Below are 56,935 nucleotides of genomic sequence, written 5' to 3'. Positions count from 1 at the left end.
CTGATCAGTGGCCATACCGGTCTTGGCAGACATGCCAAGAAATCTTGCTGGGAAGGCCTCGGCCGCATCCTCCGCCAATCGCGGGTCGGGCTTCGGTTCAGCAAGATTATCAAACAGATGCAGCGGGAAACGATCCCGCGCAGTAACTCCCTCAGCGCCCATAAATGGTAAAGACGAACTTTACCATTGACCCGCAAGAAACCAGAAGTTGAATTTGTTTCGGTTTCGCAATGAATTAGCGCATGCGCCGAAAAGATTGGACAAAGAGGAACAATGTTCTATATTTGTTCCATGAGCGATCTACATGTCATCTGGTTCAGACGAGACTTGCGGGTGCATGATCACGCAGCCCTTGTGGCCGCCTGCGCATCAGGCGGGCAGGTCCTGCCCCTCTACATTTTTGATACCCGGCATTGGCATCGCCCGGACACATCCGGCCGCCAATTCGACTTTCTTCTGGAATCCCTTGCAGATCTCGACGGCGCCCTGCGCAAACGCGGAAGCAAGTTGTGCCTGAGATCCGGCAACGCAGCCGAAGTCCTGTCGCAAATTCACACCCAGTACGGGATCGCCTCCCTCCACTTCCATGCGGCAAGTCACGATCCGGAAGAGACGGAACGCGTTCAGCACGTCCGCAGCTGGGCCATGAAAGCCGGAATCCCATTGCGCGAGCAGGCCGTAAGGCGTGCGATGCCATTAACTCCGGGAGAGTCGGAAACCGCTTTCCGGCACTACATGCGCCAGCCACGTCTCAATGCACCGGAAAACTTGGACACGCCTGATATGGTGTCGGAAGACTGGCCAGTCGCATCAGATTACGGATTGGGTGACGACGCATGTGCAGGCCGCCAGACTGGAGGCCGCACCAATGGTGTGCTTCAGCTGCGCCAATATCTGTCAGGTCGCGGACGGCCGGCCTCCAAACGCAATCTCTCTGTTACGGACCGGGAATCATCTGCCTCCGGCCTGTCCCCCTACCTGAACTGGGGCACATTATCGGATCGCGAGGTCTGGCAGGCGGCGATGCGTGCCAAAGGTGCCCTTCTATCCGATGGGGATGAGACGTTTGCCGCCTCGCTCGACGCATTTGTTGAGAATCTGGAACAAAGGTCTCGCCTGCTGACCGCCAAACCACGGCGTGAGCAGGTTGAGAATGCCGGTCTTCCACATGATATTTTCAAACGTGAAATGGTCGGCGCGGCAGATCCCCGCTTGGCTGCCTGGGCCAGTGGCCGCACAGGTTTCCCACTTCTTGATGCCAGCATGCGCTGCCTTCAGGCCACCGGACGCCTCGAATCGGAGTTGCGCAGCCTGCTTCTGTCATTCGCGACGTGCCATCTCTGGCTGGATCCGACTGCGCCTGCCCAGCATCTGGCGCGGCTCTCCCCCGATTTTGACGGGGCCCTGTTCTATGGGAACGCACGGAAAGTTGTCGGCGTCAGCTCACACCCCGTCGGGCAAATTCCGAATCCGGTACGACACTCCCAGATGCGCGATCCTGAGGGCACCTTTATTCGAAAATGGATACCTGAAATCGCTGACCTCCCGGACGCGCTGATCCACTCGCCTTGGGATGCCCCAAAAAGTCTGCTCGCCGAGAAGGGCATTGTCTTGGGCCAATCCTATCCGATGAGAATGGTTGATCATATGGCTGCGGCCAGGGCGGCTCGCCGTCACCTGTTCCCTGAGCAAAGTTCGCATGCGTTGCCATTTGGTGTTCCGGCACGGCCGAATATGGCGCGCAGGGCGGGCATGTCGAAGTCTGGACGTGTCCACGCCTTACCTGCCAAGTCGGTTCAGCTCAGCTTCGATTTGGGTGGCCATGCCTGATCCATGCGAACGGAACGGGTTCCGCTTGTCGCATCGATTCAGCGCTACAATGCATTGCATGAATTCTTCTCCAGCTTATTCGGCATCGCTTGACTTGAAAAACGCACAATCATATCGATATTCGGCAAACAACAGTGCCTTGAATTTGTTGGTATTTATTATTTTTCGATAAAAACTTATTGATTTTCGATAATTTCTGACCTAGATAGAGGGTGTCGGCGGCGGGATGGTCTCGCCAAGGACATCAACAGAAAGCTAGAAGGAATTGAAAATCATGATCCCCCGCGCCCGTCAGAGCGACATCGCCGCACCANNCACCGAAAGCATGATGGCCCTCTCCATCATGACCGGAGAGGCAACTCACCGGACCCGGCCGGCCAATGATGTCACAGCGGAGGGTCGTCAGAACCTTCTGGTCCGCCGCCGCCGTCGCTTCGCCCGCCGCGAAGCNCGCTAAGCCTGNCCTGCTGGCGCCGCATCCCCCAATCCCCTGATCGATGCGGCGCCAGCCACCCTGCCCTGATTNTCTCACCGAAATTCGAAAGGAATACTGCCATGATCCGCANTTTCACCGCNCTTGCCGTCGCCGCTTCCGTCGCNACCGCGCCAGCCTTTGCCGCNTCAGATGAATTCAAGATGGAAATCGACGTGAACCGCACGCAACTGGAAACGGTTGTCGGTGCCCAGGAAGAGTACGACCGTATCCGCGACGAAGTGAACGCTCGGTGTACTTCAGAACACGTCGCTTACAATTTCGGAAAAGCGCTGGCTGTGCGCCAATGCGAACGTAAAATGATGAAGAAGGTCGTCGCTTACGTGGACCACGACACGTTCACCAACGTGCACTACCAATCAAACTAGCACTGATCCGGTCGGCAGGGTCTCAGCCTCTCCAAACCGCCTGACCGACCAGGATCTCCGCCCTGCCTTCACCGGCAGGGCTTTTTTCGTCAGAGTGGCGCATCAGCCTCGCGAAGGTCCTTCGCACGCAGAATTTGAGTCAGTTTGAAATGGACCGGCAGAAAGGCCCCGTCCTGTTCACTCTCGAAGAGAGCGCAGCAACTGGTCGGAAATTTCTCGATCAGCCTGACAGATTCCTGATGATCCTGGCTCCCGGCTTCGCGCAAAATCTCCATGGCAAAATCATGCAGCCCCGGATTATGCCCAATCACCATCAGGGTACCTGCCCCGTCATTGTGGCAGATGGCCTCGGTCAGACCGCGAACGCCGGTGAGATACAGGTTTTCCATCGGGCGTACCTTCTCGCCCTCCACAATCTTCGCCACTTCAGAACAGGTCTCCCGCGCCCGACGCGCNGTTGATACGAGAATGCGTTCGGGGCTCCAGCCNGTGGCAACAAGTTCCTCGGCCATGCGCTTTGCATCTTCTTTCCCACGCTCGGTCAACGCCCGGCTAAAATCGTCAATGCCTTCTGCCCAGGGTTCGGTCTTGGCATGACGCATGAGAATGAGACGTTTCATTCAAATTCCTTCTTCCCTGACCGGGCATTAGAAAAACTTATCGACAGCTTGAGATGCTGCGCATTGGTTTGCTTCTTCTTAGGCACCACTTTCCTGTCAGAAATCAAGAGACAGGAGTATGGTAATATGAGCCTTCTGATTGGCGACGTTGCCCCGGACTTTGAAGCCGACACGACAGAAGGCCGCATTCGGTTTCACGAATGGATTGGCGAAGACTGGGTGGTCTTCTTCTCTCACCCGGCCGATTTCACACCTGTCTGCACCACGGAGCTCGGCTATACAGCTAAACTCAAGGACGAGTTTGCGAGGCGCGGCGCAAAAGCACTGGTGATCTCCGTCGACAGTCTGGAGGACCACAAGAATTGGATNTCCGACATTGAGGAAACCCAAGACACAACCGTGGAATTCCCGATCATCGCCGATCCGGACCGGAGCGTGGCAACCCTCTACAACATGATCCACCCAAGTGCGGACGCGAAAGTCACCGTGCGCGCTGTGTATGTCATCGATCCGAACAAGAAAATTCGCGCGTCCATCATTTACCCGCCCAGTGCCGGGCGGAACTTTGACGAAATCCTGCGTCTCATCGACAGCCTTCAACTCACNGACAATCACAAGGTTGCGACTCCTGTGAACTGGCAGAACGGNGATGATGTGATCATCGTGCCATCGCTGACAGATCCTGACGAGATCGATCGGCTTTTCCCGTCAGGTTACAAGGCGGTGAAACCCTATCTCCGCTACACTGCGCAGCCGGGGAAATAACTCGGTTCCACGAACGCCCTGAGACCGAGGTCTCGGGGCGCTTCAGTTTCAGGAGAAGTCAGGAAGGCACCGCATCGCTGAGCCTTCCGCCGACGCGAATGGCTTCGATACGGGTCGCAAGCCCGGTCGCATCATCTGTCTCAACATAGGTTCCGCAGAGTGTGCCTTCGCCCAGGGCCGGCTGATAACGTTCGCCGGGAAGCTGGGTCTCGAAGCGATAGAGCGAGATCTGCTTCTGCATCCCGATCACACTGTCATAGTCACCGCACATGCCAGCATCTGTCTGATAGGCCGTACCTGCTTCAAGGATCATCGTATCGGCGGTTGGCACATGCGTATGACTGCCAACAACCAGACTGGCCCGACCATCACAGTAATGGCCCATCGCCATTTTCTCACTGGTCGCCTCGCAATGCATATCCACAATCACCGCATCAGCCACAGCGCCAAGAGGCATTGAATCGAGCGCTTCATCCACCGCGGAGAACGGATTGCTCAACACCTGTTTCATGAACACGTTACCCTGAACCTGGATCACGCCCACGCGGCGGCCATCGGGCAGGCTGAACAGGTTTGCGCCCTTACCGGGCGCATTGGCAGCCGGCGGATAATTCAATGGGCGCAGCAGACGCGGTTCGCGTTCAATATAAGTGAGCGCCTCGCGCTGGTCCCAGGCATGGTCCCCCAGCGTCAGACAGTCCGCGCCAGCCGCGAAGAACTCCTCCGCGATAGCGCTGGTCAACCCGAAGCCGCCCGCAGAATTTTCTGCATTTACAACGACAAAATCGAGACGCAGACGCGCTTTCAGACCCGGTAGATGGTCCAACACGGCCTGCCGGCCGGGCTTTCCGACCACATCTCCAAAAAAAGCCAGTTTCATGACAGCCAGTCTATGCCTCGACTAGCACGCAAAGAAAAGCGCGTGCACCCACACGGGATGCACGCGCCTATACGTCTGGTTTGCCTGGCGACCTATTCGTTGGAGGCCGAGAAACCGAGCGCCGACTTGGTCAGACCGGACGGATCTTCCATGTCTGCCAGCGTTGATACTTTCAGCGGCGCAGCCGGGTTCAACGACAGCGTCAACGTTTTCGGATCGGTGATGAAGCTGGACAGAGCTGTTGCAGCTTCTGTCACCAATTCCGGATCAATACCGGATCCAGCAGCCATCATCGGAGCCATGGCCAACATGCCAGCAGTCTGATTGCGCAATTGCTGCGGGTCTTCGCCGCTCTGGGCCGCGTATGCGTTGAAGGCACGATCCACGATGCCATTATCGTCCAGCGCCAGGTCAAGCGAATGGATCGTCAGCTTCTCCATGACAGCATCCATCATGGCAGATGGGTCTGCAGATGCGTCACCCTGCTCTGCCTGCGCAGCTGCCATTGCGCTGGCGCCTTCATACTTGGCACCAAAATCGAGGCGGAAGCCATCTTTGAGCTCCCAGTAGTTCTTACCCTTGGCCAAGGTCACAATGTCAGCATCCGGATCGTAAGACTGCTCGCTCGCCATGGTCAGCTCCAGCTTTTCATAGCCGAGCGTCGCAAGTTGCGTACCCAGTTGTTGGCCAAGTTCGCCATCGCCTGCATTCAGCACCATCTTCACCGGTTCGGTCACGACCTTCACCGCGCGGCCCTGTTTGTCGTGGCTCACTTTGGAAACGAGAGACGGCATATCGAAATTGACGCCGGATACGTCGAAGTTGAGGTCCTTCATGCTGATGGACTTGTAGCCTGGATTCGCAGGGTCCTGAGCATTCAGTCCAGACATGAAGCCTGACTCAAAACTGTCCTCTAGGCTTTCGCCTTCTTCCGGTACAAATACCGCAAAGTCGAAGCCTTCGACGCTGACATCACCGATATTCGCTTTCACGGTCGTGTCTTCAGACGGGTCGAACATGTCGAACTTCATGTTCTTGAGGGACATCCCCGCTGCCTTGCGGTCTTTCAGGCCACTGACGGAAATGGCATCGATCAGGAAGGTACCGGTCTCGCCGTCTTCTTCATTGATCTGCATGTTAACATCGCCAACTGACCAGAGGTCGAACGACAGGGCGTCGCCGGTCGGCAGGTCACCATGATCAGCATCACTGAATGCGCTCGCGACCCAGGCTGCCAGTTCAGGTGAAGGATTTACAAGTTGGATCGAGCCAATCGTTGCGCTTCCCTCTTCGGCCTCTTCCGGGTCTGTCGGAACGAGCGAAATGTCGCTCATGACCATCTTCGAGAAGCTTGCTTTCCCGTCGACCATTGCGAGGCCATCAAGCTCAAGCTTCTTCGCCTTTACGACGGTGCCATCAAGATCAATGCCGTCCTCGTCTGAATCGTCGTCATCATCGGCCGACAAAAGCGTCACATCCGTGAATACGGCCTTGTCGCCCTTGATGTCGCTACCCGCGAATGTGAGACGCGTCGAATCGGACCCATCCAGCGCGAAAGCGGCCAATGCCTGCGGTGCAGTTGCCGGGTCACCCGCGCGCGCTGTGATGTCTTGCACAGCATATTCTGAGCTTGCACCATCATCTGGCTTGTCATTGTCCCCGCAAGCCGTAAGCATGGCGATGGCGGCAACGCCTGTGAGCAGATATTTCATGTTTGGTCCCTTAAAATAGTTGATGCCAGCGTATCGAGTGCGCCCGTCACCTAATGTGAGATTATTAACATGCCATACAACAATGGCCAGACCGTGACACTGAGTGGACCGGACGGGGACGAGATCCGCGTTCGCCTCGAAGTGAACTCGAAAGCGCGGCGCTTGATCCTTCGGCTGGATGAACGCCGCAGGGAAGCGGTCGCTGTTGCGCCTTCACGCCGTCAGATCAAGGACGCGGCAGCCTTTGCGGCTGAACGCGTTGACTGGATTCACAGCCGGTTGCGGCACTTGCCGGATGCAGTCAGTTTCGAGGAAGGCAGCGTGATTTCCTATCGCGGCGCGCCTTGTCGTCTGACCGCCATTGGGGACGGCCGCGTCGCGCGCCTGGTTCCCGGCGATCCGAATACGCTATGCGCCCCGGGCGATCCCGATACATTGCATTTACGCACGACGAGATACCTGAAGAAGCAGGCCCGCGCAGACATCACCCGCGCCGTAAAACGCCATGCCGCCCGCCTGAACGTGACCTATAGCGAGATATCAGTGAAAGACACGCGCTCACGTTGGGGATCGTGCACCGCAGATGGAAAACTGTCCTTCTCGTGGCGACTCATCATGGCGCCGCCAGCTGTCCTTGACTATGTCGCGGCTCATGAGTGCGCGCACTTGCTGGAAATGAACCACTCGCCCCGCTTTTGGGCCCACGTTTCCACCTGTTGCGTGGACTGGAAGACACATCGCAACTGGTTGCGGGTTCATGGTGCCACGCTACAGGCCGCAGGCAGCTAGCCTTGATTGCCGTCAGTGCTGATGTCCTCAGGCTCTTTTGCAACTTCCATTTCACGTGCCGGACCGAAACTGATCAGGGTGACTCCGTCGCCGCCGCGCGCCTCACGGTTCGGCCCAAGGAAGATCAAGGTGCCATCCGGGCGGATTTCCGCGATGATATCGGCTTTCGGGCGATCCTTTCGATACTCCGCAAGATCGTATTCCTCGGTCAGCTTCGTCTTGCCAAAGGTCCAGCCCCGATAGTGATCGCGGATCAGGCCGTCATACCCCCTGCCCCGACGGATCAGGGTGCGTCCGCGCGTACCCATGCCAATGGCGCGTGGATCCTCTTCCTCGGTGTCCTGCGCAGACAGCTGATAGACTCGATGCCGTCCAAGTTCCGGTGCGAAATGCCCGGAAACGAGCGCATTGTAGGGCTCGTTCGCAGACAGGCCGACAACCTGGTCAAACGCCGCATGGTCGAGGCGCACTTCGGCCTCTTCAGACAGGACTTCCCCGAAGAACGTATTCAGTCCCGCCTCACGTGCTGGCCGCAGGCGTCGCCAATTGTTGTCGGCAAGAATCGGCTCGATGCCGACATCTTTCAGAACCTTCGCCAGATCAATGCTCCACGGGTTCACGCCGACCAGCAGGACGCCCGGACGCTCTTTCCGCGCCAGACCAAGACGCCGCGCCAGCGGGCCAATCGTGAATCCGTGCAGGACGACGGTGACAAACACCATAGCGAAAGCAAGCGGAGTGATCTGCTCGGCGCCGGAGAAGTAAAAACGAGAATCCCCGCGTCGACCGAGGTCTTCAAGCAGGGTTGCAAACAGGCTGGACACAGCGACAGCAACGATACCGCGCGGCGCGATCCAGCCAAGCAGGATGGCCTCATTGCGCTTCAGGGTGCCCCAGGTCGCGATCCAAACCGAAAGCGGACGCACAATGAACAGCATCGCCATCAGGAAGGCGAGCGTGTTCCACGTCAACGCGCGGCGGATAACATCCGGCGTCAAATTCGCGGTCAGGATCACAAACACGCCCGAGACAAGCAATACTGCAATGTCTTCCTTGAACTTTCGTAGCTCTGCGAGGCCCGCGAGCCGCGAATTGGCCAGCGTCATGCCGTAGGCCGTCACAGCCACAAGACCGATTTCCTTCTCGATCATTTCTGCCAGAGCGTAGCAAAGGATAATCGAGGCGAAGATGATCGGCGCCTTGAGATATTCAGGTGTCCAGCCCTGACGGAAGGCCCTGACAATCGCCCAGCCAAACGCAAACCCGAGACCCACACCCAGCGCCGCAGCAACGATGATCATCGCGCCTTTGCCAAGAATGGATTCGCCCGTCGCCGCCACGCGGATGATCTCGAACGCGGCAACGGCGAACAACGCACCAACGGGGTCGTTGACGATGCCTTCCCATTTCAGGAACTGACCCGTTCGGCCCCCAAGCTTTGATTGCCGCAGCAAGGGCATGATCACCGTCGGCCCGGTAACCACCAACACGCCTGCAAACACAACGGAACTGCCCCAATCAAGGCCCGCTGCATAGTGCGCGGCAAATGTACCCAACGCCCACGCCAATGGCCCGCCCAGGAACACCATGCGCCGCACGGCAGCGCCCGCATCGCGCAAATTCTCGAACTTCAGAACGAGACCACCCTCAAACAGGATGACCGCGACAGCCAGTGACACAATCGGCCTGAGCAACTCATTGCTGCCGCCATTGAACACTTTTTCCGGATTGAGCAACGGCTCGCCAAAAATGACCGTCCACAGCGGTCCGACGGCGAGACCTGCCAAGGCCATCAACACGATGGCCGGCGCCTGAATGCGCCATGCAATCCATTGTGCGCCGATGCCGAGTGCGCCAATCAATGCGCACGCAAAGATCAACTCGCTGGACCCCGCGGCCGCCAGTGCAAAATCAAATTGGTCCATACCAGCCCCGTTCTAGGTCCACCCTGCCCACCAGTTCGTCAAAAAACTAGGCTTGAGCGGCATTTATGTCATCAGCAAAGTCGAATCCGATCTCACGGGTTCCATAGTCGCCCACTTTGTAGCGCTCGATATGGTCTGAGAACCAGAGCAGGATGTGCTGATAAAGATGGTCGTAAAATGGCTCAGGATCGGCGTCTTTTAGCGGCAGGCTGAACTCGTATTCCGAGCCATCCTCGATCTGGATCATGAATTTGTCGCCAATCTTGCGACACCGCATCACCAGCCGCAGCCAATCGGTGTCGCGGGAAACCCTTACTGCCAAGCCGAATGCAATCGGCCCGAGCAGGCGGAATCCGCGCGGTGGAATGGAAAATGCGGCGTCACCGTGGGCTTTCGGCTTGTACTCGCCGACCGGTGGCACAAGATGGACACAAACGCCGTCACTCGCGCCAAGATAGTCGCAGAAACCACTGCGCACTTCCTCAGCCAATGTTCGGATCCGGTCATAATTCTCGGCAGCGAGGGCCTGATAGGCCTCCACCGTCTCGATCAGTTTATCAAAACGTGACACAGCCTTGCGGCCCCCTTGGTTACCAAAGCCCACATAAATTAGGGTGCCGTAGCGCGGCCTTCAAACTTTAAAGTCGCAACCATGGGGCAATGGTCTGATGCTTTCGGCGTAATCCAGCCTACACCGGGGAAGCGATCTCCATCGTATCGCGCCGCCCGGTAGGGCGAACCAGCGCGAACAATCTCAACATTTGCCGCCGGATTCTGCGCGGCGAGATTTGGCGACAAAAAGATATGGTCCAGCGCACCATAAGTGTCGTCACCGCTATAATGATGCGTCCATCGGTCAAGAGGATCGGCAATTGCGCGGCTGGCCAGATCGACCGCAAAGCCATCGCCGACCAATGGGCCGAGCCCGTGCGACGGGGCTGGCTTGCCGTCTACTTCCCAGTAATCATTGAAGTCACCCAGAATCACCCAATCCTCTGACGCGGGCGTCTCAAAGCGCTGACTGACAATCTTCCGCACAGCCTGGGCTTCCGCTTCACGCACCAAGGCCGTGCGCTTGCGGCCCCCATGCATGGATTTGAAGTGACAGATAAACAGCGTCAGCTGCCGTCCCTCTTTCACAATATCCACTTCCAGACAGTCCCGCCGGAAGACGTAGTCATTCACCGATGCGCCCTTCGGCGGTCGAATGCCAAGCCGGCCAAACGTGGCACGTGCGTGACTGCGCTGAAACACGACAGGGTGCGACGAAAGCAGGCCGACATCGATGCCGCGGCTATCATTGCCTTCGTGCAGGACACGTTGGCCGAAGGGCTGCCCTGCCCAGCGCGACACGTAGCGATTGTCAAATGCGGTGAGCGTGACAAGGTTTTCGACTTCCTGCAGGGCACAAACTTCGGCCTTTGCCGCCACAAGCGCCTGCGCCGTCAGGGTCCGGTCATCCTCCGACAAGACATCGAACACTGCGTCCACCTGCTCAGCGATCCGGGCATCATCGACATCTGTCAGGCGACTGCGCGCATTGGCCAGACCCGAGCGCGCGAAATCACACCGCATCATCAGGTTTTCGCAATTGAACGTGGCCAGTCGAATTTGGGGCATCTACCGGTGATGCGGCTTCATTCCAGTGCGGTCAACGCGCAATGGACGTGAGGCTAGGCTACGGCACGTTCGGTAAAGCGCGCGCTCGTCTGGGCGCGTTCTACAGAGTCAGCGTCCGGGCGCTGTTCGACGGGAATGGCTGTGCGGCCGAGCTCAATGGCTATTCCGGGCTGAACGCCGCTGCCAAAGGCAGACAGTACGGTGCGTACCACATCAAGAGGCTGCGCCTCATCCTCAACAATCTGGCCATAACGCGCTGCAACAGGCCCAACGACGCCATAAGCGAGAAACACACCGAGAAACGTTCCCAGCAGCGCGGTTCCAATCATCATCCCAAGAATGGCTGGTGACTGGTCGATAGACCCCATTGTTTTGATGATACCCAGCACAGCCGCCACGATGCCGAGCGCAGGCAGCGCATCTGCCACCGTATTCAACGCGTTCACGGCCTTCATCCGTTGATCCACATGAAGCGCGACAGCCTGTTCCATATGCGCTTCGGCCCGCGCCGGGTCGGACAGATCCAGCGCCATCAGGCGAAAGGAATCACAGATCATGTCGCGAACCGCCGCATCTGCCTGAACTGCGGGCGCTGTCGCGAAGAGGGCAGAATCGTCCGGATTCTCTATGTCGCGTTCAATCGAGACAAATCCATCCTGACGTGCCCTGCGCATCAGGGTCGCCAACAGGACCAGCAATTCGCGGTGTTGTGCGCGATGCCAGCGGCTACCCTGAAACGAACGAACAAAGCCGCCGAAGGCCTCTTTGGCAACTTTGGGCGAATTCCCGATCAATAGCGTGCCAACAGCCGCGCCGCCGATCAGGGCCAGTTCAAACGGCAATGCCTGCATCACGCCTTGCCCGCCGGTCAGGGCAAGGCCACCCATCACGAGGACGAGCACGAGAACAAGACCGATTAGTTGAGGCAAAATGCGCAGGCTCCGGCAATACTAGAACCGTGACCCTCGCACATTCGTCTTAAGCCAAGCTTACAAGCCCCGCATTTTACTGGGAGATCAGCTGGCCAGAAGTCCTTCCCCACCCATCACCGGATCGTGCTCCGCCACGAGGTGACCAGGGCTGACTTCAACGAGTTTCGGCTTGTACTGGTCCGCATCTGCATCATCGACCAGCTTCGATTTCATGAACCGCAGCGCTGCCCGGCTATCCAGCGGGCTGGGCAAATCGCCCGTCAGGCGCAGGCGCTCGCGATTGCGCTCACCCGTCGGATCGGCGTTTGGCACCGCCGCGATCAGGGCCTTCGTATAGGGATGGCGCGCTTCATTATAGATCGCGTCGCGGCCTGCGAGCTCCACCACGCGGCCCAGGTAAAGCACCATAACGCGGTGGCTGATCTGCCGAACGACCGCGAGATCGTGGCTGATGAAGATCATCGCAAGGCCGAATTCCTTCTGAAGCTCGATCAGAAGATCAACGACTTGCGCCTGGACCGAGACATCCAGCGCAGAGACAGCTTCATCGCAGATCACCAGTTTTGGCTGCAGGATCATGGCGCGGGCGATGCCTACACGCTGGTTCTGCCCGCCCGACAATTCGTGCGGGTAACGGTTGATCAGGTTCGGGTCGAGACCAACGCGCGGCAGGATTTCGCGAACCTTTGCCTCGCGCTCGGCCCGCGTCAGGCGTGGCTGGTGCACCTGAAGCGGTTCCGCGATGGAGGCTCCGATGGACATGCGCGGATCCAGACTGGCCAGCGGATCCTGAAAGACGATCTGCAAATCATCGCGAAGGGCGTTCATTTCCTTCCGCCCGGCCTTCGAGATGTCCCGGCCAAGCCACGCGACCGTGCCATCAGTCGGCGGGATCAAATTCAACACACCGCGCGCAAGGGTGGATTTGCCGCAACCGGACTCGCCGACAACGCCGAGGGTTTCGCCGGGCTTCAGGTCAAAGGAGACGCCGTCCACTGCCTTGAGCGGTTTGGTCTTCCCGAACAGGCCACCTTTGACCGAAATCGGGAAGTGAATTTTCATGTCCTCTACTTTGAGGACCGGCTCTGTGCCTGGCGCTGGAGCATCTGACAGGACAGGACGACCGGGACGGTCCGGCTCATCAATTCTCGGCACGGCATTGAGCAGCATTTTCGTGTAGTCGGCCTGCGGGCGATAGAAAATATCGTCGACGCTCCCCTGCTCCACGATCTCGCCATGACGCATCACGATCACCCGGTCACACATGCGCGCGACGACGCCCATATTGTGCGTGATCAGGGCGATGCCGGTACCGGTCTCACGCTTCAACTCGTCCATCAGCTCAAGCACCTGCGCCTGAACCGTTACATCCAACGCCGTGGTTGGCTCGTCCGCCAGCAGGAGTTCCGGATTGCAAAGCATCGCAATGGCGATCATCACACGCTGGCGCATGCCGCCTGACAGTTCGTGAGGAAACTGGTTCATCCGGCGAGCCGCTTCCGGAATGCGCACATTCTCAAGCCACTCGACGCAGAGGCGGTCTGCCGCTTCGCCCTTCAGTCCCTTGTGAAGGGCCAGCACTTCGCGCATCTGCGCGCCCACTGTCATATGGGGCGTCAGGCTGGTCAGCGGATCCTGAAAGATCATCGACATGCGCGCGCCGCGAATGTCGCGTAGCGTCGCGTCCGGTGCGTCCAGCATGTTGATGCCGTCAAATTCGATCCGCCCGGAGGCGGTTCCGTTGCCCGCGAGCAAGCCGAGCGCAGAGAGGGCCGACTGGCTCTTGCCCGAACCGCTTTCGCCGACAATGCCAAGGCATTCGCCCTTGGCGACATCGAAACTGATACCCTTGACCGCTTCGACCACACCGTCCGGCGTGTCGAAGGAAACCCGTAGATCTTTGACAGAAAGAATAGCCATGATCGCAATCTGTATACGGGACGGCGAAGGCCGCAACGCCCGGTCTGCAGAAAGCCAAAAAAAGGCCGCGCTCATCGGGAAAGAACGCGGCCAAGGAGGAGAAAGCGAGGGCGGGATTCAATGGGAAACCCCGCCTTCGGCAATCGGGTCTCAGAACTTGTATCCGAGCCCCAGTCCCACCACGAGTGGATTGATGTCCACGTCAGCATCCACTGTTGCGCCAAGCGCCGTGGTGAAATCGACAGTCACGTCCGGATTGATCCAGATCTTCTTGATGTCCGCATTGATGGCCCAGCCGCCTGGCTCTCCATCGAGGTCATAATCAACCCCGGCCTGGAGGGCGAGGCCGACGCTGGTATCGTAGTCGATACCGTCCGCGACCGGGCCTTCATCTTCGTTGAAGAAGAAAGTCGCATTGATGCCCGCGCCCACATAGGGCTTCCACTGGCTGTCATTCACGAAATGATATTGAAGTGTCAGCGTCGGCGGCAGCAGCGTAACATCGCCCAGATCAATCGTGGCATTGTCGAGCGCGCCTGGCACCGTGACGCCCGTGGCCTTCACATCATGTGGGGTCACGCCGAGGATCAGTTCCGCTGCGATGTTCTTCGTGAAGAAGTAAGTGATGTCGAGTTCAGGCACGTACTGGTCCGAAATGTCGACATCGCCAGCCAGGCGCGTTCCGGCAACCGACAAGTCTCCGGACTCGTCCGGGAGAACGCCAATCACACGTCCGCGCACCATCCACGGGTTTTCGTCTGCCGATGCGACAGGCGCTGTTCCAAGCCAGGTCGCCCCGGCAACCAGAGAGGCAAGGAGAAGCTGTTTCATGGTCTTTCACTCCAATTTTGGCGCACCAATCTGCGCCGGATGACCGCCACCTACGCCTATGTTTTCATGGGAGTAATTGCCCGTTTTGACGCGCGGGGCCGTGTCGCGCGACATGGCATCGCGAATAAGTAATCTCCCCGATTGCGAGCGCTTCGACCGGTTGCGATTCTGGGAATGTGCGCGCTCAGGCTCTGGGCTCGCCTCTGCCCAGTTTGCAACAGGAAGATGGTTCTCCCACGGTCAGGCTTGAACTTCGCACTGCCGCTAGGGCACATGGGCGTTGAGGAAACATTCGAGCGAGGAACCACGGCATGCCCGTCATCAATTATCTCACAACCTGTATCTTTGACTCCGGCGCACTGAAGCAGCTGGCCGGTACAGCCAAGAAGCTGGGCATGTCTCGCCCCTTCATCGTCACGGATCCGGGCATCAAGGCGGCAGGTATCCTGGCAAAGGTGGAAGACGCGCTAGGCGTTGCACCGGCGGGCGTATTCGCTGAAACGGTTCCCAACCCGACTGAAAAGCAAACCAAGGAAGCTGCCGCGGCCTACAAGGCATGCGGCGCGGATGGCCTGATCGCGCTGGGCGGTGGCTCTTCTATGGACCATGCCAAGGGCATTGGCCTTCTGGTCAGCCATGACGAGCCGCTGGAAACCTATGCGGCGATCACGGGCGGCGCGAAGAAGATCGGCAAGATCCCGCCCCTGATCGCCATTCCGACCACCTCCGGCACTGGCTCTGAAGTGTCCGTCGGCATGGTCATCGTTCTCGAGAATGGGCGCAAGGAAACGATCGTTTCGCCAAACCTGATACCGGCAACAGCAATCTGTGACCCGGATTTGACGCTGGGCCTGCCAGCAGGACTTACCGCTGCAACGGGCATGGATGCTGTCACGCATTGCATCGAGTCCGTGCTCTCCCCTTCCGTGAACCCGCCTGCCGAAGGCATCGCCTATGAAGGCGTGTTCCGCTCGGTCGGGAATGGCTGGTTGAAAAAGGCCGTGCAGGACGGCTCTGATGCAGATGCCCGCTGGCACATGATGATGGCCAGCTATGAGGGCGCACTGGCCTTTGTGAAGGGTCTGGGCGGCGTCCACGCCCTGTCGCATGCTGCGGGCCGCCTGCATGAAAAGAAACTGCACCACGGCACGCTGAATGCGATCTTCCTGCCGCATATCCTGCGCTTCCACGAAGGCACGGCGGATGAGAAATACGCCCGCCTGCGCCAGGCCATGGGCCTGAAACCGGGCGCGGATCTGGGCGATGCGATTGCAGAGCTGAACGCAGATATCGGCATTCCGGCAACGCTTTCCGCAATCGGCCTCAGTGCAGACGATGCGCCGGGCGTTGTGGAATACGCGCTGAAGGATCTGGCGCATTTCGGCAATCCGAAGCCGATGAGCGCTGACGATTACGCGAAAGTCTACGAAGCCGCCCTGTAGACGTTTGTCGTCGCCCGTCGCGGCTTGTTGCGATCTGTCGCCCAGTGTCGCCACAAGTCGCAACATATCGCCAATTGTTTTGCCGGAGGTCGCCAGCGCGTTGCGCCGTGTCGCCTCCGGTAAGCTTTCTCTAGGCTGATGCGCGAATCCGGCGCATAATTGNGACATGCTTCAAGGTCTCTCCACCACNGCCACCCATCTCGGCCTNCTCTTCGGAGCGATGGCCATCGGCGCCTCATGGGTCGCCGCCATCGCATCGCCGAATTGCAGNTTTGACAANCTGGATGGTTCGCGCGCGGATCGGCATGTGCGGGAATTGCTGCTGCAGACCTCAACGCCCATCGCCGGCATGATGNTGGCATCGGGGGCATTCTATCTGCTGGCCACCAGTTGGGCGGCCGCGATCACGGCATTGCTGGCGGCGTTCGGNTTCTTTTCAAATCGCTGGATGCTGGCACCGGGCAAGAAAGCNAAAGGCGTTCGCACNAGCCGCAAAGACCAGCGCGCAGTGTCGGTCAGCTTTTCACTTATGTTCGCTTTGGTGGCGATTGTTTCTGCCGTCCTCGGCATGGTGCGCATCTAGGCGGATCAGGCGAACACCAGCCAGAGACAGCCCATTTCGTGAAGTTTGCGGAAGTCNTCGACGGACTTCTTTGCCGCTTTGCGCGCAATCTCGCCNGCNGCCTTGCGATTGACCGCCAACATCATGGTGCAGATGGCGATNCCCGGCAGGAAAGCCCACCAGACCAGGGCGAGAGAGGCCAGCACACCGGCCAGACATATAAAGTAGGCCACGGCATCCAGAATGCGGAAACGGGCATGCATGTAGCGCCCGAAATCNTTCAGCAATTCCGGCTGCTTGTGCAGGATCTCGGCGTCGATCGCGAACCGTTGGCCCGGCGACTGTTCATAGATCAGCGCCCGCGTCATGCGGCCACCACGATGAGGGTTTGGCTGGCATTTGAGGAACATCGCAATCACTCCACTGCCAGGAGAAAATACGTCCGGCGACTTAAACATACCCTGTCCGGTCTTGGTAAATTTGCGTGAAATTTCCGGACTAACCCGATCGGGCCCGATTGGGGGAGGACACACCCGTCTGGCGAATCCGTTTGCCCTCACTCCGTTTGAGACCTATGCTGCACCGCAACATGGAAGATGTGTGACAAATGCTCTACTCGCTTGTTGAAATGAACCGCGCTGCGATGGCGCCAGTTCGCATCGCCGCCCGGGCCAGCCGCGCCGCGCTCAGCTCTCCGCTGAACCCATTTGGACATACCGAATATGGGCGCTCCCTGTCCGCAATGGCGGACGTGTTCGAAAGCGCCACGCGGTATTATGGCAAGCCGGAATGGCGCATCGACAGCGTGAGCGTGAACAGCGCGCCGGTGGGCGTTACGCCGACCGTCNCCTGGCGTTCGCCGTGGTGCAACATGGTTCATTTCCGCAAGGATCCTGAGGCGCTGGCCNCTGCGCGNAATGCCGANAAGCTGGGCCCGCAGCCGCGCCTTNTGATCGCGGCCCCCCTGTCTGGACACTATGCCACCCTGCTGCGCGGAACCGTTGAGGCCTTCCTGCCGACNCATGATGTCTACATNACCGATTGGCAGGATGCCCGCATGGCGCCGGTTTGGCTCGGNCGGTTCGATCTGGACGANTACATCGACCATATCCGCAACATGCTGACCTTCCTTGGCGCGGGCGCCCATGTGCTGGGCGTGTGCCAACCGGGCCCGCCCGTGCTGGCCGCGATTGCCATGATGGCCGAAGATGATGATCCGGCCCGTCCGGCCTCAATGACTTTCATGGGCTCTCCCATCGACACCCGCCTCAGCCCGACCGTTCCGAACGTTCTGGCAGAGGAAAAGCCGCTGTCATGGTTTGAAGAGAACATGATCCATACCGTGCCGGGCCCCTATCCCGGCATGTTCCGGCGCGTCTATCCGGGCTTNGTCCAGCTTGCCTCGTTCATGAACATGAACTGGTCGCGCCACGTCGATGCGCACTGGAACTTCTTCAACCATCTGGTCGAAGGCGATGGGGACAATGTCGGCAAGCACCGGGAATTCTATGATGAATACCTGTCAGTCCTCGACCTGACCGAAGAATTCTATCTGCAGACCATCGTGCGCGTTTTCCAGGAGCACCAGCTGGCGCGGGGCGTTTATCGCTATCGCGGCACACATGTCGTGAAACCGGAGCTGATCCGCGATGTGGCGCTGATGACGGTAGAGGGTGAAAAGGACGACATCTCTGGCATCGGCCAGACACAGGCCGCTCATGATATCTGCTCCGGCCTGCCGGAAGATATGCAGACGGACTATGTCCAGCCCGGCGTAGGCCATTATGGCGTGTTCAATGGCAAACGCTTCCGCACGGAAATCGCGCCGCGCGTGACGGAGTTCACCAAGCGCTTCACCATGCGCGCCGCCGACGAGGCAGCCGCCGAAAAGCTCGCCTGATCACGCGTTGATGTTATTCAGGCGTCGGTAGAATTCGCGAAATGTCGCGGCAAAGATCGCGCGCCTCACTCAGAACGGTGATCGGCATCGGATCGGGCGCTTCCAGATAGGTGCTCAGCTGCGAGACCGCCTGGGCTTCGGCCTGTTCGCGCGGCAGTTCTGTTTCAGACACTTTCAGGGTCCGGCTGCTCGTGCAGGATTGCTGTTCAAGGATGGCTTTCGGGGTCGCATTCTGTTGCGGCGTGCGCAGGCGCACTGATGCCGGCAGGTCAGGCCCATCCGGCACGGCCACCCAAAGGGCGTTGATGTCTTCCCGATCCGTCGGATCTCGAAAGCGGATCGCGTAGATCAGCCCCTTGTCCAGATGCCGCACTGAATACTCGGCAAACCCGGCATCACTCAGCCCGCCAAGCCACGAGGCGATCATGGCATTGCGCGCCTGCTTGGCTTCCGCACCACGCCAGGCGGCGGCTTCTGAATAAACCTGTTCCTGCGCAAGCCCCTCATCATCGGCGCGCGGGACAAAGGCGGACGCGTATTCAGCATAGCCGATCCAGCCCGCCAGCGCAGATGCCAGCAGGGCCGATCCAAAATGTCTGATCCAGTCGCGTGAAGCCATAAGGGCGCAGTCCAGTTCAACTGGAGCGCACTTTGACAGGCTAAGGGTTAAGGAATGCCCGCTCGATCGCCCACCAGAGCCCAATTACTCCGATGAATGCCGAAACCGGCCATACCAGAACCGGCCGATAAAGGTTTGGCCGACCCGCTTGCCTCAGGACGCTCCTGATCAGGATCGCAAATGCAAGCGCCATGCCGATCACGGCCAACTGGCCAATTTCGACACCAATGTTGAAGCCAATCAGCGCGGGCCAGAAGATGTCAGCCGGCAGGCCGAGATCGCCGAACGCGCCGGCGAACCCCATTCCGTGGATCAGACCGAAGCCAAAGACCAGCGCCGGCCGCCAGGCGCTCGGCTCCCTGAACAGGATGTTCTCCAGCGCGGCCCAGGCGATGGTGAAGGCAATCAAGGGCTCCACAATGCTGGCAGGCGGGGCAATCAGGCCCGCCGCCGTCAGGCCCAGCGTCGCCGTATGCGCGAGGGTAAAGGCCGAGACCTGCCAGAGAAGGGGNCCGATCCGCCGCGTTGAAAAGAACAGCGCCAACACAAACAGGATATGATCCACGCCCATCGGCAGGATGTGTTCAAACCCGATGCGGATGTAGAAGATTCCGGTTTCCAGTGGCGTCCGGTCCAGCGAAATCTCTCCGCCGGGGATGCCGCCCTCAAAGCTGCGGACGCGCCCGGCCCGATCCAGCGCCTGCAACTCGCGGCAAAGGGCCGGGTCCATGCCGCCATCCGGCAGGCACAACTCATCCTCGGGATGGGCGATGGCCGATTGGGACATCAGGGTCGCCGCCAGGCATGCCACAAGGCAGCACAGGATGAAGGCGAGGAACCGGCCCCGCATCAGATCTCGTCCGGCAGGGGCCGTGGCGCTTCCATGATGATAGGGCCGTGATCATGGTCATGGTCGTGTCCCGATCCGTGATCGTGATGATCATGAACCGGAAGCATCGAGATAATGAGCGCGGTCAGGACGCCCAGCGACAGGGCGACCAGGCTGCGCACGGGGGGCTCTTCCTTGAGGGGCGCCATCAGGGGCCCTGTCGCCACATAGAGCAGCAGGCCAGCCGACGCAGCAAACAGCGCGCCAATCGCCTCCGGCCCGAGGAAGTACATGAAAGGTGATGACAGGATCACCCCCAGAGGGGTCGTGGCCGACGCAGCGAGAAAGGCGAACAGGAAGGATTGCCGGTTCGTGAAATTATGGCGGCGCAGGATGGCAAAGGCGATCACGCCTTCCGGAAACTCGTGCAGGATAAGCGATACAGCCGCGTACACGCCCGCCGAAAAGCTGGCGGCAAAGGTGACCGAGTAAATGACGCCATCAATCAAGGAATGGATGGCGATAGCCAGAACCGGCGTGACGGCGGCGATGCGGCCCCCACCCGCACCTTCGGGAAAGAATGTGCTGAGCGTGTAGTTCAGGATCAGGCCGCCAAGAAAGCCGGCCAGCATGAAGTAAGGTGCCCGGGGGCTTGCGGCGAAGGCTTCCGGGGCGATGTGCAACAGGGTGAGCGTGACAAGCATGCCGGCGGCAGCGAGGCCGATGACGGCTGAAAACCGCGCGCTCCAATCCCCGCGCATGGCGACAGCGATCAGCCCGATGGTCGTGACAAACGCCGCGATCAAGCCAAAAAACANGGGNGCTTGCATGGATTCAAACATGGAAAGCGGTCGGCTCGTCCGGTAACAGTCAGGTACGGTTTAAAAACCGCATCCTGCGGCCTTGCGAAGACGTGTTATATGGTACCATTATCCCGCTTGCGAGCAGATTTTCCTGTTTTTACTGAATATCCCGATTGGGGTGAACGGAGCGACGATATGAGTCTTTCATACGGCCGGGGGGCCTTTCTGAGTCTTGCAGGCATGGGGCTGGCGCTTTGCGTCGCGTGCAGCGCGGAGCAGCCCTATGAGCCAGAAGCCACNGAGGCAGCAGCGCCTCCCCCGGTTGAGGCGGTAGAAGACGCCTCGCCTGTTCCGGACACCGAGGCGCATGAGGATCATGACGATCACGCAGAGCANGATGCACANGCCGACCATGATGATGATCACGATGCGCATGAGGAACATGGCGACCATGACGCGCACGACCATCATGAGGATGAGCACGCAGGAGGCGAAGCCCACGTGCATGGCGCGGCTGAACTGGCCGTGACCCAGGAGAACAATTTCGTCACCATCTCCATTGATGCCCCGTTGGCCAATTTCGGCCTTTCGGAGAAGACGAAGAAGAAATCCTCCGATCTTGAAAAATATGCTGAAGGCCTGACAGAACTGATGGGCAATGCCGGGTGTGATCTGGTGGAGCGGTCTGCGGATCTGCGCCGGTCAGGCGATCATGCCGCGATGACACTTTCCATTGTCTGGGATTGTCGCCGGCCAAGCCAACTGGATGGCCTCATGTTCACTGGCTTCGAGACCTATGACGCGTTCGANACTGTCGAGGCCGTCTATCTTGGCGAAGCAGGCGAANCCGCCTCCGCGGTCCTGACGCCGGAAAGCCCGTTCCTGCCTTTCGGATCCTGATATGACGGACCCGGTCGTNTCGATCTCGGATCTGCGCTTTGCNTGGGCTCCTGGCCGCGATGTGCTCGACATTGAGTCGTTCACGCTNAACGCTGGCGAGCGTNTGTTCTTGCGCGGGGCNTCNGGCTCCGGCAAGTCCACCTTGCTCGGCATTNTTGCNGGCGTTCTGGANGCAGGCNCTGGCAGCGTGCAGATTCTGGGGCATGAGCTGACGACACTGAAGCCNGCCNCTCGCGACCGGCTGAGAGCNGATCATCTGGGCGTCATNTTCCAGATGTTCAATCTGGTGCCGTATCTGTCCGTCATCGGAAANGTCACGCTGCCGCTGCGGTTTTCNCCNAAACGGCGGGCNGCCATCGACGGAACGGAAGAGAACGAGGCTCGCCGCCTGCTTGCGCGGCTGGGCCTGACGGATGAATCCCTTCTCTCGCGGCGCGTGTCNGACCTGTCAGTCGGGCAGCAACAGCGCGTCGCGGCGGCACGGGCCCTGATCGGTGGACCTGAAATCGTGATCGCCGACGAGCCGACCTCTGCGCTGGACGCCCATGTACGGGACCAGTTCATCAGCCTGCTGAGTGAGGAAGCCCAGCGCACCGGCGCGGCGCTGCTGTTTGTCAGCCATGATGCCGGACTTGCTGATCATTTCGACCGCGCGGTCGATTTGAGTGACATCAACCGCGCAGGAGTGAACGCATGAGCGCGATCCTTTCGCTGGCCTGGAAAAGCCTGATGAACCGCAAGGGGTCGGTATTGCTGACCCTGCTGGCGGTGGCGTTGTCGGTGGCGCTTTTCCTCGGCGTCGACAAGGCGCGCACAGGCGCACGTGAAGGTTTCGGCAACACGATCTCCGGCACCGAACTGATCGTTGGCGCGCCGACGGGAAGTGTGAACCTTCTGCTTTACTCCGTATTCCGCATGGGCAGCGCCACAGCCGAGATTTCCTGGCCCACCTATCAGCAAATCGCCAATCGCCCGGACGTGGACTGGGCCGTGCCGATTTCCCTCGGTGACAGCCATCGCGGGTTTCGCGTCATGGGCACGACAACGGAATATTTTGATCATTACAAATATGGTCGCCAGCAGGATCTGACGCTGGCGGAAGGCGCGCGGTTTGACGATTTGTTCGATGCTGTGATCGGCGCAGATGTTGCGCGTGAACTTGGCTATGACATTGGCAGCCCGATGATCCTCTCGCACGGGCTGGGGCAGGCAGATTTCGGATCGGGCCACGACAATCGACCCTTCCGTGTCTCTGGTATCCTTGCCCCCACCGGCACACCTGTGGACCAGACGGTACATGTCTCCCTGGAGGCGATCACCGCCATTCATGTCGGCTGGGAAACCGGCGCGAAGAACCCACTGGCGGATACGATCAGCGAAGAGACCATCCGGTCGTTCGACCTGACCCCCAAAACCGTGACCGCCATATTCCTCGGCCTGGAGCGCAAGGGCACGATCCTGACGACGCGCCGCGAGATCAATACCAATCGCGGTGAGCCTCTGATGGCGATCATCCCCTCTCAGGCCCTCGCTGAATTGTGGAGCGTGACCGCGATCGCCGAGCGCGCATTGCTCGCCGTGTCGATCTTCGTGATCGCGGTGGGCGTGGTGTCGATCCTCACCTCCATCCTGACCAGCCTGAATGAGCGCCGCCGGGAGATGTCCATCCTGCGCGCCGTGGGCGCACGGCCCGGTCACATCTTCACCCTGCTCGTTCTGGAAGCCGGGCTTGTCGGATTCCTCGGCGCGCTTGTCGGCATCATTCTGATCCATGCCTTGTTGCTGGTCGCCGGACCGATGGTGGCGGAACGTTTTGGCATTTCCCTGATCGGAACCGGTCTTGGCCTGACAGATCTCTACACATTGCTGGCCGTGACAGGCGCGGCGCTGCTGGCAGGGGCAATCCCGGCCTGGATGGCGTTTCGCCGGTCTTTGGCGGATGGTTTGTCAATTCGCGTGTAAACCGCTCATGCCCACTGGCGGGCGGCGGTTTCACGTCCTAGATTGGGGCGCATGAAACAGATTTCCTCCTTCCTCTTCGCCGCTATGGTCACCACAGCCCTGGCCGCTTGCGGCGCCGCCGAAACGCCGCAGCAAGATACCGCGCAAGAGGCGCAACCCGTTAAACAGGCTGAGGCCACGCCCGCTTCGGATGGGCCGCAAGTCGGAGACAAGATCGGCCAGAGCGACGCCGAGCGCAAAGCCGCCCGAGAGAAAGCCATTGCCGAACGCGCCGCAGAGCGCGAGCGTCAGGCCGCTGAGGCCAAGGCTCGCGGCGTGATCGAGATTGGCTGGGAAGATCTCATGCCGGAGGGCGAGGAAGAGCGCCTTGCCCAGATGTATCAGAGCCAGATGTCCATGCTGTACGGCGCTGGCGGCGGCATCGCGGAAGGCTCTGCCGCGGACGCCATGGTCCAGATCGGCACGTTCAACACCGTGCCCGAGCTGAACGGCAAGAAAGTGCGCATTCCGGGCTATACCGTGCCGTTTGAATATGGCGCGAAGGCGGAGGTGACCGAATTCCTTCTGGTGCCTTATTTCGGCGCCTGTATTCATGCGCCTCCCCCACCGCCGAACCAGACGCTGTTTGTCATGGCTGAAGACCCGATCCTGCTCAAGGATCTGGCGCAAGCCGTCTGGGTCGAAGGTGTTCTGACCGCGCAGACGCAGGAAAGCGATCTGGCCGATGCGGCTTACACGCTGACGCTGACGCACATAGAAAAGTACGAGTACTAGAGAATTCCCGATGGTACCTCTGGCCGGACTCGAACCGGCACTCTGTCACCAGAAACGGATTTTGAATCCGTCGCGTCTACCAATTCCGCCACAGAGGCCCAAAACGGGAGCGCTTCTCCTGCCGATTGCTGCGGCAGATGTCAATCTACTCGACGTAGCGATCAAAGACATCTAACAGCTTTTCCATGACTTCCACCGAGTTTCCGTCCGAAAAGACCCTGCTGCAGACCATCGAGGCGCTGGCCGAACGTGCACCAGAAGAAGGGTTTTCCCTTCGCGCCATCTTTGACCAGCTGGATGAAAGCGCGTTTGGCGCGGGCCTGTTCCTGCTGGCCCTGCCCTGCTGCATTCCGTTTCTCTATGGCGTGCCGCAAATCGTGTCCCTGCCGATGATGGCGCTGGCCGCACAGATGGCGATGGGGCGGGAACAGCCCTGGATGCCGGACAAGCTGGGCAACCGGAAAATCGACCGCAAAGGCCTGACGCAGATGGCGGCGGGCGGTCGCAAATGGCTCGGCTGGATCGAGCGGATTGTTCGCCCGCGCTTCACGATGATCACCGGCAAGCGCTCCGAGCGGGTGATCGGCCTGTTCCTGTGCATTTTCTGTGCGTCGATTCTCGTGCCGCTGCCGATGACCAACACGGTGCCCGGCTTTGCCGTGGCGATTGCCTCGTTCGGCCTGATGCAGAAAGACGGGCTCATGGTCATCGCCGGATTGATCATCGGATCGGCATGGGTCAGCGGCCTGGCCGGCGCGGTCATGTTCGGCGCGGTCAGCCTGTTTGGCTGACAAATAACGACAAAGTGACCTTGCGCCGCATTGTGGTCCTGCTGTTGCCCGGCTTTAGCTGACGCATGGATTTTGTGAGATCCCTTCTGAAAGACTGGAAATGGCCACTCGTGGCGATGACGCTGTCTGCCCTCATGCTGGCAGCCGCACACGCCTTTGAGACATTTGGCGGTCTCGCCCCCTGCCCGCTCTGCCTGCGGCAACGTGAAGTCTATTGGGCGTTGATCGCCATGACAGTAACGGGACTGGTCCTGTGGCGGCTGATCCCGAAGCGGCGCTTCCTCGTGGCCTTGAACGTGATGATCGGCCTCGCCTTCATTGTGGGCGTGATCGTCGCCTTCTACCATGCCGGCGTGGAATGGGGCCTGTTGCCACCGCCAGAAGGATGCAGCGGCGAAGGGCCGATCGACCCGCTCGTCATCCGCGACTTCAACGAACCGATGCATGTCCCCTCCTGTACGGATGCGCCCTTCTATATTCTGGGCCTCTCCATGGCAGGTTGGAACGGTGTGATTGCGGGCATCATGGCTGTGGCCAGTTTTGTGGCCGCCGGCGCGACGTGGCGCGGCGCCGTCGGCCCGGAAGAAACCGCCTGATCTAGAGCGGCGGCGCCGTCGGGCGCTTGAGGCGTTGTTCCCGGATGGTGATGTACATGGTCGCGCCGACGATCACGATTGTGCCGATCCAGGTCCAGGTTCCCGGCAGAACGTGGAACAGCCCCCAATCCACAAGCGCCGCCATCGGCAACCGCATATAGTCGATCGGCGACAGGAAGGACGCGTCGCCTACGCTCATGCCGCGAATGTAGAAATATTGTCCGACAACGCCGCACATCCCCATCACGCCAATATAGCCCCAGTCGCCAAGGGATGGTGGCACGTCCGGCCAGGTGTAGATGGCGAGCGGCAACAGCATCACCGACGAGAGCAAATTTGCCCAGATCAGCAGGGTCATCGGACGGTGCAGGCGCGTCAGGGACTTCACCAGCGTGATCGCCCCGGCCATGCAGAACGCGGCGATCAGCGCCAGTACCATGCCCAGACTGACGCCCAGCTGCGGCTGCATCATGATCATCACGCCGATACATCCGGCGATCGTCGCCCCCCAGCGATGGGGTCCAACCCGTTCTCGCAGGAAAATCACCGCGCAGATCGTGACGAACATGGCGCGGGAGAAACTGATCGCATTGAATTCCGACAGCGGCAGGCCGACAGAATCCGAAACGGCATAAAACCCGACCGCAAAGCCCAGCGTTCCGAACAGGCTGCGCAGGAACAGCATGCCCGGCTGATGCACTTTCATGATGCTGAGCCCCTGCTGGAAGATCACGGGCAACACCACGATCAACGCGACACCTGACCGCCAGAATGCGAGGAAACCGGGATCGAAATGCGCTGATTGCAGCTTCGACAGGGTAAGGAACACGGTAAAGCTGGCGCCTGAAGCCAGCATCCAGAGCGCGCCCTCAATGTTGCGCGAAGCAGGCTTGCCCTCTAGGTCTGTGATTTGAGACTGATCGGGGCGAGTATTCATGGGCTGTTTTACGCCTTCCGAACTGGAGGAAATCGACCGCCTGTGGCGTGAGCTGCCTGCCGATCACATGTGGACCGGCTGGGCCGCATCGGGACACGAACCTGAACAGGTCTGGATCTTCCGAACACGCGCCCATTGGCGCCGGTTCCCCCTCAGTAAGTCAAAAACCGGGTTTGTGATAGCTGACGAGATCGGACGTCCCGTCGCACGTGCAAAGACGCTGCCTGCATTGCTGGCCAAGGTCGAGTCCATCCCCGGCATAGAGGCGCTATCGGAAGACCCATAGCGCCTCGGGCAGGCATCAATTGCCCATCTGGGCGCGCATCTGTTCAGCTTGCTCCGGCGTGATGCCCAGCGCATCCAGAAGCGGCCCGCCAGCTGATTCGTCCCAGGAGTGGCGCGGGCCAACCGTCATGCCGCCATCCACCAGGAACTCACCTCCGGTGATGAAACTCGCCGCATCAGATGCGAGGAACGCCGCCATCTCGGCAATGTCCTCACCCTTACCAACCCGTCCGGCCGGCTGCATGCTGCCGCCCGCCTCGACCAGCATGGCCGCCATCTGGTCGGCCTGTTCGCGCGGCAAGCCGAGCGATGCGCCAAAGATGGATGTGGCGATGAAACCCGGCAGGACCGCGTTCACGCGAATGCCGTACTTGGACAGCTCCGCCGCGGCCAGTTTCGAGAAATGCGCCACGCCCTTCTTGGCGACAGAATAGGTGATCGGCGCATAGCCTGCGCAGACGGCGCTGATGGACGACGTGTTGATGATAGAGCCGCCATTTTCCTTCATGTGCGGAACCGCGAATTTCGTGCCGGCGAAGACCTGTTTCAGCAAGAGCGACATGGTCTGGTCATAGGCGTCCAGGTCCAGCTCTTCGATCGGGTCGGGCGTGCCGCCATGCCCGGCATTGTTCCAGAGGATGTCGAGCCGGCCAAAGTGATCAACGGCCGCACCCATAATGCCTTCGAGCTGGGCCATGTCGGTGACGTCACAGTGAACGAACAGGACCTTGTCATCGCCGAACCGCGTTTGCAGCGCCTGGCCCTTTTCGTCCTGAATATCGCTAGCGACCACTTTCGCGCCGGCGGCCACAAATGTTTCGACCCCCGCCAGGCCGATGCCGCTGGCACCGCCTGTGATGATGGCAACCTTGCCGTCCAGATTGGCCATATGCGTATTCCTCCCGTTTTGTTTTTCAGGAGAATGCGCGCCCTTTCCCCGCGGTTCGTCAATGCCTGCGGGAAAATTTACTTGTCCGGTTTGGACAGTCCAAAGCGCTTCCAGAACACACCGTCCAGCATACGCTTGGGCAACAGGTTCGGGACGTACCAATTGGTCAACTTGTTCGGCACAGGCGCATATCTTGCGCGCGGTGTCGCGTCGTCCAGCGCGATCTCGATCACCTTGGCGATCTGTTCCGGAGGCAGGCCATCGCGTCCCCCCTTCAGCATGACCTGCTCGAATTTTTCCAATGCCTCTGACCATGCGCTGCCGGAATACGGACCATCGGAATTTGCTTCCTCGGCCTTGTCCCAGATCGGCGTCTTCACAGAACCCGGCCCGATGGCAATGGCATCGATACCGAAGATGACAAGCTCCCGGCGCAGGGAATCCGTCATCGCCTCGACCGCATGCTTCGTGGCAGTATAGGCCCCGAGGAATGGCGCCGAGACACGGCCGCCGACGCTTGTGATGTTGATGATACGCCCGGGCGCGCCAGTCCGCGCCTTGTCCATGCCCAGCAGCGGCGCAAACGCCTGCGAGGCGCGCAACAGGCCGAAGACATTCACCTCGAAATGCGCCTTGAAATCATCCAGCGGCTGGATCGCAAGCGGGCCCATGTTTGCGATGCCCGCATTGTTGACCAGCCCAGTCAGCGTCTGTCCCTTCAGGAGTTCTGAGACGGCCTCAACCGCGGCATCGACCTGATCCTGTTTGGTGACGTCGAGGATCAGAGGGCGAATGTCGCCTTCTGACCGCGCGCTCAGCGCATCGGCATCTGCCTGCTTTCGCACGCCCGCAAAGACGCACCAGCCATGCTTGGCAAGATAGAGCGCGGCAGCGGCACCAATGCCGGTGGATGCGCCGGTGATTACGACAGTCTTCATGCGGGATATCCTTCCAATGTCGGATCTTCAGAAAACTATACGCACAGACAGGACAAATGGGTTTACTCGCCCTGCTTTCCCCCCTCAATCACACGGAATGCCGGGCGCTTCGGAGGATCAGACTGACGAACAGGCGCCTCTGCAGGCTTGGGCGGCGTGTCCTTGGGAGGGTCTGGTTTCAGATCAGAGGCACGAACCAGTTTCGGCGTGCCACGCACCGGCTTTTCAGCCTCGGGCGGCGGCGTATCCTCTTCGAGATCATCATCCAGCTGGCGCACACGCGGAGGCGGTCGCTTGTTGAAGCCACCAGGCTTCTTCTTCTTCGCGCCAAAGCCCGAGCGCGCCTTGCCGCGGGCCTTCTTGTCGATTTCCTTCAGCTTCATCTGCTGCAGGCTGGACAACGCCTCACCGTCACTGCCCTTCAGCGGGTCGGCAAAGGCGGAGCCATAGGTCTCGATCCGCTCTTCGACCTCTTCAAGAAATTGCTTTTCCCAATCGGACAAGGGCGGGCCGAGGCCCTGCTCAGCCAAGGCCGCCGCTTTCCGCAGCTTGCGGAGCGCCGCACGTTTCTTGCGTTCGTCGACATCTCGGCCCATGAGCGGAGAATATGGTGATTATTGCGCCGGACGCAAACCCGCTCAGGCTTCGCCGAGGGCCAACAAATAGGTGTCGAGCACCATTTCCTGTTCTTCGCGCTCAGCCTTGTCGACCTTGCGCAGTTTGATCACCTGGCGCAGCGCCTTGGTGTCAAAGCCGAACGCCTTGGCTTCGGCGTAGATTTCCTTGATCTGCTCGGCGACCTCTTTCTTCTCCTCTTCCAGACGCTCGATCTTGGCGACGGTCTGGCGGAGTTTCTCGCGGGTCGCTTCGGTGAGATGGGTGATCGAGGCGTCGTCGTCCATGAGAGTCTCCTTGGGAATCGGGTTCGAAAAAGAAGGCGCGTCTTAGCCGGAGTTTCACTCGCTGGCCAGACGGCGAATGGCGTCAGCGACAGCGCCGCCCTCACCATGATGCGGCATATGCCCTTCATGCGGCAGGATCACGAGATCAACAGGCACCTGTTTCTTGAGTTCGCCGACATGAAGCTTTGGCGAAATCACCGTGTCGCCGCTGCCGGAAAACACCGTGATCGGCAGGTCCAGCTCTCCATAGCGTTTCGACTGCTCCGCCAACTGGTCTTCCAGCGCTTTCACATCCCGTGCATTGGCGCGGAAATTCCTGGGGCGGAACAGCAATCCGATGGCGGATTTTTCCGAATAGGCATCAGGGGCGGGCGCAGGATCGAATACGCTCGTGATCCCCCCGGCGAGCTGGCCGGGGCCAACAATCGGCGGCAGCTGGCTGAACATGGGGCCAATCACCGGTGGCGCAGCAAGCGAATTGTACCAGGCCTGACCACCGCCGCCCCAATCATGGGTGACCGGTGCCAGCAGGACGAGCCCTTTCACAAGCTCTGGCCTGTCCAATGCGACCCGCAAGGCGACTGCACCGCCGAAGGAATGCCCCACAAGGACGGCCTTTTCACCCGGTGCCAGCGTATCGAGCACGCCCGCCATCTGCTCGGCCTGTACGCCGAGGTCGTGCGCGCCATCCGGTCGGTCTGAATACCCGTGACCGGGACGGTCAGCCATGAAGATGCGATGCTCGTCGCGAAGGCGCGGAGACAGCGTCCAGGTAAACTCGCGCGCATTCGCGCTGGCTCCGTGGATCATCAGGACGGGCGGGCCAGCCTCCCCTTCCTGGATCACGTGCACCGTTTCGCCATTTACCGGCACAGTTGCGCCGACCGGCGGATGCTGGGACTCGATCTTGTTCTTGTAGGCGGCGCTGGTCACGCACGCGCCCGTACCAAGTGCGCAAAGACCGAGAGCGGTGGCCGTAATCATGCGCCTCAAAGGCCCTGACCTTCAGAGATCTTGGACAGCCGCTTCTCTGCGGCAATCGCCTGCTGCATGCGCGGATAGATTTTCAGGGCCTCCCGATAGGCTTCAAGCGCGTTCTTGGGAGAGCCCATCTGTTCGAACATGATGCCGAGACCAGACCACGCACCGAAATGCCGGGGCTCCAGCCGCAAGGTCTCGTTCAGGTCCCGCAGGGCTTCAGGATAATTCTCGTCCATCAGGAAGAGTGACGCCCGGCGGTTCCACGCTTCGGCATAATCCGGCTTGATCAATATGGCGCGATCATAAAAGGCCCGCGCCGTTTCAAGATCGCCGCCCGTTTGGGCGTCCACGCCCCGCTGCATGATGACATCCACAGTGGGCGAACCGGACTCCATCCACGAGGCCCAGATGTCCATGGCAACGTCATGCGCTTCGCTGTCGCTGGGGGCGGCGCGCAATTTTTCGAACATGTCTTCACTGGGTTCAGCATGAGCTGCCCCCGCAAGGAACAGAACTGCCAGAAAAAGCGCGCGTATCATGGTTTCGATATTATGCCGCATACGCGCCGCGACAAGCTTTCTTGGCGGTCACAGCAGGCCCTCTTGCACCAATGCGTGCTCGAGCCCTTCTGCATGCTTGAAATGGTGCGTCCGAAAGCCCAACGCGTCTGCCGCTTCGACATTGGGCAGGCTGTTGTCGATGAATATGACCTTATCCGGGTCAGGCCCGTCCATCATCTTCAGCGCGTGATGATAGATGTCGGCATTCGGCTTGATCATGTTGATCTGCCCCGACACGACGACATGGCGAAAGCGGCGCAGCACATCGAATGCTTCAAGCATCTCGTCCCACGGATCGGCCGGCATGTTCGACAGAGCATAGAGCGGCACGCCGCGCGCATCCAGCCGTGCGATCAGCTCAGCCGTGCCATCCATATAGCCATCAAACATTTCCATCCATCGCCGGCCCCAGGCGAGGATTTCTGCTTCATAGTGTGGGTAAAGCCGGATCAGCTCAGCCGCATTGTCAGCAAAGCTTACGCCGGCATCATGCCGTGTATGCCACGCCATGGTGCAGATATCCGACAGGAACACATCACGTTCCTGCGGCGTATCAAATATCTTCGTGTAAAGCCGGGAGGGTTCCCAGTCGAGAACCACATGCCCAAGATCGAACAGCGCAATTTCAGCAGCCATAGTGCCGCCTCATTACCTGTTCATGTTCACGTCAGCCCTGCTTTGCTTTGAAGCGTGGGTCGGTTTTGTTGATGACGTAAACGCGGCCCTTGCGGCGCACGATCTTACAGTCGCGGTGGCGCGACTTGAGCGATTTGAGAGACGAGCGGACTTTCATGGGCCTAGCCTGTGGATCATAAGGAATTGGAAAGCGGAGCGGGTAATGAATCCGATGCAAAGAGTCAAGGATGCACGCTGTCATGAGCGTGCAGTTTCAGGAGCTGGAAAAATGGCCCTCATCGCGCTGAAGCGCTCTCACATTATTGCCGCCGCTGCAATGACCGCGCTGGTCGCTGCCTGTGCGACGAGTTCCGGACAGGCTGCCCCGCTCATCGCAGGCCCTGCGCCCGTTCCAGCGCCGGAAACCGGCCCCATCACATACGCAACCTCCGGGCATGCCGGTATGGACGCCTGGCGCGCTGCCTTTTCCGAGAAGGCGCTCGCAGCAGGCCATGACCGCGATGTGGTGAAATCGGTTCTATCTGGAATCTCGCCTCTGGAACTCTGGCTGGGCTCCGCCTTCCAGCCTGCCAAGACCGGGATTGAAGACCAGGCCGAATTCGCCAAGCCGATCTGGGATTATCTCCGCGTCCCGATGAGCAATAGCCGCATCAGCACCGGTGCCTCCCGCCTTGCTGAAAACCCTGCGCTTTTCGACGCGCTGGAGGCCGCCTACAATGTCGACCGTGAAGCGATCGTCGCTATCTGGGGGATGGAAACAAGCTTTGGTGCAGTGAAAGGCAATTTCGATGCGCCGAACGTGCTCGCCAACATGGCTGTCGAAGGCCGCCGCAAGAGCCTCGCCGAGCGCGAGCTTCTCTCCATCATCAAGATTTTGGAACAAGGCGATGCAGACCGAGATGATCTGATCGCCGGGTGGGCAGGCGCGATGGGTCACACGCAATTCATGCCCTCCACCTTCATTGCCTATGCCGAGGATTTTGACGGCGACGGCAAGAAGGACATCTGGGAGAATGAGGCCGATGCCCTCGCCTCGACCGCCAATTATCTCGCCAATTCCGGCTATACGCTGAACCAGCCCTGGGGCATCGAAGTACTGGCCCCAACCGGCTTTGATTTCAGCCTGGCCGATGGCAATGAACGCCGCGTGGAAACCTGGTCCGGCGCGGGGCTCGTGCCGGCGCGGGGCGGCGCATTCAATACGGGCGGCGCGAACTATGCCGAACTCTGGCTGCCTGCCGGGGCAGAAGGCCCGAAATACCTGCTCTTCAACAATTTCAAGGCCTTCAAGACCTACAACAATGCAGACTCCTATGCATTTGCGGTTGGCCTGTCAGGCGATGCCATGGGAGGCCAGACCGGCCCCGTCGCATCCTGGCCAACCCATCTGACTCCGCTGACCGTGGCTGAGATCAAGATCCTGCAGGCCGAGCTGAACGCACGCGGCTTTGATGCAGGCGTGGTCGACGGCATTCCCGGCCGCCGCACGAAGGGCGCGCTCCAGGCCTTCCAGAAGTCAAAAGGACTGGTCGCAGACGGCTATCCGACAAAGCAGGCATTGTCCGCGGTCATGGGCAGCCCGGTTGTCGGCGTCGCCTCCAGCACAAACTGATCAAAGAGCGTCGGCGGCCTCGTCTTCATCTGGCTCGCCGACGCCATCCTTCAGCCCGAACCGCGCATAAAGGATCATGAAGGCCAGCAAGGCTGCGCAGAACAGGAAGGGCAGTTGGGGATGGACATACTCATATACGAACAGGCCGAAGAAGGGCGTGATGATAAAGCCCATGCCGTTCGCCGAGATCACCAGTCCGGCCACATTGCCTTGTAGCTGCGGCGAGACAGCCAGCGAGGCGCCGCTGGAAAAGCCCGGCCGCGCCAGCCCCTGCCCCAGCCCGATGCAGAATTGGGCGAGGATAAGATTGGCGTAGTCCTGCGCAAACACCATCAGCAAGGCCCCCGCCAACAAGGGCAGGCACCCGCCCCACATCAGCGTCTTGTTCTTCAGTTTCATGCGCGGGATCAGCACGAGCTGCGCAAGCAGAACGGCAAGCGCGCCCACGGTGAAGGCAGGCCCGGTGAATTGCGCGGCTTCTTTCCCGGACACGCCCAGCTTGTCCATCACCGAGAAGACGAAAACCTGCGTCAGCACGCCGGTCGTCAGCGACAGGCAAACTGCGAAGATCAGAAACGGCAAGACCGGGCCGGAGCGCCACAAGCCGCGCGCGCCCGGTATTTCCTCAATCTGCGTGGCATCTGTCACAGGTGCGCGATCTTCCGGCAGCCGGAACCAGATCATGGCCGACATGGTGAACGCGATGATCGCCGTCAGCAGCAATGGGCTGAGCAGGCCCAGCGTGGCCACAAGCGCCGCGGCGAAGGCCGGGCCGATCACTGTGCCGACGCTGAAGCCGGATGTGATGAAGGCGATTTCTGACTGGCGCTCCGCCTGGCTGGTCCGGTCNGCAACATAGGCCTGCGCGGCGGGGTTCGTGCCGGAACCGATAAGGCCGAAAATGGACCGCGACATGGCAAGGCAGGCAAACATGAGAAACGTGCCCGTCAGCACNCCTGTCAGGGTNAGCANNCCTGTCAGGAAGAGNAGCAGCATGGAGACGCCATAGCCCGCAAGGCCAAGCGCCGCGACGGGCCGCCTGCCCCACCGATTGGACCGCCCNCCCCAGAATGGAGACATCAGCGACCAACACAGCGCCGAAAGACCNAACACCGCGCCGGCCATCCAGTCCGGCAGTCCGATCTCCCGCGTGAGCGGTGGCAAGACTGCTGCGATCAGCATCGTATTGCCCGCGCCAATTGCCATGAGAGAGAAGAATAAAAGGAAGAACGCGCCGCGTCGGTCTGGCCGTGACATGTCTGGAGGAATCATTTGCCCTGCGCTCATGTCATCTGTCTTCGGCCCGTCATCGGGAAATGTCCAGCATCATGACGGGCGTGCCGTTGGGACAGGNAGGCAACCGAATTCCNACACGACNTTCAGCNCGGAAGCGGGTTATGGTTGGACAATGCCCCACCCTCGTCATAATCTTGCTAAAGGGTTAACTTAAGAGGCTGGGAGTATCTTGGGAAACGCACGGGGATATCTCACATGCTGCGGAAATTGATGTCTAAGCCAGCCGGTCTGGCACTCGGCACAGCCATGGCGGGCCTGCTCGCCCTGTCATCCTGCGACCAACAGGATTTGCGTCTCGAACGCGCCCGCGATCTGGCCGATTCGACCCTGGATCAGCTGAGCGGACGGACCATTGTCGAGCCATCGTCACCAAACGCACTGGAAGCCGTCGACGTCGCAGATCGCGCAATCGCCGGCACAGTGCGCAACGACATGAATTTCGAAACGGCCAGCGCCAGCTCGATGTTCGCCATTGGCTCCATCATCGCAAAACCAAAAAACATTCCGCCCGCCGAGGCGATGGCAGTTGTCGAAGACGACGCATTGTTCCTGGAAGACCCGGAAGCGCTTGAGGAGGTCGCCGAGGAAGAGGTCGCGCTGGAAAGCGCGCCGGACGCAGACATGGACGCCATCACAGCGCCCGCACCCGCAGCGCCCTCCACCACACGCAGCCTGACGGTACAGCCCGCNCGCGTGATGCCGAAAATCAAGCTGGACCCCGCGGCCAGAGAGCANACCCTTCAGAAGATCGAGGAAGCCTCCCGCGAACTGGAGCAAGCCGCCGCGAAAGAGCCAGCNCCGGTCAAGCGTACCCGTTCCCTGAACACACGCTCATTGGAATCCGCCCCGGTGATCGAGCAGAAGGCTGCCCGCAAACTGGCGCGCCGCTCTGTCATCAGCCGCGATGCAATCACCGCGCAGCGTGATGCNAACTCCGTCATGCTCGACACATTGTCAAAATATGGCATGGGCGGCGAAGTTGCCCTGTCGCGCGAGGGCCAGATGGTCATCCAGATTGGCGAGGATGGCGCGAGCCCGACCCAGTTCACGCCTGAGCGTGCCCCGCGCAGCGCGCTGCAGAATTTCCTCGCGGTCGATGCCAAGCTGGAGTGCCCCGACAATCCGGACATGATGCAGGTACAGTCGAGCCCGGTCCTGGCCACAGAATGCATCGTGAAGGATCTGCGCGAGTCCGGACAATTCGAATATGTCGAGAAAGACTATATTTTCGAGAACCAGTTCGCCCGCAAACCCACACCGGATACACCGACTACCGGCACGGGCGTGACGCCAGATGTCATCACCGATGCCTCCATCACGCCGAATGATCCGCTCTGGGATTTGCAGTGGCACTTCCAGAACAATGGCTCCGGCGAAGGCGAATCCATTGGCGGTTCAAGCTTCCAGGATTTCTGGACCCGTCAGGGAACGGAAGGCTCTGAAGACGTCGTCGTCGCGGTGGTGGATACCGGCCTGCAGCTGGAACACCCCGACATCAAGGATTCCCCAAACATCGCGCCGGGCTGGGACATGGTATCGGATCCGCGCATGGGCAATGATGGCGATGGCCGTGACAGCGACCCGAATGACCCCGGCGATCTGTGTGACCCGTCTGTGCCCTATGCCGCTGACACGTTCCACGGCACGCATGTGGCCGGCACGATCGGCGCCGCAGCCACCAACAATGCCTCCGGCGTTGCNGGCGGTGCGTGGAATGTGAAGATCGTTCCCGTTCGTGCACTCGGCAAATGCGGCGGTCGACTGTCTGACATCAATGATGCCATCCGCTGGGCGGGCGGGCTGATCCCGGCCGAAGATGAAGAAGGCAACGAGATCTGGAACGACAATCCGGCGGACGTGATCAACCTGTCCATCGGCCTGTTCGAATTCTGCCCGGCCTCCCTGCAGGACGCCATCGACTCCGTCACGGAACGCGGCGTGATCGTCGTGTCCGCTGCGGGNAATGCCCGNGTCGCCACGCAATACTACGCGCCCGGCGGCTGCGCCAACGTCATCACAGTGGCGGCAGGCGATGCCCGCGGCGTGATCGCGCCCTATTCGAACTTTGGTCCGGAAGTCGACATTCTGGCACCGGGTGGGGATCTGACGCGTGATGACAATGGCGATGGTCGCCCGGACGGCGTGCTGTCCACCAAGGCCGCAACCAATTGCTATGACCCGCTGACGGGCGACGCTGTTGAAGATTGCTACTACGCCTTCGAACAGGGCACATCGATGGCAGCGCCGCATGTCTCTGCCGCGCTCGCCCTGTTAAAGGCCCGCGACCCGGACGCGACGCCGGACGAGTTGAAGGCGACCCTGCTGGCGGCTGTGTCGCCCCGCTCTGCGCAACAATGCTCCGGCTCCTGCGCGCTCTATCCGGGCACCACGCCGATTGAAGGCAGCGAGGGCATGTGTTCACGCCCGTGCGGTCAGGGCCTGTTGGACCTGGCGCTGGTGCCGGAAAAGATGAGTAGCGGCGGCGAGTAATGTCAAAGCGCCGCCCCTCCCCCATACATGTCGGCGGCCCCCTCGGCATTGCCGGAATCGCCCTGTTGGGGAGCGCGGTGGGCCTGGTCTTCGTGGCAAATGATGATCCGGATACGCCGCAACCGGCCATCCAGCAGGGCAGCGTCGTCTCGCCCGTAGAGGCGCCAAAGACGGATCCCCGCCCCCCAATCGGAAGTGTCGGCGTGGAACAGGTTCAGGCGGCCTCCACATCCAAAGACGCCCCGGCAGCATCTGGCCCCGCAGAGGTTACCTTCATCGTTCGCCTCAAAGGGCGGCCGGAGATCGACACGATCTGCCGCAACTACAAGCGCGACCGCGACACGGCGCTGGCCGCCTTTGATGATCTCGCTGCAGACATTCCGGCGCTGAAGGAGTTCAAGCTCGTCGGCGCGAGCTATTCCGGAGAGATCAGCCTTGCCTATACGCTGCCCGCAGGCGTCGATGCCACGCGCGGCCGGATCGAGGAAATCCGTACAAGGATTCTGTCGATCGACGGGGTTGCCTATGCAGACCCGGACTTTGTTGCCCATCCCGGAGAGGACAAACGCAAATGACTGCTACCCGCACGATCCTGATCGCTTCCGCATGCGCCGTTTCCCTGACGGCCTGCGATTTTCTGATCGCGAGATCCCCCGATGAGCCTGANCCGGTCGAAATCACNGCCCCCCCTGCCCCCGAGGAAGAAGCGCAGGTCGAGATGCCTACCGAAGCGGAACGCCCGGTGATGACGGCCAGCACGGCTACGATTGACTGGGAAGCCGCCCGCGCCGACATGGCCGCGCGCTCCAGTGAAGACAGCGAAACCGGATTCCAGGTCGCGTCCGGCAGCAACGCCCCGCCCGTTCCGGTCCTGCTGCCGACCGGCATCGTCGTGCCTCAGGGCGCTGAGGGCGGTGTGCGCTTCCAGCCCATGAGCGATGGCTATTTCGCGGCCTATCCCGGCATCGACTATGACATCGTCGTAAACGGAACAAATGAAGTGATCGGCGCCGATGCGCGCCCGGAAGATGAGATCGAACCGGTGCTGACCTATACGTCTACAATGACGGGCGCCCAGGTCTCCTTCTCACGTTATGGCGCTGACTATCTCGTCGAGTTCGAGTGTAAGGCGCTGCCAACAAGTGAAGCCGAGTGTATCTCCGAGCAGGAAGCTCTGGAGGTCACCAACAAGCTGGTAATTGCGGGGACGCGTTGATGAAACCAACGAGATTGCTGCTACTGGCGAGCACCGCTCTGATGCTCGCCGCATGCGACTTTGTGAGATTTCCGGGGGATGGCGGGCCAAGCCCGGAAACGCCGGACACTGGCCCGGCTGTTCCGCCGGGCGCACCGGGGCCGCCACCGCCCTCTGCCCCCGTGGATGATCCATACGGTACGGGTGGAGACACCGGCACAGATGACGGCGATGTAGATGCCGGGCCGGATATGCCCACTGATCCCGTAACGGATGATCCGGCAGAGCCTGACGATGGAAGCGACGACCTTCCTGACGATACGGATGCGGCAACTGATACAGACGCAGATGCACCCGCAGACGACGCCGACACGCCCGCCGCGGACGACACCACCGACGGCGAACCGGATGCGGATACAAACAATCCTGACGACACAGACACCGTTCCGGACACAGACATCGACACTGATCTGGACGCTGGCGACGATACCGACACCAATCCCCCATCTGATGACGATGCAGGCTCAGATGACACCCAGGCTCCGGACACGCCGGGCGATACGGATACGCCAGCGAATGATGGTGGCGACGACACAGCCAGCCTTCCGGACCCTGTCGAGCCCACTTTCAGCTATTTCGAAGCCGGCGCACTGCTGCCCGGCTCCGGTCAGGGCGCGCCTGACCAGATTGCCTATGCGCCCGACATCGTCTTCCCGATTGCGGATGCGCCGGCCTATCTTCAGTCACAAGTGTTCAGCTTTGGCGGCGGCGTTGCAGGCGGCGACCAATGCGATGCGCGCAACTACACTTATCCGTGGCGAGATAATTTCTGCGAAGTCCGCTCGGCCAATCGCACCTCTCCCTACTGCCCTCTTCCGAAGGTTCATCAGGGGCAGGACATTCGTGTCGGCACAGCGGCGGATTGCAATACGCTGCGCCGCACATCAGCGGCGGACCGTGCCCTGCACAAGGTGGTCGCTGTGGAGGACGGCATCATCTCTCATGTTGGCACCTATAGCGTGAATCTGCGCGCGGGCGGCCGGATCTACAAATACATGCACATGAACATGAGCAAGCTGGAGGTGAAGGCCGGTGATCCCGTCACCGCAGGCCAGCACATTGGATATGTCTCCAACGATTTTGGAGGCACTCCGACCACGTTCCACCTGCACTTCGAGATCACGCAGAATGATGCCAATTCAGGCTGGATCCATGTCCCGCCCTATCTGTCTCTTGCAGAGGCCTATGAGCGCCGCGAAGGCGGGCCGGGCGAAGTGATCGAAACCGGGGGCGTCGAGGTGGCCACCGCGCCTTTCATCATTCCCGAAGGCATGGAAATCATCGAATAGGTTTCGGTCAGGCCGGTCTGAAGGTCAGCGCAACGCCATTGTTGCAATATCTCAGGCCGGTCGGCGCCGGGCCATCCTCGAAGACATGGCCCTGATGACTGAGGCATCTGGCGCAGTGATATTCTGTCCGTACATAGATAAGTTTGCGGTCAGGCTTGGTCCCCATCGCGCCGGGCAACACATCGAAGAAGCTTGGCCAGCCTGTGCCGGAATCAAACTTTGTATCCGATGAAAACAGCGGCAGGTCACAGCCCGCACAATGATAAGTGCCGGTTCGGGCCTCATTGTTCAGGTCAGACGTGAATGGCCGCTCCGTGCCTTCCTTGCGCATCACGCCATAGGCCGCCGCGCTGAGGCGCGCTTTCCAGTCCTCTTCGGTCAGCTGCCGCCATTTTGAGTCCGCATAGCGATCCTCATTGTTCTCGTTCTCGGCATCCGCCGCTTCAGAGGTCGAATTGATGGAACAGGCGGCAAGGCCTAACGAGGCGGCCCCGGTGAGGAGCAACGCGCGGCGGGAAAGCGTTTGGGTCATGCGTTTCATACGCGGGACCATGCCGCATGGTTCAGTCGCGCACTACACACAAGCGCGTGAAACCTGTGTCAGTGGCTGTCTTCGACCCAGACTTCACCGTCCAGATCGTCCAGCTTTCCCTGCAAATGCGCCCGAACATCGGCCACGGCCTGATTGTAGACAGCCGGGCCAAGGGTNTTGATCATCAGGTCAATAATGTCGTCGGCGCGGAAATCGCTCAGCCGTTCGTCGAACTCAGTGGCAAACAGGGTTTGCAAATGCCCGCGCAAGGTCACGCGGCGTTCTTCGGTCAGCTCAAGCTTTTTCATCTCCGTCTCCCTTGCGCTGGTTGCGCCCGAAGTTCACCGCGCCGGAATCCTGGCCGGCATCAATGATGGCTTTCCGGATTGAGCGCGCCCGCGTGAATTCATTGAACAGCGTCTCGCCGTCGCCCCAGCGAATGGCCCGTTGCAGCGCGGCCAGGTCTTCAGAAAATCGGCCCAGACACTCCAGCACGGCATCCTTGTTGTTGAGGAACACATCGCGCCACATGACCGGGTCGGAGGCAGCAATACGCGTAAAATCCCGGAAACCACCGGCGGAGTATTTCACCACTTCGCCCTGCTCCACCGTCTCCATGTCGAAGGCTGTCGCCACGATGTTGAAGGCAATCAGATGCGGCAGGTGAGACGTGATCGCCAGAACGCGGTCATGCCGCGCGGCATCCATCGTCTCGACCGTCGCGCCAAGCTGCGTCCAGAAGGATTCGAGGCGAGACACCGCCTCGGCATACTCCTCGCCGTCTACCTTGAGAGGGGTCAGAATATGCCAGGCATTCCGGAACAGGGTCTCAAAGCCCGCTTCCGGCCCGGATTGCTCAGTACCTGCAATCGGGTGGCCGGGAATGATGTGAACGCGCCCGTCCGCCGCCGCCGCCAACGCGTCCGCCGCTTGCCCCTTCACCGAGCCGACATCTGTCAGGATCGCGCCGGCTTTCATCAGCGGAACGGTTTCAGCGGCAACGGTTTTCAGCGCGCCAACCGGCACACACAGGATAACGCAATCGGCATCCGCGACCGCTGTTGCCAGATCGTCTGCGATTTTGCCGAGATCAATCGCGGCCGCACGCTGGCGCACATCCAGATCGGCGTCATACAGGCTGACCGTCTCCGCTGCCCCATAGGCGCGGGTCGCCCGGGCAATGGACGCGCCGATCAGGCCGGCGCCGATGATGGCGATCTTTTCAAAGACGGGGTTGGTCATGGAGTTCCTGCAGTCAGATTTCGCTCGCTCTGGTGCGGAATGCGGCGCGATTGGTCAAGGTCTGATGTCCCTGCAACCATCTACCGCAGATGACAGCCGCGACATCACACTTACATTTGAGCGACAGAACGCAACATATCGCGACAAATGACGACACNAAGCAACGCGATACGACACCGAGCAAAGGTATCGACAGATGAGCCAACCCTCCCCCATCCTTTCCGGAATTCGACAACGCTGCGGCCAGTGTGGTGAGGGCAAGCTGTACAGCTCCTACCTCAAACTGCACGAGACATGCCCGGTTTGCGGGCGGGACATGTCATCAGCCGATACGGCGGACGGACCCGCCTTTTTCGTCGGGTTTGGCGTGCTGTTGCTGCTCGCGCCATTCCTGTTCCTGCTGCCGATGAGCCCATTGCCATTGGTGCCGATGATCATCGCGTTCATCGTGCTGTGTGCAGCCGTTGTGGGATTGTCGCTCTGGTTGCTCCCGGTCGCAAAAGGTGTGCTGCTGAACCTCCAGCTCCATCACGGCGCTGAAGAGGCAAGCTTCAAACCCGGCAGCGAAGACTAGCCGGAAACAGCCTGTTCATCGCGCTCGCCGGTACGAATCCGGATGATGCTGTCGAGATCGTAGATGAAGATCTTGCCATCGCCGATTGTGCCGGTATTCGCCGCCTGCGTGATCGCCTCTGCATAGCGTTCAGCAGATGCCGCGGGACATGCGACCTCCACTTTCACCTTTGGCAGCAGGCGCACTTCATACTCAGCGCCGCGATAGACTTCNGTCTTGCCCAACTGGCGACCATAGCCACGAACTTCGGAGACGGTCAGACCGGTTGCGCCCGCTTCGGACAGCGCATCGATGACCGCATCCAGCCGGCTTGGTTTGAAGATGGCGGTTACGAGTTTCATGGCGCTCAATCCTTTGATCTGTAATGCCTATTAGGTCTTTCTAAAGTACAGAGCGCCCGGTTGGGGCGTCAATGTCTTTCGCGACCATTGGTTGTCGCAGGCCGCGTCAAACGCACTTTTCCGGTCACAGGTGCCTCCGCACCGCCTCCTGGAGAGGCATAAAGGCGCTTTACGGCCTCCACGAGCACCACACCGCCCAGCCCCGGCGCAAGCATTCGCCCCATCACTTCCCAACCTTCTGCGGCGGTCGTGACCAGCGGCGTGGCCACAGGCGGCATGTAAAGCGCGCTGCTGGAGGCGGTAACCTGAAACAGGCCGATGGACAGCAAATTCATCAACTGCGCCCTGGTCCACGGCCTGCCCTGCCCGAAAGGCGTCCGCGTCGCACGCGACCAGAGACCCGACCGATTGGACGCCGCCAGCACGATACGCCCTTCAGGGGCGGTGACGCGCCAGATCTCACGCAGATAGGCGCGCGGATTGCCGGACTCCTCCAATCCGTGGAGCACAATGACGCGATCGAACATGCCATCCGGGAAAGGCAATCGTTCATCACCGACTGAAACCGTGGCATTTCCCCTGCCGAACGGGTTCCAATTCACAGGCCCATGATCGAGCGGAACCCCCGCAACGCTGCGGCTGGGCGTTCCACCGAAAGCCTCCAGCACCGGAATGGCGTATCCAAGCCCGAGTAGCGACAGNCCCCTCGCATCTCCCCAGAGGTCAGTCAGCTTGCCCGATAGTATCCNCGCCGCCGCCNAACCGAGGGCGGACGCATAGAAACGTTGCAAAGTGACGGCATCCTGACGCATGAACGGCCCTGTGCTAGTCTGGTCTGCTGGAGACACTGATGACGAAGATCACCCTCGACATACACAAATTTCCCTGCCTGAACGATAATTACGGCTATCTCGTGCATGAAGCCTGGTCAGGACAAACCGCCGCCATCGACACGCCCGATGCCGACAAATACCTGGCAGAAGCGGATCGAATGGGCTGGTCAATCAGCCACATCCTGAACACGCATTGGCATCCGGACCATGCCGGCGGCAATCTGAAGATCAAGGACGCAACCGACTGCACGATTTACGGACCCGCCGGCGAAGCCGAGAAAATTCCTGGTATCGATGTGCAATTGTCGGAAGGCGACCGCGTTGAGCTTGGCCGCGCGACAGCAGACGTTCTGGATGTGCCCGGCCACACACTTGGACATATCGCGTTTCACTTTGCAGAGCAGAATACTGCCTTTGTCGGCGATTCCGTTTTCGCGCTTGGCTGTGGCCGCGTGTTCGAAGGGACAATGGCAATGATGTGGGACAGCCTGTCCAAGCTGAAATCCCTGCCGCCAGAGACGCAATTGTACTGCGCACACGAATACACTCAGGCAAATGCCCGGTTCGCAGAGACCATCGATCCGGACAATACCGATCTGGCGGACTATATTCGATGGATCGATGATCGCCGGTCACGCGACCTGCCGACTGTACCGACGCGGCTCGACAAGGAACTTGCGACAAATCCATTCCTGCGCGCCGATGATCCCGCGCTGCAAAGCGCCATGGGCCATCCGGGCAATACAGTTGACACCTTTGCGGAGATCCGGACCCGAAAGGACCGCTTCTGATGCCCGCCATTTCCGGCGACCTCGGCGCAAACGAGATCATTCGAATGCTGGGCCTGAGAAAGCATCCGGAAGGCGGTCATTACAGCGAAAGCTATCGCGCCCCTGCCCTCAATGGGGAACGTGCCGCGTCAACAATGATCTATTTCCTGCTGCAGGCAGATGAAGTCTCTGCGTGGCATCGGGTTGATGCAGACGAATTCTGGCTGTGGCATGCGGGCGGTCCGCTGTCCCTGACCCTGTCACCACCCGATGGACAAGGGGCACGCGCCATGACCCTCGGTCCGGATTTGCGCGCTGGCCACTCCCCTCAGGGAATCGTTCCGGCAAACTATTGGCAGACCGCAGAAACCCTTGGCGCGTGGACGCTTGTTTCCTGCATCGTCGCACCCGCTTTTCATTTCGGAGGCTTCGAACTCGCACCAGACCAGTGGCGCCCGGTCATCTAGCCACGCATTTTGAGCGCTTGTTTCATCAACGGAGACACGATCGCCACAAACCAGCGCTCGCTCCGGCTCCTGGCAAACTTGCGGAAATAGCGGGACAGGCTCTGCGCCTTGTGTTCGAGAACCGCTTCAGATGGAACATCCGAAGTCGAACCATAGTGCAGCGCGCTTGCATGCGGTTGATACACAACGCTTCCGCCCATCTCGATCACGCGGCGGCAGAGATCAACGTCTTCGACATGCAGGAAATAGTCTTCATCGAAGCCGCCCATGCTGCGAAATGCCTGACGGTCGATCATGAAGAACGCACCGGAAACCGCCCCGACTTCGATGGATTCTCTTGGAGGCGGGTCGTTTTCCAACGTCCATTTCCCAAACCCCATCGCACGAGCAAGCGTCAGCGTATTGCGCCGGCCACCGCGTTCCTCCCGGCCATGAATATCGAATATCTTGCCGCCAACCAGAACGGGCTCAGCGCGCTGGTCCATCGCGCCCACCATGCGCGCCAATGACCCGCGCCTGAGAACGGCATCAGGATTGATCACAAGCAACAACTTGCCAAGCGCGCCGGCGGCGCCCTTGTTCACGCCAGCGCCAAAGCCGGGATTGGTCCCGTCCCTGACCAGATGAACCTTGTCAGACTTTGCCACGAACCGATCAATCCACTCCTGCTCACCAACTGGGTTGCCGTTGTCCACGACAACAATTTCGGAGACGTCCGGATCGGATTTCAGGGCATACAGACATTCGTGAAGGCGTGGCCCGGTGTGATAGCTCACCACGATCGCCGTAATTGTTGGAAGGGTCATGCAAGCGATTCCCGTACCCGCCGTGACAGAAGAAAGAGCGCGCCGACGGCCAGCGCCAAAGTCGCCCAGAACGCTTCGTTCCAGACACTGTAGGAGAAGCTGAAAAGACACAGCGCCGCTGCGAGCATTCCCGCCGTCGCATAGCGCACATCAACCCTCAACCTGTCGCCCAGGGGAAGTGTCCATCCAAGAAGCAGGATTGCCAGCGATGCAAACGTCGCCCCGATCAATCCGGTCTCCGCCCATATCTGCAGGGCCATATTGTGAGGATGTCCGGGCACGACGGGATAATAGGCCCAGAAGTCCGGCAGCTGCGCCATCCAGTCAGGATACTCCGCATAGGTCTCCTGCCAAGTTTTCGAGGCCTCAATTCCATGCCCCTGCAGCGGCGCCTCTCCGATCTTTCCGATCACAACCTCCCAAGACCAGGCGCGCGACTGGAAGGAGCCCGGCAGATTGATCCCGGCTGCCTTTACCAAGCCCAGCAATCCGCCGATCAAGAGCGGTGCACTCAGGAGATAGGCAGCGGCGAAGGTGAACAAGCCGCGCAATCCATATTTCGGGAACACGCGCACCACCAGAAATGCGACCAACATCAAGATCGCGCCAAACATGGCAGCGGATACTCCGAGCAAGGCAAAACTGGCGACGCTCGCCAAAACAGCGACAAACGCGAGCGCCTTCCAGGCCAGACCCGCCCGCGTTCCCAGATATGCAGCGAGCACGGGCAACACGAGTGCGAACGCATTGGCGCCCCGGTCCAGATTCTGGAACCCACTCGGATACTGCGCAGGATCGTGATCATANAAAAACGGNATGACAGATGCCGCCAGGAAAGGGCTGAGCCAGACCATGACACCGTGTATCGAAACGCTTCCCAGCATGATACGGGANGANACCTGAGCGCGCCCNTCCTGAANTTTAAGCAGACCGCCCACCAGTAAAACTGCGAATGCTAGGACGAGTGCGAGACGCAATCCGGCTGACCGAATCGCCAGGTCACCTCCGAAGATACTGCCGCTGATGATTCCTCTCGACCCGGGAGACCAGAATTCGGTGATCACGGCCCAGGCAATGAATGCGAGTGCCGCCACGACATACGCCTTCGGCCGAATTCCGGGTCGTGCAATAAACAGTACAGGAACAGCCGCAAGACCAAGCAAGAGTGGATTGCCCTGCGTGCCCGCCATGCTGGTAATCGGCCACAACAGGAATGCCGCAGCAAGAAAAGGTGCGTAACTCATGCCACGCATCTTTTCCTGATCTGCCCTGCCTGTCACCCGTCTATTCGGCGTTGCTGACCTTCAGGTCAGGCGCCAGCGCTTCCTGCGCGAGGTCTACACATGCGTCATCCAGAGAGATCATCTGCTGACCATTGCTGCCCAGGCGGCGAAGCGCGAGCGTACGATCTTCCGCTTCGCGTCCGCCGACTACCGCGATGATCGGGACCTTCTGAACGGAGTGTTCGCGGACCTTGTAGTTGATCTTCTCATTGCGAAGATCCGTCTCGACACGCAGCCCGGCCTTCCGCAGCGCCTCGGCGGCCTCTTCGGCATAATCGTTGGCCGCGTCCGTGATGGCGGCAACCACGACCTGCACTGGCGACAGCCAGAGCGGGAACGCGCCTGAGAATTCTTCGATCAGGATACCGATGAACCGCTCCATCGATCCCAGGATCGCGCGATGCAGCATGACGGGGCGCTGTTTCGATCCATCCGGCGCTGTGTACTCTGCGCCGAGACGCTCAGGCAGCACATAGTCAAGCTGCAGCGTGCCACACTGCCAGACGCGGCCAATCGCATCAGTCAGCTGGAATTCCAGCTTCGGACCATAGAATGCCCCCTCGCCCGGCATGATCTCACATGGCAGGCCCGCCGCATCGACCGCCTCCTGAAGGCCTTTCTCGGCCCGGTCCCACGTCTCGTCACTGCCGGCACGCACATCCGGACGCGTGGACAATTTCACCGCAATGTCCTCAAAGCCGAAGTCACGATAAACACTTTCCAAGAGGCGACAGAACTTGATCGACTCCTCGACGATCTGGTCTTCACGGCAGAAGATATGTGCATCGTCCTGCGTGAACTGACGAACGCGCATGATGCCGTGCAGCGCGCCATGCGGCTCGTTGCGGTGACAGCATCCGAATTCTGCAAGGCGAAGCGGCAGGTCACGATAGGATTTCTGGCCCTGCTTGAATACTTCGACATGCGCCGGGCAGTTCATTGGCTTCAGCGCCATCAGCTTGGCATCTTCCGGCACGGAGATTTCAACGCCTTCATCCCCTTCCGGAATGAAATCCGGAACGATGAACATGTTCTCGCGATACTTGCCCCAGTGACCGGATTTCTCCCACTGAACGGAGTCCATCAGCTGCGGCGTCTTGATCTCTTCATAGCCTGCCGCATCGAGGCGGCGACGCATGTAAGATTCAATCTGACGCCAGATCTGATACCCTTTCGGATGCCAGAAGATGGAGCCCGCCGCAGCGAGGCCATCGAGATGGAACAGGTCCAGCTGCGTGGCCAGCTTACGGTGGTCGCGCTTCTCGGCCTCTTCCAGACGCGTGAGATGGGCTTTCAGGTCTTTCTCGTTCGCCCAGGCCGTGCCGTACATGCGCTGCAGCATCTCGTTCTTCGAGTCGCCCCGCCAATACGCACCCGCCAACTTCATCAGTTTGAAGGCTTTTGGCAATTTGCCCGTCGATGGCAGATGCGGTCCCCGGCACAGATCGAACCACTCACCCTGCTTGTAGACCGTGATCGGTTCGCCCGGCGGGATGATGTCGTCGATGATCTGAGCCTTGTAGTCTTCGCCGATCTTCTTGAACGTCTCGATGGCATCTTCCTTCGCCCAGACTTCGCGAATGATCGGATAGTCTGCGTCGACAATCTCGCGCATCTTCTTCTCGATCTTTTCGAAGTCTTCCGTTGAGAAAGGCTCNTCGCGGGCNAAGTCGTAATAAAAGCCATCATCGATCACCGGTCCGATCGTGACCTGTGCATCGGGATAGAGTTCCTGCACCGCCTGGGCGAGCACATGCGCCGCGTCATGGCGGATCAGTTCAAGGCCATCGGCATCATTCGCCGTGACGATCTCAATGCTGGCATCCCCCTCAAGCGGGCGCATCAGATCCCTCAGTTCGCCATCAACACGCGCGGCGAGCGCTTTCTTGGCAAGGGAGTTGGAAATNGATTTGGCGACATCGAACGGAGACGCACCGTCTTCATATTCTCGAACGGAGCCGTCTGGCAGGGAAACTTTGATCATGGTTCAGTCTTTTCGTGCATTTCAGCGCTGCAGGCAGCGCGGCAAATTCGGTTCCGGTCTGGCCCTTTATCCGGCGACTGCTTAACGCGACTTCACCAGATTTCCCACCCCATACACATTGAACGTGCAGTCTGGCAGGCCGGAACCAGAGTCCGGGGTTCATTTCAGGCTGTTTTACGGGTGCGTGATGCGGGCGCGCAGCAGCGCGGCCAAGGGCGCGTCAGGCACCCCGGCGAGTTCGTGTGGTCAGGCCAACAGGGCCGAAAAGGCAACGAATATCACTCATTGCAATTCATATGGCACGACGTGTTCCGGTTTTCAATTCGCGCCATCACCTTCCCGGCTGACCATTCGCCATATCGCCAAGGCTGCCAGAACGGCACTTTCGGTAGGGATTCGGGCACAGGATCTCTTCCAAGACTTCCCCCGGGCCTGCACCGGATAAAACGCGCCAGCGCCATCCAGATGCCCGGCCACCAACCGAAACGCGCAACACATTCAGCGCCATATTCGCTGCAAGTCGGTGTGTGCTGGCAACGTGCGCCGAAGGCATAGAAAATCTGGCTCGGCCCGTGTTTGTAGAGCCAAAGCAGGCTCTCCGCCGCGTGCCGCCTCAGCCCGGCCATCTCAATTCACTGCCGCTCGCGACAATCCGCGACTGGCGAGTGCCTCATCGATGGCCGCGACAGCCGCCTCAAATGCCAGCAGGGTCGATGTGTGCCGCGGTGGATAGTCCGCCACGGGCTCAAGATGGCGCAGCTCCCAGAACCGGCCTTCCGGTGGGGGGCCATTGTCTTTCAACATGTCTTTCAGCGCATCGCGCGCCGCGATGATTTCTTCAATCGTCGCGCCAACGGCATGTTCGGCCAGGATCGACGTCGCGGCTTGCCCCAGCGCGCAAGCCTTGGGATCTACAGCAATTGCGGTCACGCGCTCGCCTGCCTCGTCCAGTGTCAGGTCCACTTTCACGGTCGATCCGCAAACGCGGGACACTTTCAGCACGGACCCGTCCGGCGACTCTAGGTCGCCGACATGCGGGATGCCTGCTGCCAGTTCCAAAACCCGATTGTGATATAGCTCGCTCATCACCCGGAACATGGCTCTGGGTCGCCCCTCTTGCAAGCCATTGCAGCTGTGACGAAAAAAGCCGCCTGATGATGACCAAAAGGCCCATCAGGCGGCGAAGTGTGTCTTGCATTGAAATCGGGACGCTCAGGCCCGGTCCGCACCAGACCGAACGGCGCGCTTAAGGTCAAATAAAGCTTCCGTCATGGGCAACGCTGTCAGGCCCGTCTCCAGGTCGAGCCGCCTGCCCCATCCATGATCTCGATACCTTCGGCAGCAAGTTCATCGCGAATGCGATCTGCCTCTGCCCAATCCTTTGCCGCGCGAGCATCAATCCGGGCCTGAACAAGCGCATCAATTCGCGCCTTGTCGTCATCATCGCCGCCCTGTTCCCAGCTTGCCGGCGTCATCGTCAGCAGGCCGAGAAAAGCCCCTGCATCCAGCAGGTTGGCGCGCGCTGTCGCCATGGCGTCAACATCGCCTTTGTCGGCAGCAGTGTTCGCTTCCCCTGCCAGACGGGAAAGGGACGCTAACGCCTCCGGCGTATTCAGGTCATCACACAGCGCATCAAACACGCCGCGGTCATCGATCTCTCCGCCTTCAGCGGCCCAGACCCGGCGAAGTGCGCCATAGATGCGGTCGAGTGTCGTCTTTGCCTGTTTCAGCAGGTCTTCGGTCCAGTCGAGGGGCGCGCGATAATGCCCGCTCAACATNGCAAAGCGCAGCACCTCGCCCGGCCATTTCTGGAGCANGTCGTGAACCAGGACGACATTGCCGAGAGACTTCGACATCTTCTCGCCGCCCATGTCGAGGAAGCCATTGTGCAACCAGTAATTCGCCATNACCTCGCCGTGCGCACATTCGGATTGGGCAATCTCGTTCTCATGATGAGGGAATTGCAAATCAATCCCGCCGCCATGAATGTCGATCGTCTTGCCAAGATGTTTCGCGGCCATGGCCGAGCATTCGATATGCCAGCCGGGGCGTCCCCTGCCCCACGGGCTATCCCAGATCGCGTCTTCCGGCTCGCCGGGCTTGGCGAACTTCCAGAGGGCAAAATCTGCCGGATCGCGCTTGTCCGCATCGACCGCAACCCGCGCGCCGGCTTCATTGTCTTCCAGCTTGCGACCTGACAGCTTGCCATAGTCGGACATGGTCTTGACGGAGAACCAGACGCCTTCCTTGCCGACATAGGCATAGCCCTTGCGAACAAGCTTTTCGATCATGTCGATCATCTCGCCGACATGCTGCGTCGCCCACGGCTCGATGCTCGGAGGCAGAACGTTCAGCGCCGTCGTGTCAGCATTGTAGATGTCCGCGAATTTCCGGGTGATCTCCGCAATCGGCTGACCGCTCTCCTGGCTCGCCTTGATGATCTTGTCTTCGATGTCGGTGATGTTGCGTGCATAGACGACGGCATCCTCACCATACACCCGCATCAGCAGACGCCGCAGCGTGTCAAATACGATGGGCGGGCGCGCATTGCCGATATGGGCGTAGTTGTAGACGGTTGGCCCGCAGACATACATCGTGACCCGGGCCGGATCCTGCGGCTCGAATACGCGCTTTTCACGCGCGGCGGTGTCATAAAGGCGGATTGTCATGGTCTTATGGCTCGATTTCGAAAGTCTGAGGAATGCACTGGCTTCGGGAATATATGGCCAGCCCTAATGGCGCGTTGAGGCGTCAACAGCAACAGCAGCAGGCAGAACAGCGGTGAAATCGGATCGTTTTCATCCGCGAGCCAGTATCATTGACGTACAAAAAAGCCAAGAAATGACTCATCCACTGGCGCAACGTCACCGTAGAAAGGGCTGGAAACAGGGCATTCACGCCCTTATGTTCCTCATATCGCCCTGAGGGTATCAACTCCGGGCGGGCGTTAAGTCCGGGCAGGGGAGCAAGATGAACGCGCTTTCCCAGACCAAGCCTCGGCTCGACCCCCGTCCCTCAGTCGAAGGAAACTTCAATCATGGCAATGGACGCCATCACTCCCAATAAAGACAAGGCACGCGCTGAGCCTGTGAAGCGCCCCACCGTTCAGGAAGCTGAAGAGGCCGTTCGCACGCTCATTGCATGGGCTGGCGACGATCCACAGCGAGAAGGCCTGCTTGATACGCCAAAACGCGTGGTCAATGCCTACAAGGAATGGTTCTCCGGCTATGACGAAGACCCGGTAAAGTACCTGTCACGCACCTTTGAAGACGTGCAGGGCTATGACGACATCGTCATGCTGCGCAGCATTGACGTGGAAAGCCATTGCGAACACCACATGGCGCCTTTCCTCGGCAAGGCTTACGTGGCTTACATGCCATCGGCAGCCGTTGTGGGTATTTCCAAACTGGCACGTGTCGTGGAGATCTTTTCCAAACGCCTGCAGACACAGGAAACCATGACAGCGCAAATCTGTGATGCGATCACCGAAAGCCTGGCCCCTATGGGCACGGCTGTCCTGATTGATGCCGTCCACGAATGCATGTCCACGCGCGGCGTTCACCACAAGGATGTCAGCACGATCACCACGCAATTCACGGGCGTGTTCAAATCTGATGCAGACCTGCGCAACCGCTTCCTGCGCATGGCTGGCAAGGGCTGAGCCGCATCTTCATCGAAACAGGAAAGCCCTGACCGGATGGTTGGGGCTTTTCTTTATGGGGTCTCATCAAGCCTAGCCCGCTCCAGCCAGGCGACAATATCGGCCACAACCTTGTCCGTGCCCGGCTCATCAACGATCCAGTGCGCGTTNTCCTTGTATTCCANGAAGTCTCCGGCGACGGGGCTCTTGGCGTATTTCTCACCGACCTTCCGAACCCCCTTGGCAGGCGTTGCCCGGTCAGCTCCTGCCGCGATGGTCAGTGTAGGAATTTTGANCAGGGATTCGTCAACCTCAATACCATCAGAAATGTCGCCATAAACCTTGCCGGAATCATACAGGGCACTTGCATAGATTTCCGCATGCCGACGACGCGCAACCTTGTTGAGCACGCCATACCGGAAGCCTGACTGCCAAATCTTGTACCCCTTGGTGCGGTCACGTCCGATCAGGATATTCAGGAAAGTATACGCAACCGACAGCGTCACCACAGCGCAATCCTTGGGCTGCGCAGGCGTAAGGAACACCGCCTGACTGACAAGCCCCTCCTCTGCCAGGCACTGCGCAATGAGNCCGCCCATCGAATGGCCAATTACCGCGGGCGGCGCACCCGTCTCNTCCGCCATCGCGCGCGCTTTGTCAGCCATCGCCGAGACATAATCATCCAGGCCAAGTTCCGCGAGCGATTCAGGCGGGTTNTCNGGAACGCGGCGATCCGGAAAAAGGGTTGGCGCTTCGCAGAGCCAGCCAGCCGCCTCAAAGCCGGGCCGCATGCGATCCCAAACCTCTCCGCCGCACCCGATACCATGGATCATCAACAGGGATTTTGTCATCAGGGCGCCCTTCAGGTCTGCTGGTCTCTAGCCTTGGGTTTCCTTGTGGCCCGGAACCGGTTCGCACCAGGTCCGAAACCGTTCGGCCACTTCGGAGTACACCATCCGCTTGAAGGGTACGACCATGGACGGAACTTCCTCAAGACGTGCCCAGCGCCATGCATCGAATTCCGGCGTGTGCCGGTCCAGGCGCACATCACTGTCAGAGCCCTTGAAGCGCAACGCGAACCATTTCTGCCGCTGCCCGATATAGGGCCCCGGCAGGCGCTTTTTCACATCATGTGGAAAGTCATAGTAGAGCCAGTCGGATGTCTCTTCGAGAACGTCTACGAGCTTGTCGGGAATTCCGACTTCTTCTTCGAGTTCTCGTAGCGCCCCAACAAGCGGCGTTTCGCCCTTGTCGATCCCGCCCTGCGGCATCTGCCATTGGAAGGCCCCACGGCCATTTATCCTGCGGCCAATGAAAACATGCCCCGCCTTTGAAAACACGGCGAGGCCGACATTCGGCCGATACAGGTCTGGATCAGGTATTGTTACGCTCACCCTTCAGGGTTTAGCGGAGCCTGCATCAAGCTTCCAGTCTTCACCGGCTGCAACGCGTCATTTTCTGCAGACTTTTCAGCGGTCAGCGCGGAGACAGGGGCAAGAAGAACGCCGCGATTCTGCAGATCCTTCGTCCAATCCTTCGCGATCTCGATGGTTAGCGGGTAGGCATACCCTGCCCCCATCGAACCGCCGCTTTCCTTGGCCAGTGTTTCCAGACCAAGCAACTCATTGCGGATATCATCCGCATTCATTTTGGCGTCGATCGTGCTGGCTGCACGCGCATATTTCAGATTCGTCTGGCCAGCTGCCGTGTCAAATGCACCACCAGAGAAGCTGCCATCTTCTATCAGCGCGACACCGCGATCCTTGAGAATGTCCAGAACCGAGTTCACCGCGCCTGCGTCTTCTGCAAACTTGGCACCCTGATAGTTGATAATGCCGAAATAGCCGCTTGCACGGCTGAGCAAACGCTCAAGCCGCGGAATGTTTCGCGTACCATCATCATTTGCCAACAGCGTCTGCGGGTGCATCTTCATACGCCCGTACTCAAATGCCTCCATCGGCACTTCGATCAGGACTTCATGGCCCTTCTCGCGCGCTTGATTGACCCAATACTGGAGGTTCCCGGCGTCCGGCGCGAAGGACAAAGTCACTTCAGGCGGAAGCTCGTTGATCGCGGCTTTCGTATGTGTGGCATTGATGCCGAGTCCGCCGATGACGAGCGCGACAACCGGCTGGTTGCCCGGATTGGCAAAGGGGCGCGCGTACACGTCTGATGGTGCCCGGCCCTCAGCAGAGATACGCGGCAGGGTCAGCCCGTTCACGCGCTCTGACAGACCGGAAATTGGCGCGGGGTCGAGCGACGTGATCCGGGTTATTTCCCCATAGGACTCGCCCGGCCGCACCAGGGTGCCGTTGATGCGAATGCCTGCACCCGCTGAATCTTCATCGCCCTGACCTGTTGGTTGGGCCTCGGCAGCCAAAACCGGCGCCTCGCTGTATTCCACGCCCAGTGTGGGTTGCATGCCGATGGTGTCGTCATCCGCCAGAACGACCGTCGCCGCAACGCCGGTCGGCGTTTCCGATTTAAGGCGCGTTTTCAGATTGGCTTGCGACCCCTGACTTGTCTCGAACAGGGCAAGCACCTCACGAGGGCCTGAATTTGCCGGATTGCCGGAATAATGGATCACAGCGCCAAGGCTGGCGGCGATGCCTCCGAACACGAGCAGGCTCAATCCGGTATGAGTCAGACCCGAACGCAATGGAGACGGGTCGGCATCCCTGCGGCTAGCCATTCATGGACCTCATTAATCAGATTGGTGCATTCCGAACGAACAGAATTGCATCCAACTGGTTAACAGGTTGCAAAGATCTCGTTAACCAGCTCGGCGAATTGCACTGGCGGTAACAGTGCCTTCGTTCAACATTTCCACAGCTCTTTTCAGCTGATAGTCCTCACCATCCCAGTCTTCAGGCGGCTGTTCGTCCGGCATGGAGATGTCCTGGCGAGCCTCGCCATCTTCATTGGCAAGCGCATGCGGAAGATCTGCTTCCGACCAGCGCTTGATGCGGGCAAGCTCTTCTTCGGTCAGGCGCGATTGCGTGATCTCGATATCCGGATCAATTCCGAGCGCCTGAATCGAGCGACCGGCCGGCGTGTAATAGCGCGCCGTGGTGAGGCGAACTGCGCCACGATCTGCGCCAAGCGGGATGACTGTCTGCACTGAGCCTTTGCCGAAACTGGTTGTGCCAATCACGGTCGCGCGATTGCGATCTTGTAGTGCGCCAGCGACGATCTCTGACGCAGACGCTGACCCACCATTGATCAGCACGATCATTGGCGTGCCTTTGAAGACTTCGCCAGACCGGGCATTATAGCGCTCCATATCCGAGATACGACGACCTTGCGTGGACACGACCTCACCGCCTGACAAGAACATGTCAGACACGGAAACAGCCTGATCGAGCAGCCCGCCGCCATTGTTGCGCAGGTCAAGAATCAAGCCACGCGGACGCGAGCCAGTCTCCTTGGCAATTTCCTCAATCGACTCTTCCAGCAGCANTGTCGTGCGCTCATTGAANGTCGAAATACGGATATAGCCGATGTCATTTTCCTGCATCTTCCAGGTGACGGATTTCTGCTGGATAACTTCGCGGGTGAGCGTCACATCGAATGGGTCAACACCTTCGCGAAGGATGGTGATGTCGATATCGGTCCCCTTCTCACCGCGCATTTCCTTCACGGCATCATTCAGGGTCTGTCCAATGATCGGCGCGCCATTGATGGCTGTGATCAGATCGCCCGGCTGAATTCCAGCCCGGCTGGCTGGCGTATCATCCATCGGCGAGATCACCTTCACAAAGCCATCTTCCATCGTGACTTCAATGCCGAGCCCGCCATATTCCCCNCTGGTCTGCACCTGCATGGAGCGGAAATCATCGGGATCGAGATAGCTTGAATGCGGGTCAAGCGAGGTCAGCATGCCATTGATGGCGGCTTTCATCGCGGCCTTNTCGTCAATCTCGGTCACATAGTCCTGACGGGCGCGGGCCAGTATTTCAGCGAACAGGTCCAGCTGCTGATACGTGATCATCCGTGGGTCTTCCGCGCGGTCTTCNGGCGACGCAAAGGCAGAGAACCCNACAGCTGCGCCACCCAATACGACACCGAGGGCAGCCCCCGTCAGTAGTGAACGCATATTGAAGTCCTCCATAATCCTTTGACCTTAGCTNCGGCCTGGNAACCAGTCTGCCGGATTCATCACCTTGTCGCCAAGCCTTAATTCCATATTCAATTCGGGAACGGGGTCTGCGCGGTCGGGCATCCGGCCCACGGGCTCGCCTGCAGAAACGCCTTGGCCTTCAGTGACATAGATCCGGCTCATACCTGTAAGAATAACATGGTAGCCGTCACTCGTCCGCAAAATTAACATTGATCCATACGTCCGGAACGGGCGGGCATATTCCACTGTACCGCCTACAGGCGCGACGACTTGCGCATTGGCCCGCGTGGCGAAAGCCACCCATTCCGATTTTCCGCCAGTCGGCAGTTTTTCCCCAAACGCCCTTGCCAGCTGCCCCGCGACTGGCGGCTTGAGCGCGCCCAACACAGCCTTCCCAAGCGGTCGCGAAG

At 59.8% G+C, this 56,935-nt stretch carries 59 protein-coding genes and 1 tRNA gene (1 of these 60 cut by a window edge); 20 read left to right on the top strand and 40 right to left on the bottom strand.

Annotated elements, in window-relative coordinates:
- Nucleotides 1-162: the start of a glycosyltransferase family 2 protein gene (locus tag CBB91_RS05745; protein ID WP_273012729.1), read on the bottom strand. It extends 1,272 nt beyond the left edge of the window; only the first 162 of its 1,434 coding nucleotides appear in the window; its start codon is at nucleotides 160-162; its stop codon lies off the left edge, out of view.
- Between the two features lie 129 nt (nucleotides 163-291).
- Between CBB91_RS05745 and CBB91_RS05740 the strand changes: the two genes are divergently transcribed.
- Together CBB91_RS05740 and CBB91_RS05735 are read left to right on the top strand one after the other, a co-directional pair.
- Complete coding sequence (locus CBB91_RS05740; RefSeq protein ID WP_273012727.1) at nucleotides 292-1,830, top strand: FAD-binding domain-containing protein; 1,539 nt, start codon at nucleotides 292-294, stop codon at nucleotides 1,828-1,830.
- 555 nt (nucleotides 1,831-2,385) lie between these two features.
- Nucleotides 2,386-2,691, top strand: coding sequence for a UrcA family protein (locus tag CBB91_RS05735; protein WP_273012725.1), 306 nt, complete (start codon nucleotides 2,386-2,388; stop codon nucleotides 2,689-2,691).
- An 89-nt stretch (nucleotides 2,692-2,780) separates the two neighbouring features.
- Here CBB91_RS05735 and CBB91_RS05730 read toward each other — a convergent pair whose 3' ends face one another.
- On the bottom strand, nucleotides 2,781-3,311 hold the full coding sequence (locus tag CBB91_RS05730; RefSeq protein WP_273012723.1) for a histidine phosphatase family protein: 531 nt from the start codon (nucleotides 3,309-3,311) through the stop codon (nucleotides 2,781-2,783).
- A gap of 126 nt (nucleotides 3,312-3,437) precedes the next feature.
- On the opposite strand from CBB91_RS05730, the gene CBB91_RS05725 reads away from it, so the two are divergent.
- Entirely contained in the window at nucleotides 3,438-4,076 is a 639-nt protein-coding gene (locus tag CBB91_RS05725; protein WP_273012722.1) for a peroxiredoxin, read from the top strand.
- Nucleotides 4,077-4,134: 58 nt separating this feature from the next.
- Here CBB91_RS05725 and CBB91_RS05720 read toward each other — a convergent pair whose 3' ends face one another.
- Nucleotides 4,135-4,956 carry a TIGR00282 family metallophosphoesterase gene (locus CBB91_RS05720; RefSeq protein WP_273012720.1) on the bottom strand — a complete coding sequence of 274 codons (822 nt, stop codon included), beginning with the start codon at nucleotides 4,954-4,956 and terminating at the stop codon, nucleotides 4,135-4,137.
- A gap of 92 nt (nucleotides 4,957-5,048) precedes the next feature.
- Entirely contained in the window at nucleotides 5,049-6,668 is a 1,620-nt protein-coding gene (locus CBB91_RS05715; RefSeq protein ID WP_273012718.1) for a hypothetical protein, read from the bottom strand.
- A gap of 69 nt (nucleotides 6,669-6,737) precedes the next feature.
- Here CBB91_RS05715 and CBB91_RS05710 point away from each other — a divergent pair, with 69 nt between their 5' ends.
- Nucleotides 6,738-7,457: a SprT family zinc-dependent metalloprotease gene (locus CBB91_RS05710; RefSeq protein WP_273012716.1), complete on the top strand. Its 720-nt coding sequence runs from the start codon at nucleotides 6,738-6,740 to the stop codon at nucleotides 7,455-7,457.
- Here the strand turns inward: CBB91_RS05710 and CBB91_RS05705 are convergent.
- The 6 genes from CBB91_RS05705 to CBB91_RS05680 form a co-directional block, all read right to left on the bottom strand.
- Nucleotides 7,454-9,382 (bottom strand): sodium:proton antiporter, encoded by a 1,929-nt coding sequence (locus CBB91_RS05705; RefSeq protein WP_273012715.1) that lies wholly within the window; start codon nucleotides 9,380-9,382, stop codon nucleotides 7,454-7,456. The genes CBB91_RS05710 and CBB91_RS05705 overlap by 4 nt on opposite strands.
- A 46-nt stretch (nucleotides 9,383-9,428) precedes the next feature.
- A complete protein-coding gene (locus CBB91_RS05700; RefSeq protein ID WP_035548261.1) occupies nucleotides 9,429-9,953 on the bottom strand; it encodes a hypothetical protein in 525 nt (174 codons plus the stop codon).
- A 38-nt stretch (nucleotides 9,954-9,991) separates the two neighbouring features.
- A complete protein-coding gene (locus CBB91_RS05695) occupies nucleotides 9,992-11,002 on the bottom strand; it encodes an endonuclease/exonuclease/phosphatase family protein (RefSeq protein WP_273012713.1) in 1,011 nt (336 codons plus the stop codon).
- 53 nt (nucleotides 11,003-11,055) lie between these two features.
- On the bottom strand, nucleotides 11,056-11,931 hold the full coding sequence (gene motA, locus CBB91_RS05690; protein ID WP_273012711.1) for a flagellar motor stator protein MotA: 876 nt from the start codon (nucleotides 11,929-11,931) through the stop codon (nucleotides 11,056-11,058).
- 87 nt (nucleotides 11,932-12,018) lie between these two features.
- A complete protein-coding gene (locus tag CBB91_RS05685; RefSeq protein WP_273012709.1) occupies nucleotides 12,019-13,854 on the bottom strand; it encodes a dipeptide ABC transporter ATP-binding protein in 1,836 nt (611 codons plus the stop codon).
- Between the two features lie 150 nt (nucleotides 13,855-14,004).
- A complete protein-coding gene (locus CBB91_RS05680) occupies nucleotides 14,005-14,685 on the bottom strand; it encodes an OmpW family outer membrane protein (RefSeq protein ID WP_035547465.1) in 681 nt (226 codons plus the stop codon).
- A 311-nt stretch (nucleotides 14,686-14,996) separates the two neighbouring features.
- On the opposite strand from CBB91_RS05680, the gene CBB91_RS05675 reads away from it, so the two are divergent.
- Nucleotides 14,997-16,127, top strand: coding sequence for an iron-containing alcohol dehydrogenase (locus CBB91_RS05675; RefSeq protein ID WP_273012707.1), 1,131 nt, complete (start codon nucleotides 14,997-14,999; stop codon nucleotides 16,125-16,127).
- Nucleotides 16,128-17,296: 1,169 nt separating this feature from the next.
- Complete coding sequence (gene phaZ / locus CBB91_RS05670) at nucleotides 17,297-18,589, top strand: polyhydroxyalkanoate depolymerase (RefSeq protein WP_273012705.1); 1,293 nt, start codon at nucleotides 17,297-17,299, stop codon at nucleotides 18,587-18,589.
- Nucleotides 18,590-18,602: 13 nt separating this feature from the next.
- Here the strand turns inward: phaZ and CBB91_RS05665 are convergent, their stop codons facing one another.
- The 3 genes from CBB91_RS05665 to CBB91_RS05655 form a co-directional block, all read right to left on the bottom strand.
- Complete coding sequence (locus tag CBB91_RS05665; protein WP_035547474.1) at nucleotides 18,603-19,208, bottom strand: hypothetical protein; 606 nt, start codon at nucleotides 19,206-19,208, stop codon at nucleotides 18,603-18,605.
- 40 nt (nucleotides 19,209-19,248) lie between these two features.
- Complete coding sequence (locus CBB91_RS05660; RefSeq protein ID WP_272981860.1) at nucleotides 19,249-20,058, bottom strand: HupE/UreJ family protein; 810 nt, start codon at nucleotides 20,056-20,058, stop codon at nucleotides 19,249-19,251.
- Nucleotides 20,058-20,843, bottom strand: coding sequence for a ZIP family metal transporter (locus CBB91_RS05655; RefSeq protein WP_345906736.1), 786 nt, complete (start codon nucleotides 20,841-20,843; stop codon nucleotides 20,058-20,060). Before CBB91_RS05655 ends, CBB91_RS05660 begins: the two co-directional genes overlap by 1 nt.
- 898 nt (nucleotides 20,844-21,741) lie before the next feature.
- Between CBB91_RS05655 and CBB91_RS05650 the strand changes: the two genes are divergently transcribed.
- The 3 genes from CBB91_RS05650 to CBB91_RS05640 are packed head-to-tail and all read left to right on the top strand — an operon-like array spanning nucleotide 21,742 to nucleotide 24,476.
- The gene (locus CBB91_RS05650) at nucleotides 21,742-22,437 is read left to right on the top strand and encodes an ATP-binding cassette domain-containing protein (RefSeq protein ID WP_273012700.1); all 696 of its coding nucleotides are present in this window, start codon (nucleotides 21,742-21,744) and stop codon (nucleotides 22,435-22,437) included.
- A complete protein-coding gene (locus tag CBB91_RS05645; RefSeq protein WP_035547482.1) occupies nucleotides 22,434-23,702 on the top strand; it encodes an ABC transporter permease in 1,269 nt (422 codons plus the stop codon). The genes CBB91_RS05650 and CBB91_RS05645 overlap by 4 nt, the downstream gene beginning before the upstream one ends.
- Before the next feature lie 51 nt (nucleotides 23,703-23,753).
- Nucleotides 23,754-24,476, top strand: coding sequence for a DUF3299 domain-containing protein (locus tag CBB91_RS05640; protein ID WP_035547484.1), 723 nt, complete (start codon nucleotides 23,754-23,756; stop codon nucleotides 24,474-24,476).
- Between the two features lie 11 nt (nucleotides 24,477-24,487).
- Here CBB91_RS05640 and CBB91_RS05635 read toward each other — a convergent pair.
- A tRNA-Leu gene (locus CBB91_RS05635) sits at nucleotides 24,488-24,574 on the bottom strand.
- A gap of 87 nt (nucleotides 24,575-24,661) precedes the next feature.
- Here CBB91_RS05635 and CBB91_RS05630 point away from each other — a divergent pair.
- Together CBB91_RS05630 and CBB91_RS05625 are read left to right on the top strand one after the other, a co-directional pair.
- Nucleotides 24,662-25,267, top strand: a complete 606-nt coding sequence (locus CBB91_RS05630) for an exopolysaccharide biosynthesis protein (protein ID WP_035547486.1) — start codon at nucleotides 24,662-24,664, stop codon at nucleotides 25,265-25,267.
- A 65-nt stretch (nucleotides 25,268-25,332) separates the two neighbouring features.
- A complete protein-coding gene (locus CBB91_RS05625) occupies nucleotides 25,333-25,863 on the top strand; it encodes a disulfide bond formation protein B (RefSeq protein ID WP_273012698.1) in 531 nt (176 codons plus the stop codon).
- A gap of 1 nt (nucleotide 25,864) precedes the next feature.
- Here CBB91_RS05625 and CBB91_RS05620 read toward each other — a convergent pair whose 3' ends face one another.
- Nucleotides 25,865-26,800 (bottom strand): DMT family transporter, encoded by a 936-nt coding sequence (locus CBB91_RS05620; RefSeq protein WP_273012697.1) that lies wholly within the window; start codon nucleotides 26,798-26,800, stop codon nucleotides 25,865-25,867.
- Between CBB91_RS05620 and CBB91_RS05615 the strand changes: the two genes are divergently transcribed.
- Nucleotides 26,799-27,086, top strand: coding sequence for a hypothetical protein (locus tag CBB91_RS05615; RefSeq protein WP_035547494.1), 288 nt, complete (start codon nucleotides 26,799-26,801; stop codon nucleotides 27,084-27,086). The genes CBB91_RS05620 and CBB91_RS05615 overlap by 2 nt on opposite strands.
- Before the next feature lie 15 nt (nucleotides 27,087-27,101).
- Here the strand turns inward: CBB91_RS05615 and CBB91_RS05610 are convergent, their stop codons facing one another.
- The 8 genes from CBB91_RS05610 to ykgO all read right to left on the bottom strand — a co-directional run bounded on the left by CBB91_RS05610 (nucleotide 27,102) and on the right by ykgO (nucleotide 32,148).
- A complete protein-coding gene (locus tag CBB91_RS05610; protein WP_273012696.1) occupies nucleotides 27,102-27,974 on the bottom strand; it encodes an SDR family oxidoreductase in 873 nt (290 codons plus the stop codon).
- 77 nt (nucleotides 27,975-28,051) lie between these two features.
- Nucleotides 28,052-28,912 (bottom strand): SDR family oxidoreductase, encoded by an 861-nt coding sequence (locus CBB91_RS05605; protein WP_273012695.1) that lies wholly within the window; start codon nucleotides 28,910-28,912, stop codon nucleotides 28,052-28,054.
- A 62-nt stretch (nucleotides 28,913-28,974) separates the two neighbouring features.
- Nucleotides 28,975-29,508: a hypothetical protein gene (locus tag CBB91_RS05600; protein WP_273012693.1), complete on the bottom strand. Its 534-nt coding sequence runs from the start codon at nucleotides 29,506-29,508 to the stop codon at nucleotides 28,975-28,977.
- Nucleotides 29,509-29,550: 42 nt separating this feature from the next.
- The gene (locus CBB91_RS05595) at nucleotides 29,551-29,814 is read right to left on the bottom strand and encodes a DUF2312 domain-containing protein (RefSeq protein WP_027836821.1); all 264 of its coding nucleotides are present in this window, start codon (nucleotides 29,812-29,814) and stop codon (nucleotides 29,551-29,553) included.
- A 54-nt stretch (nucleotides 29,815-29,868) separates the two neighbouring features.
- Nucleotides 29,869-30,798, bottom strand: a complete 930-nt coding sequence (locus CBB91_RS05590) for an alpha/beta hydrolase (protein ID WP_273012690.1) — start codon at nucleotides 30,796-30,798, stop codon at nucleotides 29,869-29,871.
- Between the two features lie 5 nt (nucleotides 30,799-30,803).
- A complete protein-coding gene (locus tag CBB91_RS05585; RefSeq protein ID WP_345906735.1) occupies nucleotides 30,804-31,334 on the bottom strand; it encodes a tetratricopeptide repeat protein in 531 nt (176 codons plus the stop codon).
- 48 nt (nucleotides 31,335-31,382) lie between these two features.
- Entirely contained in the window at nucleotides 31,383-31,991 is a 609-nt protein-coding gene (locus CBB91_RS05580; protein WP_273012686.1) for an HAD family phosphatase, read from the bottom strand.
- A gap of 31 nt (nucleotides 31,992-32,022) precedes the next feature.
- Nucleotides 32,023-32,148, bottom strand: coding sequence for a type B 50S ribosomal protein L36 (ykgO, locus tag CBB91_RS05575; RefSeq protein WP_011648318.1), 126 nt, complete (start codon nucleotides 32,146-32,148; stop codon nucleotides 32,023-32,025).
- Between the two features lie 111 nt (nucleotides 32,149-32,259).
- Between ykgO and CBB91_RS05570 the strand changes: the two genes are divergently transcribed.
- On the top strand, nucleotides 32,260-33,603 hold the full coding sequence (locus tag CBB91_RS05570; protein ID WP_273012683.1) for a lytic murein transglycosylase: 1,344 nt from the start codon (nucleotides 32,260-32,262) through the stop codon (nucleotides 33,601-33,603).
- On the opposite strand, the gene CBB91_RS05565 is transcribed toward CBB91_RS05570, so the two are convergent.
- Complete coding sequence (locus tag CBB91_RS05565) at nucleotides 33,604-34,860, bottom strand: MFS transporter (protein WP_273012682.1); 1,257 nt, start codon at nucleotides 34,858-34,860, stop codon at nucleotides 33,604-33,606.
- A gap of 234 nt (nucleotides 34,861-35,094) precedes the next feature.
- Between CBB91_RS05565 and CBB91_RS05560 the strand changes: the two genes are divergently transcribed.
- The 3 genes from CBB91_RS05560 to CBB91_RS05550 all read left to right on the top strand — a co-directional run bounded on the left by CBB91_RS05560 (nucleotide 35,095) and on the right by CBB91_RS05550 (nucleotide 39,933).
- A complete protein-coding gene (locus tag CBB91_RS05560; protein ID WP_273012680.1) occupies nucleotides 35,095-37,389 on the top strand; it encodes a S8 family peptidase in 2,295 nt (764 codons plus the stop codon).
- The gene (locus CBB91_RS05555) at nucleotides 37,389-37,964 is read left to right on the top strand and encodes a hypothetical protein (RefSeq protein ID WP_273012678.1); all 576 of its coding nucleotides are present in this window, start codon (nucleotides 37,389-37,391) and stop codon (nucleotides 37,962-37,964) included. Before CBB91_RS05560 ends, CBB91_RS05555 begins: the two co-directional genes overlap by 1 nt.
- 640 nt (nucleotides 37,965-38,604) lie before the next feature.
- On the top strand, nucleotides 38,605-39,933 hold the full coding sequence (locus CBB91_RS05550; protein ID WP_273012676.1) for a M23 family metallopeptidase: 1,329 nt from the start codon (nucleotides 38,605-38,607) through the stop codon (nucleotides 39,931-39,933).
- Nucleotides 39,934-39,940: 7 nt separating this feature from the next.
- On the opposite strand, the gene msrB is transcribed toward CBB91_RS05550, so the two are convergent.
- The 3 genes from msrB to CBB91_RS05535 all read right to left on the bottom strand — a co-directional run bounded on the left by msrB (nucleotide 39,941) and on the right by CBB91_RS05535 (nucleotide 41,707).
- Entirely contained in the window at nucleotides 39,941-40,465 is a 525-nt protein-coding gene (msrB, locus tag CBB91_RS05545; protein ID WP_273012674.1) for a peptide-methionine (R)-S-oxide reductase MsrB, read from the bottom strand.
- Nucleotides 40,466-40,533: 68 nt separating this feature from the next.
- Nucleotides 40,534-40,773 (bottom strand): DUF2164 domain-containing protein, encoded by a 240-nt coding sequence (locus CBB91_RS05540; protein ID WP_273012672.1) that lies wholly within the window; start codon nucleotides 40,771-40,773, stop codon nucleotides 40,534-40,536.
- The gene (locus tag CBB91_RS05535) at nucleotides 40,760-41,707 is read right to left on the bottom strand and encodes a prephenate/arogenate dehydrogenase family protein (protein ID WP_273012670.1); all 948 of its coding nucleotides are present in this window, start codon (nucleotides 41,705-41,707) and stop codon (nucleotides 40,760-40,762) included. The genes CBB91_RS05540 and CBB91_RS05535 overlap by 14 nt, the downstream gene beginning before the upstream one ends.
- A 196-nt stretch (nucleotides 41,708-41,903) precedes the next feature.
- Here CBB91_RS05535 and CBB91_RS05530 point away from each other — a divergent pair, with 196 nt between their 5' ends.
- On the top strand, nucleotides 41,904-42,281 hold the full coding sequence (locus CBB91_RS05530) for a DUF983 domain-containing protein (RefSeq protein ID WP_035547524.1): 378 nt from the start codon (nucleotides 41,904-41,906) through the stop codon (nucleotides 42,279-42,281).
- Here the strand turns inward: CBB91_RS05530 and CBB91_RS05525 are convergent.
- Together CBB91_RS05525 and CBB91_RS05520 are read right to left on the bottom strand one after the other, a co-directional pair.
- Nucleotides 42,278-42,622, bottom strand: a complete 345-nt coding sequence (locus CBB91_RS05525) for a P-II family nitrogen regulator (RefSeq protein WP_035547527.1) — start codon at nucleotides 42,620-42,622, stop codon at nucleotides 42,278-42,280. The genes CBB91_RS05530 and CBB91_RS05525 overlap by 4 nt on opposite strands.
- Before the next feature lie 68 nt (nucleotides 42,623-42,690).
- Nucleotides 42,691-43,434 (bottom strand): methyltransferase domain-containing protein, encoded by a 744-nt coding sequence (locus CBB91_RS05520; protein ID WP_273012668.1) that lies wholly within the window; start codon nucleotides 43,432-43,434, stop codon nucleotides 42,691-42,693.
- A gap of 38 nt (nucleotides 43,435-43,472) precedes the next feature.
- On the opposite strand from CBB91_RS05520, the gene gloB reads away from it, so the two are divergent.
- Nucleotides 43,473-44,246 carry a hydroxyacylglutathione hydrolase gene (gene gloB, locus CBB91_RS05515; protein WP_273012667.1) on the top strand — a complete coding sequence of 258 codons (774 nt, stop codon included), beginning with the start codon at nucleotides 43,473-43,475 and terminating at the stop codon, nucleotides 44,244-44,246.
- Nucleotides 44,246-44,692: a cupin domain-containing protein gene (locus CBB91_RS05510; RefSeq protein WP_273012666.1), complete on the top strand. Its 447-nt coding sequence runs from the start codon at nucleotides 44,246-44,248 to the stop codon at nucleotides 44,690-44,692. Before gloB ends, CBB91_RS05510 begins: the two co-directional genes overlap by 1 nt.
- On the opposite strand, the gene CBB91_RS05505 is transcribed toward CBB91_RS05510, so the two are convergent.
- From CBB91_RS05505 to cysS, 6 genes are all read right to left on the bottom strand, one after another.
- Nucleotides 44,689-45,498 (bottom strand): glycosyltransferase family 2 protein, encoded by an 810-nt coding sequence (locus CBB91_RS05505; RefSeq protein WP_273012665.1) that lies wholly within the window; start codon nucleotides 45,496-45,498, stop codon nucleotides 44,689-44,691. The two genes, CBB91_RS05510 and CBB91_RS05505, sit on opposite strands and share 4 nt — an antisense overlap.
- A complete protein-coding gene (locus CBB91_RS05500) occupies nucleotides 45,495-46,742 on the bottom strand; it encodes an O-antigen ligase family protein (protein ID WP_345906734.1) in 1,248 nt (415 codons plus the stop codon). Before CBB91_RS05500 ends, CBB91_RS05505 begins: the two co-directional genes overlap by 4 nt.
- A 40-nt stretch (nucleotides 46,743-46,782) precedes the next feature.
- Nucleotides 46,783-48,765, bottom strand: a complete 1,983-nt coding sequence (gene thrS / locus CBB91_RS05495; protein ID WP_273012663.1) for a threonine--tRNA ligase — start codon at nucleotides 48,763-48,765, stop codon at nucleotides 46,783-46,785.
- Nucleotides 48,766-49,043: 278 nt separating this feature from the next.
- A complete protein-coding gene (gene yidD / locus CBB91_RS05490; RefSeq protein WP_273012662.1) occupies nucleotides 49,044-49,391 on the bottom strand; it encodes a membrane protein insertion efficiency factor YidD in 348 nt (115 codons plus the stop codon).
- A gap of 1 nt (nucleotide 49,392) precedes the next feature.
- Nucleotides 49,393-49,854 carry an iron-sulfur cluster assembly scaffold protein gene (locus CBB91_RS05485; RefSeq protein WP_345906739.1) on the bottom strand — a complete coding sequence of 154 codons (462 nt, stop codon included), beginning with the start codon at nucleotides 49,852-49,854 and terminating at the stop codon, nucleotides 49,393-49,395.
- Nucleotides 49,855-50,048: 194 nt separating this feature from the next.
- Entirely contained in the window at nucleotides 50,049-51,434 is a 1,386-nt protein-coding gene (cysS, locus tag CBB91_RS05480) for a cysteine--tRNA ligase (RefSeq protein WP_273012660.1), read from the bottom strand.
- A gap of 374 nt (nucleotides 51,435-51,808) precedes the next feature.
- On the opposite strand from cysS, the gene folE reads away from it, so the two are divergent.
- A complete protein-coding gene (folE, locus tag CBB91_RS05475; protein WP_035548292.1) occupies nucleotides 51,809-52,426 on the top strand; it encodes a GTP cyclohydrolase I FolE in 618 nt (205 codons plus the stop codon).
- Nucleotides 52,427-52,479: 53 nt separating this feature from the next.
- Here folE and CBB91_RS05470 read toward each other — a convergent pair whose 3' ends face one another.
- From CBB91_RS05470 to CBB91_RS05450, 5 genes are all read right to left on the bottom strand, one after another.
- Nucleotides 52,480-53,256, bottom strand: a complete 777-nt coding sequence (locus CBB91_RS05470) for an alpha/beta hydrolase (protein WP_273012658.1) — start codon at nucleotides 53,254-53,256, stop codon at nucleotides 52,480-52,482.
- Nucleotides 53,257-53,283: 27 nt separating this feature from the next.
- Nucleotides 53,284-53,799 (bottom strand): RNA pyrophosphohydrolase, encoded by a 516-nt coding sequence (locus tag CBB91_RS05465; RefSeq protein WP_035547556.1) that lies wholly within the window; start codon nucleotides 53,797-53,799, stop codon nucleotides 53,284-53,286.
- The gene (locus tag CBB91_RS05460) at nucleotides 53,796-55,097 is read right to left on the bottom strand and encodes a divergent polysaccharide deacetylase family protein (RefSeq protein WP_273012656.1); all 1,302 of its coding nucleotides are present in this window, start codon (nucleotides 55,095-55,097) and stop codon (nucleotides 53,796-53,798) included. Before CBB91_RS05460 ends, CBB91_RS05465 begins: the two co-directional genes overlap by 4 nt.
- Nucleotides 55,098-55,178: 81 nt before the next feature.
- A complete protein-coding gene (locus tag CBB91_RS05455) occupies nucleotides 55,179-56,501 on the bottom strand; it encodes a S41 family peptidase (RefSeq protein ID WP_273012654.1) in 1,323 nt (440 codons plus the stop codon).
- 27 nt (nucleotides 56,502-56,528) lie between these two features.
- On the bottom strand, nucleotides 56,529-56,935 hold a 407-nt coding region (locus CBB91_RS05450), incomplete at its 5' end, for a peptidoglycan DD-metalloendopeptidase family protein (protein ID WP_273012652.1).

It is taken from the genome of Hyphomonas sp. TMED31, from assembly GCF_002172815.1.
Taxonomy (GTDB): Bacteria; Pseudomonadota; Alphaproteobacteria; order Caulobacterales; family Hyphomonadaceae; genus Hyphomonas; species Hyphomonas atlantica.
The sequence above is the reverse complement of the archived record's forward strand: the minus strand, read 5'-3'. Positions and strand labels throughout refer to the sequence as shown.

Coding starts and splice junctions, on each gene's coding strand:
- CBB91_RS05580 (WP_273012686.1), bottom strand. CDS start 31,991: ATGGCTGCTGAAATTGCGCTGTTCGATCTTGGGCATGTGGTTCTCGAC.
- CBB91_RS05555 (WP_273012678.1), top strand. CDS start 37,389: ATGTCAAAGCGCCGCCCCTCCCCCATACATGTCGGCGGCCCCCTCGGC.
- CBB91_RS05640 (WP_035547484.1), top strand. CDS start 23,754: ATGAAACAGATTTCCTCCTTCCTCTTCGCCGCTATGGTCACCACAGCC.
- CBB91_RS05530 (WP_035547524.1), top strand. CDS start 41,904: ATGAGCCAACCCTCCCCCATCCTTTCCGGAATTCGACAACGCTGCGGC.
- CBB91_RS05685 (WP_273012709.1), bottom strand. CDS start 13,854: ATGGCTATTCTTTCTGTCAAAGATCTACGGGTTTCCTTCGACACGCCG.
- folE (WP_035548292.1), top strand. CDS start 51,809: ATGGACGCCATCACTCCCAATAAAGACAAGGCACGCGCTGAGCCTGTG.
- CBB91_RS05610 (WP_273012696.1), bottom strand. CDS start 27,974: ATGGCCAATCTGGACGGCAAGGTTGCCATCATCACAGGCGGTGCCAGC.
- gloB (WP_273012667.1), top strand. CDS start 43,473: ATGACGAAGATCACCCTCGACATACACAAATTTCCCTGCCTGAACGAT.
- CBB91_RS05510 (WP_273012666.1), top strand. CDS start 44,246: ATGCCCGCCATTTCCGGCGACCTCGGCGCAAACGAGATCATTCGAATG.
- ykgO (WP_011648318.1), bottom strand. CDS start 32,148: ATGAAAGTCCGCTCGTCTCTCAAATCGCTCAAGTCGCGCCACCGCGAC.
- msrB (WP_273012674.1), bottom strand. CDS start 40,465: ATGACCCAAACGCTTTCCCGCCGCGCGTTGCTCCTCACCGGGGCCGCC.
- CBB91_RS05600 (WP_273012693.1), bottom strand. CDS start 29,508: ATGGGCCGAGATGTCGACGAACGCAAGAAACGTGCGGCGCTCCGCAAG.
- CBB91_RS05590 (WP_273012690.1), bottom strand. CDS start 30,798: ATGATTACGGCCACCGCTCTCGGTCTTTGCGCACTTGGTACGGGCGCG.
- CBB91_RS05625 (WP_273012698.1), top strand. CDS start 25,333: ATGGATTTTGTGAGATCCCTTCTGAAAGACTGGAAATGGCCACTCGTG.
- CBB91_RS05675 (WP_273012707.1), top strand. CDS start 14,997: ATGCCCGTCATCAATTATCTCACAACCTGTATCTTTGACTCCGGCGCA.
- CBB91_RS05620 (WP_273012697.1), bottom strand. CDS start 26,800: ATGAATACTCGCCCCGATCAGTCTCAAATCACAGACCTAGAGGGCAAG.
- CBB91_RS05645 (WP_035547482.1), top strand. CDS start 22,434: ATGAGCGCGATCCTTTCGCTGGCCTGGAAAAGCCTGATGAACCGCAAG.
- CBB91_RS05740 (WP_273012727.1), top strand. CDS start 292: ATGAGCGATCTACATGTCATCTGGTTCAGACGAGACTTGCGGGTGCAT.
- CBB91_RS05665 (WP_035547474.1), bottom strand. CDS start 19,208: ATGGCTTCACGCGACTGGATCAGACATTTTGGATCGGCCCTGCTGGCA.
- CBB91_RS05680 (WP_035547465.1), bottom strand. CDS start 14,685: ATGAAACAGCTTCTCCTTGCCTCTCTGGTTGCCGGGGCGACCTGGCTT.
- CBB91_RS05715 (WP_273012718.1), bottom strand. CDS start 6,668: ATGAAATATCTGCTCACAGGCGTTGCCGCCATCGCCATGCTTACGGCT.
- CBB91_RS05695 (WP_273012713.1), bottom strand. CDS start 11,002: ATGCCCCAAATTCGACTGGCCACGTTCAATTGCGAAAACCTGATGATG.
- CBB91_RS05605 (WP_273012695.1), bottom strand. CDS start 28,912: ATGAAGACTGTCGTAATCACCGGCGCATCCACCGGCATTGGTGCCGCT.
- CBB91_RS05460 (WP_273012656.1), bottom strand. CDS start 55,097: ATGGCTAGCCGCAGGGATGCCGACCCGTCTCCATTGCGTTCGGGTCTG.
- CBB91_RS05720 (WP_273012720.1), bottom strand. CDS start 4,956: ATGAAACTGGCTTTTTTTGGAGATGTGGTCGGAAAGCCCGGCCGGCAG.
- yidD (WP_273012662.1), bottom strand. CDS start 49,391: ATGGCCGGGCTGAGGCGGCACGCGGCGGAGAGCCTGCTTTGGCTCTAC.
- CBB91_RS05615 (WP_035547494.1), top strand. CDS start 26,799: ATGGGCTGTTTTACGCCTTCCGAACTGGAGGAAATCGACCGCCTGTGG.
- CBB91_RS05570 (WP_273012683.1), top strand. CDS start 32,260: ATGGCCCTCATCGCGCTGAAGCGCTCTCACATTATTGCCGCCGCTGCA.
- CBB91_RS05710 (WP_273012716.1), top strand. CDS start 6,738: ATGCCATACAACAATGGCCAGACCGTGACACTGAGTGGACCGGACGGG.
- CBB91_RS05705 (WP_273012715.1), bottom strand. CDS start 9,382: ATGGACCAATTTGATTTTGCACTGGCGGCCGCGGGGTCCAGCGAGTTG.
- CBB91_RS05630 (WP_035547486.1), top strand. CDS start 24,662: ATGACTTCCACCGAGTTTCCGTCCGAAAAGACCCTGCTGCAGACCATC.
- CBB91_RS05550 (WP_273012676.1), top strand. CDS start 38,605: ATGAAACCAACGAGATTGCTGCTACTGGCGAGCACCGCTCTGATGCTC.
- CBB91_RS05535 (WP_273012670.1), bottom strand. CDS start 41,707: ATGACCAACCCCGTCTTTGAAAAGATCGCCATCATCGGCGCCGGCCTG.
- CBB91_RS05505 (WP_273012665.1), bottom strand. CDS start 45,498: ATGACCCTTCCAACAATTACGGCGATCGTGGTGAGCTATCACACCGGG.
- CBB91_RS05585 (WP_345906735.1), bottom strand. CDS start 31,334: ATGATACGCGCGCTTTTTCTGGCAGTTCTGTTCCTTGCGGGGGCAGCT.
- CBB91_RS05595 (WP_027836821.1), bottom strand. CDS start 29,814: ATGGACGACGACGCCTCGATCACCCATCTCACCGAAGCGACCCGCGAG.